Origin of the sequence: Caulobacter sp. Root487D2Y, assembly GCF_001427165.1 — a bacterium.
Classification (GTDB): domain Bacteria; phylum Pseudomonadota; class Alphaproteobacteria; order Caulobacterales; family Caulobacteraceae; genus Caulobacter.
Map to the genome: position 1 here is coordinate 219,586 of NZ_LMFD01000011.1, position 55,347 is coordinate 274,932.

The following is a 55,347-nucleotide window of genomic DNA, read 5'->3' on the forward strand; positions in this document are numbered from 1 at the left end:
CGCCCAGGCGCCGGCCTCCAGGGCCGGGATGATGTCGGACTTCACCGAATTGCCGGCCATCACCGCCCGCTCCGGTCCCGAGCCGTGGCGGGCGAAGACCCGGCGATAGGTGTCGGCGTCCTTTTCCGAGACGATTTCGACGGCGGCGAACAGGTCGCCCAGGCCCGAGGCGGCCAGCTTCTGCTCCTGGTGCAGCAGGTCGCCCTTGGTGATCAGCACCAGGCGATAGCGTTCCGACAGCGTGGCCAAAGCCTTTTCGACGCCGGGCAGCGGCTCGACCGGCTCGGTCAGCATCTCGCGGCCGGCCGCCAGGATCTGGCGGATCACCCCGATGCTGACCTGGCTGTCGGTCAGGTCCATCGCCGTCTCGATCATCGACAGGGTGAAGCCCTTGGCCCCGTAGCCGTAGAGCCGCAGGTTGCGCTTCTCGGTCTCGGCCAGCTTGGCGTCGATCTGTTCGGCGTCGCCATAGGGCGCCAGCAGCTCGACGAACCGCTTGTGGGTCAGGCGGAAGATGGTCTCGTTGTGCCAAAGGGTGTCGTCGGCGTCGACACCAACGGTGGTGACGGGGCCGACAGTGGTGACGGGCATGAAAGGCTCTCCGGTCTCGGCCGGGTGATACGCCGCGTCGCGGCCCTAGGCAAAGGCTCGAGGGAAGGCGCTCAGTCCTTCTTGCCGCCTTCGCTCTGCTCCTCGTCTTCGGTGTCGGTTCGGAACGTGCGCTCCTCGAGCTTGAGGCGCTCCTCCTCGAACCGGTTGGTCAGGTGGAGCATCTGCTCGGTCAGGTTCGCCGAAACGGTCGTGGCCGGTTCTTCGGCGGGATCATCAAAGGAATTGGACATTCAAAGGTACAGGCACAGTTGGAAAGCGCCCCCTCCCCACACCGTCCTAACGGCGTCGGCTTCCCGACGTTCCTAAGGCCAAGATAGGTTTTTGCGGGCCTAGAAGCTTTGCGCGACGAAGATCGCCGCGGCGACCGACGCGGTGACCACAAGCAGGACGCGCAGGCTCGTCTCGGCCAGGCCGGGCCAGCGGGCGGCGGCGATGCGGGCGGCGCGGGTGCTCATGGGATCGACTCCTTTGAAGCTTGACCATGAGCTTCAAGGAATTAACGCGCCGCCGACGCCGATGGATGCGGCCCTGCGACAAGTTGTTCCAGCCGGGGCGCCGAAGAGACTAAGCGCCCCTCAGGCCCAGGAGGGCGGCGCGGGCTGCGAGGGCCTGGACGGCGGCGGCCGCACGCTGGCGCAGGCCGGATGGGCCTTGTAGACGCGCTTCAGCGAGGCGGGGAACCGGTGCAGGGCGGCGGCGGGGCGGATGGGCCGGGCCGAGAGGTCGCCGCCGCAGTTGGGGCAGACCCCGGAGAATCGTGTCTCCACGCAGTCGGCGCAGAAGGTGCATTCGAAGGTGCAGATCCGCGCGTCCGGGCTGTCGGGCGGCAGGTCGCGATCGCAGCACTCGCAATTGGGGCGCAGTTCGAGCATGGGCCGTCCTCCCGTGTTCTAATGCTTATTGTGGCGCTTAACCCTTCCAGCATAAGGGCTCCGGGGCTTCCCGCGCGAGGGGACTCTTTCACCGATCACGGGAATGTGGGCGGGCGCCCCGACTCCCGTGATCGAAGGGGTTGACCCCCCACCTTTAGACCCCTAGACACGCCGCCGTTTGCGCGGCGGGTGGGGGTTACTCCCAGCCCGCCTTTTTGCGACAATGATCGGCCTATTCCGGCCCCGCGTTTCTGGAGGCGCTTTCCGAGATGTCCCAAGACCTTCTCCCCGGCGTCACTGGTGTTCTGGCCCTGGCCGACGGCACGATCCTGCAAGGCGTCGGCTGCGGCGCGGTCGGCGACGCGGTCGGCGAGGTGTGCTTCAACACCGCCATGACCGGCTACCAGGAGATCCTGACCGACCCCTCCTACATGGCCCAGATCGTCGCCTTCACCTTCCCGCACGTGGGCAATGTCGGCACGAACGTCGAGGACCTGGAGCAGATGGCCGGCGGCGCCGAGACGGCCGCCCGCGGCGCGATCTTCCGCGACGCCCCGACCGACCAGGCCAACTGGCGCGCCGACAGTGACTTCGACGGCTGGATGAAGCGTCGCAACATGATCGGCCTGGCCGGCGTCGACACCCGGGCCCTTACCCGCAAGATCCGCGAGACCGGCATGCCGCACGGCGTGATCGCCCACTCGCCGGAGGGCAAGTTCGACCTCGACGCCCTGGTCGCCAAGGCCAAGGCCTGGGCCGGGCTGGAAGGCCTGGACCTGGCCAAGGACGCTTCGACCACCCAGACCTTCACCTGGGACGAGGGCCTGTGGTCGTGGCCGGAAGGCTACGCAAAGCTGGACAAGCCCAAGTACGAGGTCGTGGTCCTGGACTACGGCGTCAAGCGCAACATCCTGCGCGCCTTGGCCCATGTCGGCGCCCGCGCCACGGTGGTGCCGGCCAACACCTCGGCCGAGGACATCCTGGCCCGCAATCCCGACGGCGTGCTGCTGTCCAACGGCCCGGGCGACCCGGCCGCGACCGGCGAATACGCGGTGCCCGAAATCCAGAAGCTGGTCGCCAGCGGCAAGCCGGTGTTCGGCATCTGCCTGGGACACCAGATGCTGGCCCTGGCGGTGGGCGCCAAGACCGTGAAGATGGAGCAGGGACACCATGGGGCCAACCACCCCGTGAAGGACCTGACGACCGGCAAGGTCGAGATCGTCTCGATGAACCACGGCTTCACCGTCGACAGCGCTTCGCTGCCGAAAGCGGTCACCGAGACCCACGTCTCGCTGTTCGATGGCACCAACGCCGGCATCGCCCTGACCGACAAGCCGGTGTTCAGCGTCCAGCACCACCCCGAAGCCTCGCCGGGGCCGACGGACAGCCTCTACCTGTTCGAACGGTTCGCGGGCCTGATGGACGCGGCGAAGTAGGACGTCTCTTCTCACCCTCTCCCATGGGGAGAGGGAGGGACCCAAGCGAAGCTTGGGAGGGTGAGGGGGTAAACCGTCCGACGGCGTGCCGGCAGGGCGTTCGCGGGAAATCGGTGAGGGCGTAGCCCCTCACCCTCCCACCGCTGCGCGGCGGGCCCCGCCCTCTCCCTCTGGGAGAGGGTTTTCTTTTAAGTCCCGAACTGGATGAACGGGACCTTGTTGAACAGCTCGCGCTCGGCGCCGCGCGGGTCGTCCTCCAGGCGCGAGACATTGTCGAACACCATGGTCTGCCGTCTCGGCAGCTCATAGGGCTGCCAGTTGGGCAGCGACGAGGTGTTGGGGTTGCCCGTCCGCGCGAAGGCGATGAAGGCGTCGGCCAGGCGCTCGTGCATGGCCACCGCGTCCGGACCCGAGCCGGTGATCACGCCGGGCGCGTCGAAATTGCCGAACACCAGCTGCATGTCCAGCGTGTGGGGCGCGCCCCAGACGCCGCCGTCCTTGGGCGCGCGCCAGTTCAGCTGGTAGGCCCAGGCGGGGACGCCGGCCTTGGCGCGTTCCTCGTCCTGGATGATCGCCGCCTTCCACGAGCGGCCAGCGGTCGCCGCCGCGAAATAGACGTCCGACGGCGAGTAGTTCGGATAGATCTTGCGGTAGGCCGCCACCACCGTGGCCGGGTCGATGTCGACGCGGGCGTTGAACTGGCTGGGCAGCTTGGCGATCACCTGTTCCCAGGTTAGGTCCAGCAGGCTCTTGTCGTAACCCACGAAGCCGCGCACCTCGTCATGGGTGTTGCCGCACATCATCGGCACCGACAGGCCCACCGGCGAGGCGTCCGGGAAGAACGGGTGGCGGGTCAGGGTCCGCTCGTCCAGCACCGGGCCCATATAGACCCCGCCGCCGCCGGCGATCGGGTCGACCGCCTTCAGGCCGCCCAGGAAGGTCTCGGCGGGCAGGGCGCGCAGGGCGGCCAGGTCCTTGATCCCCAGCTTGTCGATGAAGCCCTTGGCGCGCTTTGTGGCGTTGAACGGGCCGGCGGCGGTGACCTGCTGGCCGCTCATGGTGGCGGCGCGGTGGAACAGGCCCTTGGCGGTCGGCATGGCCATCAGGGTGGCGATCTTCGCGCCGCCGCCCGACTGGCCGAACAGCATGACGTTGCCCGGATCCCCGCCGAACGCGGCGATGTTGTCGCGCACCCATCGCAGGGCCAGGACCAGGTCCATCTGGCCGGTATTGCCGCTGTCGGCCACCGACGGATCGTCGAACAGGCGGGGCAGGTAGAGGTAGCCGAAGGCGTTGAGCCGGTGGTTGACCGTGACCACCACCACGTCGCCGCGCTTGGCCAGCTTCGTCCCGTCGTACCAGGGGCTGGCGCCCGAGCCGGTGTTATAGGCGCCGCCGTGGATGTAGAACATCACCGGCCGCTTGACGCCGTCGGCCAGCCCGCCCGTCTTGCCGGCCTTGGCGGGCGTCCAGACGTTCAGGAACAGGCAGTCCTCGCTCTGCGCCTCGCCGTCCTCGCCCTTGCCCTGCGGGCAGGCCGCGCCGTAGGCCAGGGCGTCGGCGACGCCGGTCCAGGGCTTGGGCGGCTGGGGCGGCATGAAGCGTCCCGCTCCACCGGTGTCGGCCCCGTAACGCAGGCCCTTGAACACCTGGACGCCGTCGCCGCCGGCGCCGCGCACCTTGCCGTGGGTGGTGGCCACGACCGGGCCGGGTTTGGCGGCGAGGGCGGGGGTGGAGGCCAGGGCGAGGGCCGCGCCCGCGCCGGCGATCAGGCCGCGACGATCGACGTGAGGGTGATCCATGAGCTTCCTCCGACGCGGTTGGGCTCGCGTTCGGTGGAATCGCTACCACGGATCATGACACCGGTGACATCCACTTTTTGGGCCGTGCGATGGGCCTGAGTTCCTCCCCTGTGGGGGAGGTGTCGGCGAAGCCGACGGAGGGGGGAGTTTGCCGAGGTGGGTCTGCTCCCCCCACCGGCGCCTTCGCGCCGCCTCCCCCACAGGGGGAGGAGTTAAAGCGCGCTCACCGCCGTGGCGTGCGCCCGCACCACCGCCAGGGTCGAGGCGTCGGCGTCGAACAGGCCGAACAGCCCCTGCTCCTCCTGCGGCGGATCGCCGACATAGGCGCGGTCGCCCATCTTGAACCAGGCGTCGGCGTGCTGGCCGCGGCCCTCGCCGTTCCAGGCCCAGAAGTTGGTCCCCGCCAGCGGCCCGCGGGCCTTCATGTCGGCCAGGACCAGGCCGTAGATCATGCGGTAGAAGCGGTCGCGGTCGGTGGTGGGACCGCCGGGCGCGAAGGCGCGGCCGTCGCGGACCAGGCCGAACTCCTCGATCACTAGCGGCTTGCCCAGGCGCTTGGCGATGGCGATGTGGCGGGTGACGTAGTCGCGGCACTTGGCCTCGCCGGCCGCATAGGTCGCCGGCTGGTTCTTGGGGTCGATCCAGCCCCAGTTGTTGGGCCAGACGTGCAGGGTCATGTAGTCGATGCTGGCCGGCCTGTGGGCCTCGACGACGCAGGACTCGCGCTCCAGGCAGCCCATGGCGCCCTCGCTGCCGGTGGTGACCAGATGGCGCGGATCCAGCGCCTTGATCAGCGCCGAGGTCTCGGCGATCCAGCGATAATAGGTCGGCAGGTTCGCAACGCCGAACGCCTCGCTGCCGCCCGGACGCGGCTCGTTGGCCAGCTGCCAGGCCATGATCGTCGGGTCGTCGCGATAGGGCTGGCCGGTGACGCTGCTGACCCGGCCGACCAGGGCGCGCAGATAGTGGCGGAACAGGTCCTGCGCCTTGGCGTCGCCGTAGAAGCGGGCGGAGTAGTCGGCGAATTCCGGCCAAGGATGGGCGGGGTCGCCCTGCTGGAACCATTCGCCGTTGCCGGTCCAGCGCAGATAGGCCGGCATGCCGCCCGACCAGTCCCAGAAGTTGTTGACGTAGATCACCGCCTTCATGTCGCGCTTGGCCATCTGCGCCAACACCACGTCCAGGCCCTTGAGCAGGTCCTGGTCGTAGTCCTCGCCGGGGCCGCGGAAGGTGGGGTCGATGGCCACCTTGGCCGGGGACTTCTCGCCCGCGCCCAGGATGCGCAGGTTGGTGACGCCCAGGGCCTTCAGCCGGTCCAGTTCGCGCTCCAGCCGCGCGGTGTCGCCCGACACCCCCGGTGAGCCCAGCCAGGCCCCGTACCAGAGGTTCGCGCCGACGAAGCGATAGGGCTTGCCGTCCAGGCTGAGGCGGCCGTCCTTGACGGTCACGAAGGCGGAAGAGGGCGTGATGTCGGCCTGGGCCTGGCCGGCGACCATGGCGGCGGCGCCCGCGACCAGCAGATGGCGTCTCGACAGCATGTTTGCCTCCCCGTGTTTTGACGCAGCCTAGCGGACGGCGAGGGCGCGGGGGAAGGGATTAAATAAATTTGTTTTCAGAATGGGACGCTCGGAAACAGGTTTCAGGGCTCGCGGCCGCAGGCCTCCGCCCGTGCGAGGAGAAAGGTCCGTTCCCGTCCGTTACGGGTGAGCTTGGCCGCCGCCTCGAATTGCGAGCGGGCCTCGGCCAGTCGGCCGGCCCGAAACAGGAAATCGCCCCTCGCCGCCGGCAGCGGCGCGTAGTTCGGCAAGGCGTCGCCGGCGATCTCGTCGACCAGCCGCAGGCCCGTCTCGGGTCCGAAGGCCATGCTGTGGGCGATCGCCCGATTGAGATCGACCACCGGCGAGGGCATCGCCGCGCGCAGCCGATCGTAGAGCGCGGCGATGCGGGGCCAGTCGGTGTCGGCCGCGCCGCGCGCCCGCGCATGGCAGGCCGCGAGCGCGGCTTGCAGGACGTAGGGACCATCGCCGCCGACCGCCTTGGCCAGGGCCTCGGCGCGGGCCAGGGCGTCAAGGCCTCTGCGGATCAGCAGCTGGTCCCAGCGGGCCCGGTTCTGCTCGGTCAGCGGCACGACGCCGCCGTCCGGCCCGGCGCGCGCCGCGATGCGCGACGCCTGGATCTCCATCAGGGCCAGCAGGCCCAGCACCTCGGCGTCCCGCGGCATCAGCCCCGCCAGGATGCGGCCCAGCCGCTGCGCCTCCAGGCACAGGCCGGGCCGGACCAGATCATCGCCCGCCGTGGCGGCGTAGCCTTCGTTGAAGATCAGATAGACGACCTCCAGCACGGAGGGCAGCCGCGCCGCCCGTTCGGCCCCGCGCGGCGCCTCGACGTTCAGTCCCGCCTTGGCGATCGTCTTCTTCGCGCGACCGATGCGCTGGGCGATCGTCGCCTCGTTCGACAGGAAGGCGCGGGCGATCTCGTCGGTCGTCAGGCCGCCTATGACCTTCAGGGTCAGCGACGCCCGGGCGTCGGGCGACAGGATGGGGTGGCAGGCCGTGAAGATCAGGCCCAGCAATTCGTCGCCGAGATCGTCGTCCATGGCCGCCTCGATCGACTCGACCGCGCCGTGGGACATCTCGTCCAGCGTCCGCGCGATCTCCTCGTGCTTGCGATCGCGCATCTTGTCGCGCCGGAGGGCGTCGATGGCGCGCCGCTTGGCGACGGCCATCAGCCAGGCGCCCGGATTGGCCGGAACGCCGGTCCTGGGCCATTCGGACAGGGCGACAACCAGCGCGTCCTGCGCCAGCTCCTCGGCGAGGCCGACATCCCGCACCATGCGGGCCAGGCCCGCGATCAGTCGGGCCCGTTCAATGCGAAAGGTCGCCTCGATCGCCCGATGCGTCTCGCCCGAAGTGTGCGTCTCGCCCGCGGTCATACGGCCTTTTCGACCAAGGCCGCGGAGGAGACAAGCCGCCGGCGTCAGGCGACGCCGAGCTTGCCGCGCGCGCCGTCACGGGGCGCGGCGAGCTCCTCGGGGGGCATGAACGCCGCCAGGTCCTCGGCCTCGTAGAACGGCCGGATCTCGACCTCGCTGCGGCCGGGCATGCAATTGGGGCTGCGCTTGGCCCAGGCCACGGCCTCGTCCATGTCCTTGACCTCCCAGATCGAGAAGCCGACGACCAGCTCGCGGCTCTCGGCGAACGGCCCGTCGGTGACCGTGCGGGCGGGACCGTCGAAAACGACGCGCTTGGCCTCGGCGCCGGCCTTGAGGCCGGCGGCGGCGATGAAGACGCCGGCCTGGACCAGCTCCTCGGTGAACCGGTCCATCGCCGCGAAGGCCTCCAGCTGCTCGGGCGTGGGCGCCGCGTCCATGTCCACGTTCTCGGCGGCCTTCACGAACACCATAACCCGCATGGTCCTGTCTCCTCGTTTTGAGCCGACCCCTATGGCGTCTCCGTCAGGACGACGAACGAGCTTGTCGGAAATCGACATGGCCCCGCGAGTTTGCCCGAGTTTACAGATTCAGCAGCGTGGGATCTCCGCCCTGGGCGGTGATGTTGATGCTCAGCGCCCGCTCCACCGCGTAGCGCAGCAGGGCGTGGGGGCCGCCGGCCTTGGGACCGGTGCCCGACAGGCCCTCGCCGCCGAACGGCTGGACGCCGACCACGGCGCCGGTCATCGAGCGATTGACGTAGCAGTTGCCGGCCGGGACCAGGCGCTGGACGTCGGCCGCGAAGCTCTCGATCCGCGAGTGGACGCCCAGGGTCAGGCCGTAGCGGCGGGCCGCCAGGGCGCCGGCCACCTGCTCGAGATCCTCGGGTTGGTAGCGCACCACGTGCAGCACCGGGCCGAACACCTCGCGCTCCAGGAAGTCGGCGGCGGGGATCTCGGCCAGGACCGGGGCGAAGAAGGTGCCGGTCTCCGGCGCGGGCAGGGTGTGGAGAACCTTGGCCTCGTGCTTGAGGCGCTTCAGGTGCTTGTCCAGCGCCGCCTTGGCGTCGGGGTCGATCACCGGGCCGACGTCGGTGACGGCCAGGGCCGGGTCGCCGATGACCAGGGCGTCCATCGCGCCCTTCAGGCCGTCGATGATGTGGTCGGCGGTGTCCTGCGGCAGGAACAGCAGGCGCAGGGCCGAGCAGCGCTGGCCGGTCGAGCCGAAGGCCGACAGGATCACGTCGTCGATCACCTGCTCGCGCTGCGCCGTCGTGTCGACGAACATGCCGTTCAGCCCGCCGGTCTCGGCGATGAACGGCACGATCGGACCCTGGCGCTGGGCGAGCGTCTGGTTGATCCGCCAGGCGGTGTCGGTGCCACCGGTGAAGGCCACGCCGTCCACGCCCTCATGGGCGGTCAGGGCCGCGCCGACCGTCTCGCCGCGACCCGGCAGCAGGGCCAGCAGGCGGTGGTCCAGGCCGGCGGCGTGATACAGCTTCACGGCCTCGAAGGCGATCAGCGGGGTCTGCTCGGCCGGCTTGGCCAGCACCGCGTTGCCGGCCGCCAGGGCGGCGGCGATCTGGCCGGTGAAGATGGCCAGCGGGAAGTTCCACGGGCTGATGCAGACAAAGACGCCGCGCCCGGCCAGGCGCAGGGTGTTGGTCTCGCCGACCGGTCCGGTCAGGACCTCGCCGGCCAGGCCGAACTGCTCTTCGGCGAGCTTGGCGTAGTAGCGGCAGAAGTCGACGGCCTCGCGCACCTCGGCGATGGCGTCGGGCAGGGTCTTGCCGGCTTCGCGCGAGAGCAGGGCGCACAGGCGCTCGAGATTGGCCTCCAGGGCGTCGCCCATGGCGCGGAGAACTTCAGCGCGTGCGGGGCCGCCGGCCCGGTCCCAGGCGGGCTGGGCGGCGCGGGCCAGGCGGAAGGCCTGATCGATCTGCGGCAGCTGGGCTTCGGACACCTCGCCGACCACGCGGTCGTGGTCGGTCGGACTCCGCACCGGCGTCGGCGGGGCGCCGGCCGTCAGCTTGCCGCCGATCAGCGGGCCGGCCGAGAGAGTCAGGCCGTCCAGCTCGACCACGTGGGCGGCCAGGCCGTCGCGGTCGGCCTTCACCGACAGGTCCAGGCCCGCGCTGTTCTGGCGGCGGGGGCCGTAGACATGGGTCGGGGTCGGGATCTTGGCGTGGCGGTCGGGATGGGCCTCGACGGCCGTGATCGGGTCGACCACCACCTTCTCGACCGGCACCCGCTCGTCGAGCAGGGCGTGGACGAACGAGGTGTTGGCGCCGTTCTCCAGCAGGCGGCGAACCAGATAGGGCAGCAGGTCCTCGTGGCCGCCCACCGGGGCGTAGGCCCGCAGTGTGACGCCGTCATAGAGGTCGTCGGCGGCCTTGTAGAGGGCCTCGCCCATGCCGTGCAGGCGCTGGTGCTCGATCTTGACGCCGGCGTTCTTGGCCATCCGGACCACGGCGGCCAGGGTGTGGGCGTTGTGGGTGGCGAACTGGGCGTAGAGGTGCGGGGCGGCCGCGATCAGGGCCTTGGCGCAGACCAAGTACGACAGGTCGGTGGCCGGCTTGGTGGTGTAGACCGGATAGTCCGGGCGGCCGGCGACCTGGGCGCGCTTGATCTCGCTGTCCCAGTAGGCGCCCTTCACCAGGCGGACCATCAGGCGGCGGCCGGTTTCCTGCGACAGGGCCGTCAGGCGGGCGATCACCTCGGGGCAGCGCTTCTGATAGGCCTGGACGGCCAGACCCAGGCCCCGCCACGCGCCCAGCTCGGGTTCGCGGCACAGCCGGTCCAGCAGCTTCAGCGACAGGGCCAGGCGGTCGGCTTCCTCGGCGTCGATGGTGAAGTTCAGGTCGTGCCTGGCGGCGATCAGGGCCAGGCGGAGGATGCGCGGATAGAGCTCGTCCCAGACGCGGGCCTCTTGCGTGGCCTCGTAGCGCGGGGTCAGGGCCGACAGCTTGACCGACACGCCGTGGCCCGCTTCGGGGCCGGCCCAAGAACCGTTGGCCCTCGACAGCTTGCCGACGGTTTCGATCGCGTCGGCATAGGCCTTTTCGTAGCGGGCGGCGTCGGCGGCGGTGCGGGCGCCTTCGCCCAGCATGTCGAAGCTGCAGATGTCGCCGTCGTTGGCGGCGCGCTTGATGGCCGCCTCGATGGTGCGGCCCAGCACGAACTGCTCGCCCATGATGCGGATGGCCTGGCCGACGGCGGCGCGGATCACCGGTTCGCCCAGGCGCCCGGCGACCTTCTTGATGAAGGCCGGCAGGTCCTTCTGCGCCTGATCGTCGGGCTCGACGATCTTGCCGGTCAGCATCAGGCCCCAGGTCGAGGCGTTGACGAACAGGCTGTCGCTGCCGCCCAGGTGGGACGCCCAGTCGGCCGAGCCGATCTTCTCGGCGATCAGCTTGTCGCGGGTGTCGTCGTCGGGGGTGCGCAGCAGGGCCTCGGCCAGGCACATCAGGGCCAGGCCCTCGCGGGTGCCCAGGCTGAACTCCTGCAGGAAGCTTTCGACCACGCCCTGCTTGCGGACGCTGCGGCGGGCGCCGCGGACCAGGGCCTCGGCCTCGGCGCGGACCGCGGCGCGGTCTTCGCTGCTCAGGGCCTGGGCGGCCAGCAGGTCGGCGATCACCGTCGCCTCGTCGCGATACTTGCCGTCGTCCAGGGAGTCCCAATCGGTCATGGTCGCCTCGCTATAGGTATATCGTCGCTATATCGCCGGCTTGTTCGAAGGTGCTTCGTTTGTTGAGTGCTCAGGCAGGATGATCTTCGGCGAAAGCGCCAGATTTCGTTGTTCGCTCCACGGCTGCGTCACCCTGTCGCGATGACATTCGGCCCAGTGGCGAAAACCTCGTCCTTCGACAGGCTCAGGATGAGGTTTTTCTACGGCTCGAGCAGGTAATCGGGCCTGTAAATGGTCCTCATCCTGAGCCTGTCGAAGGACGAGGGCCACGCACCGGGCGCCAACCTCAAATCAGAACAATGATGGGGAAGGGGAGAGGTGGGAAGGGACGCGATACGGGGGGAGGTCGCGCGTCCCTTCCGCTCTCACGCGGCGCCTACGGGGGAGAGGGCGCCGCGCCTGCGCTCCGCCGGGGGGATGGCGGAGGCTGGTCGAAGTCCGCCGGGGCGCCGAGGGGGGAGGTGGCGGCCGAGCTCGCTAGAACGATGGGGGGTATAATCCTGGTTCTTGTGAAGGTGCTTTGTTTGTTGGTACAAATTTCCGAATTATCTTCGGTGAAGCTTGGGAATCGCCATGTCCGCTCTGGATGAAACCGATCGCCGGCTTTTGCGGGTTCTGCAGGCCGATGGGCGCATCACCAACGCCGAGCTGGCCAAGCGCTGCAACCTGTCGCCGGCCGCCACTTTCGACCGCGTGCGGCGACTGCGCGAGCGGGGGTTCATCACCGGCTACGCGGCGCTGCTCGATCCGGCCAAGGTCGACCGCGCCCTGCTGATCTTCGTCGAGGTGGTGCTGGACCGCACGACCGGCGACGTGTTCGAGGAGTTCGGGGCGGCCGTGCGCCGCGCCCCCGAGATCCTGGAATGCCACATGGTGGCCGGCGGCTTCGACTATCTGATCAAGGCCCGGGTGCGCGACATGGAGGCCTATCGCAACTTCCTCGGCGACATCCTCGTCAAGATGCCGGGCGTGCGCGAGACGCGGACCTACGCGGTGCTGGAAGAGGTCAAGAGCACGGTGCAGCTGCCGTTGTAGCGCGGTGCGTCCTCCGAGGCCCGCTGCGCGGGCGCCTCAGGATGAGGAACTCACTTACCTCCATCCTGAGGTGCGAGCCGCAGGCGAGCCTCGAAGGACACACGGCTTAGCCGCCCTTCTCCCGCTTCCGATATTCCGCCACCTTGGCCTTGTTTCCGCAGGCGCTCATCGAGCACCAGCGGCGGTCGCCCTTGCGCGAGGTGTCGACGAACAGCACCGCGCAGGGCGGGCCCTCGCATTGGCGGATGCGGTCGCCGAAGTCGCCGCCCAGCAGCGACACGCCCTCGCGGGCCAGTTCCGCCAGCAGGCCCCGCACGTCGCCGGACAGGTGGGCGCGGCCGTCGGCGCCCAGCTGCAGCGGCGCGGCGGGCAGGGCGGCGTAGCCGTTGAGCAGGTCGCGGTCGGCGTCGGGCAGGGCGGCGCCCTCGGCCCGCGACAGGGCCAGGCGGTAGAGCGCCTCGCGCAGCGACCGGGCCTGGACCAGGTTGCCCTCGGTGGCGCCCGGCGCGGCCTGGGCCAGCGCCGCCGCCACCAGCCAGCGGTCGAGGTCGGCCGGCGTCGCCAGCAGGTCGCGCGGGGCCGAGCCCAGCCGCCCGACGACCGTCGCCGCCAGGTCCAGGGCCGGACTGCCGCCGCGAAACTTGAAACCGTCGCGGACCTCCGCCTTCGCCGTCATGCGTCCTCCAAACCTGATTGACAGGTTACAATGCTTCGTCGATGCTTAGCAAGCTAACCTGATAAATAGGTTACATGTAGGAGCGTGAGATGAGATTGACCCTGAAAGCCTGTCTAGGCGCGGGCCTGGCGCTGGCGAGCGCGCTGTCGGCGACCGTCGCGACGGCGGCCGAGCCCGCCCTGGCCGGGACCTGGACCCTGACGGCGGCCGACCGCCTCAAGCCGGACGGCGCGCGGGCCCGTGATTACGGCGAGCACCCCAAGGGGTGGCTGATCATCGACGCCCGGGGGCGCTACAGCTTGCAGATCTTCGACGGCGACCGCCCCCGCGTCGCCTCGGGCGACAAGCGCACCGCCACCCCGGAGGAGAACGCCGGCGCGGTGCTCGGATCGTCCACCCACTACGGAACCGTCGCCATCGATACGGCCGCCCATGTGCTGGTCTTCCGGATCGAGGGCGCGTCGTTCGCCAACTGGGAGGGGACCGAGCAGCGCCGCAAATACGTGCTGACCGCCAACAGCCTCAGCTATCAGGTGCCGACCCCGCGTCCCGACGGCTCGATCCCGATCTCGGAGTGGCGGCGCGAGCGTTAGGGCTTGGCTGCCGGCGCGATCCACGCCCGCTCGTTGGCCAGGTCCAGCGTCACGATCCAGGCCGACAGGGCCGGGACGCCGATATTGCCGTCCAGGATCATGTCGTCGACAAGGACCTTTCCGCTGATCTTCGGGCCGCCGACCAGGGTCATCTCCACGGTCTGGCCCTTCTGGACCGCCGGATCCAGGCCCAGCAGGTCGGCGACGTGCTTGCCGATCACCAGGGCGCCGGTGCTGCCGCAGTCCAGCTCCAGCCAGATCCGGCCCTTGGCGGTCGGGGCGGCCACGAACGGCGTCAGGGCCAGGCCCATGGCCTCGCGGCTGAAGCGGACGGGCACCTCGACGCCCTCCCGGGCCCGGGCCTTCAGGCTGTCGGGCGTTTCGACGATCAGCCGGCGGCCGGACAGGTCCAGGGTGACCGCGCGGCCGGCGAAGGCGTCCATCGCCACCGAGCCGTCCAGCGGCGGAGCGTCCTTGGGCAGCAGGGTCGAGAAGTCGATGACCCCGGCGGTCGGGGCCTTCAGCGGCACGCCCGCCGCTGTCAGGCCGACGTCGTCGCAGCGGGGCGCGTCCACCCGGTCGCCGCGCATCCGGAAGCCGGTGACCCGTCCCCAGGGCTTGCAGCCGATGGAGTCGGCGAACGGCTGCGAGATCACGGTGATGCCGCCGGCGGTGTCGAGCAGGAAGCGGCGCGGCTTGCCGTCGACCTCGGCCTGGAACGACCACAGCACGCCCAGATAGGGCTCCAGCGGGATGGTCACCGGCTGGGCCGGCGGCGCGGGGTCACGGCGAGGGCTGGCGCCGCCGCCAGGGCCAGGCCGATCGCGGCCCAACCGAACGCGGCCCAACCGAACGCGGCGAAGCCGCCCAAGGAACGCAAGATCGCCGGCATGTCGCCACCCCCTCTGATGTGGGCGCGCCGCCGCGCCTTCCGAGCTTTTGGTCGCTGTTCCGCGGGCCGCGGTAAAGTGAACTCGCGGTCATTCGCGGCGAACCGCGAGCGGCGCGCGACGAGCGGCCATCCCCAGGTTGGAAGGGGCGCGCGGGATTGGGGGAGCGCGCCCCTTCCGGCTTGGCGGCGTCGGGGGGCGACGCCGCTAGCACTCCCCCGCTGGGGACGGGGGATCTGGTGGGCTCAGCGAGCGGGGGGAGCCCCGCCGCCGAGCGCCTTGTAGAGCGTGGCCAGATTGGTCTCCCGCGCCAGGCGGGCGACGATCAGGGTCTTTTGCGACGTGTAGAGCGTGCGCTGGGCGTCCAGCACGGCCAGGGAGCTGTCGATCCCCGCGCCGTAGCGGGCCTGCGACAGGCGGACCGTGTCGTTGGCGGCGGCGACCAGCCGTTCCTGCGAGCCGACCCGTTCCTGGATCGTCGACTGCACGGCCAGGCCGTCGGAGACCTCGCGGAAGGCGCTCTGGACCGCCTTCTCGTAATTGGCCACGGCGATGTCGCGGCCGGTCTTGGCGCTGTCGAGATTGGCCAGGTTCGCCCCGCCGGCGAAGATCGGCAGGCTGATGCGCGGCGTGAAGGTCCAGGCGCCGTTGCCGCTGTCGAACAGGCTGCCCAGGCTGTTGCTGGCGACCCCGGTCTGGCCCGTCAGGCTGATGGTCGGGAAGAAGGCCGCGCGGGCCGCGCCGATATTGGCGTTGGCTCCGGCCAACTGGTGCTCGGCGGCCAGCACGTCGGGACGGCGCGTCAGCACGTCGGACGGCAGGCCCGCCGGCAGGTCGCGCAGGATCTGGGCGGTGACCAGGCCGCCGGCCGGCAGCAGGTCGGCTGGCACGTCGGCGCCGACCGCCAGGCGCAGGGCGTTCTTGTCCTGCTCGAGCAGGGCGATGGCGGTGGCCACGTCGCTGCGGGCGCTTTCGACCAGGGTCTGGGCCTGGCTGACCTCCAGCTGCGAGATGGCGCCCGCCTCGAAGCGCCGGCGCACCAGGTTCATGGTCTCCTGGCGGGTGCGCAGGGTCTCCTGCGACAGGGCCAGCAGGTCCTGGTCGGCGGCCAGGTTCAGCCAGGCGCCGGCGGTCTGGGCGATCAGGCTGATCTGCACCGAACGGCTGATCTCGTGGGTGGCCAGATAGTTCTGCAGGGCCGCGTCCTTGAGGCTGCGGATACGCCCGAACAGGTCGATCTCCCAGGCGGTGATCCCGACGCTGGCGGTGTAGAGCTCGACCGAGCGGTCGCCGCCCGCGATGACCTGGGCCGACGAGCTCTCGCCCCTCGTCCCGGCCGCCGCGGCGTCGATCCGCGGGGCGAGCGCCGCCCGCTGGATGCGGTACTGGGCGCGGGACTGCTCGATGTTGAGCATCGCCACGCGCAGGTCGCGGTTGTTGGTCAGCGCCAGGTCGATCACGCCCTGCAGGCGCGGATCGATGAAAACCTCGCGCCAGCCCAGGTCGGCGGCGGTGACCGTCGAGCCGGTGTTGCCAGCCGTGTTGTACTGCGCGATCGGCCAGGCGTTGGCCACCGGCAGGACCGGGCGCTCGGTCTTGGGCGCCAGGGTGCAGGCGCCCAGCGCCGAGGCCGCGAGCAGGGTGAGGGTCAGGTTACGCGCAAGCATCTCAGTGGCTCTCGGCCGGAGTCGTGACGACATCATCGTGTCGACGCGGCTTGGGTTTGAAGATCCGTTCGACGATCACGAAGAACAGCGGAACGAAGAAGATCGCCAGGATGGTCGCCGAGATCATGCCGCCGATCACGCCGGTGCCGATCGCGTGCTGGCTCCCGGATCCGGCCCCGTTGGAGATCGCCAGGGGCAGCACGCCGAACACGAAGGCCAGCGAGGTCATGATGATCGGGCGCAGACGGATGCGGACCGCTTCCACCGTCGCTTCGACCAGATCCAGGCCCTTCTCGTGCAGGTCCTTGGCGAACTCGACGATCAGGATGGCGTTCTTGGACGCCAGGCCCATGGTCGTCAGCAGACCCACCTGGAAGTAGATGTCGTTGGACAGGCCTCGCAGGAAGGTGGCCAGCAAGGCGCCGACGATGCCCAGCGGGATGACCATGATCACCGACAGCGGGATCGACCAGCTCTCGTAGAGGGCCGCCAGCAACAGGAACACCACCAGGATCGAGATGGCGTACAGGGCGGGCGCCTGGTTGCCGGATTCGCGCTCCTGGGCCGACAGGCCGGTCCATTCGAAGCCGATGCCCGGCGGCAGCTTGGCGGCGATCTTCTCCATGGCGGCCATGGCCTGGCCCGAGCTCTTGCCCGGCGCCGGGGCGCCCTGGATGTCCATCGACGACAGGCCGTTGTAGCGCTCCAGACGCGGCGAGCCGTAGATCCAGTGGCTGGTGGCGAACGAACTGAACGGCGCCATCGTGCCGCTGCTGGTGCGGACGTACCAGCTGTCCAGGTCTTCCGGACGCATGCGGTAGGGGGCGTCGGCCTGGACATAGACCTTCTTGATCCGGCCGCGATCGATGAAGTCGTTGACGTAGGCGCCGCCCCACGCGGCGCTGAGCGCGGCGTTGATGTCGGCCGTGGTCAGACCCATCGCCCCGGCCTTGGCCTGGTCGATCTCGATCTTCAGCTGCGGGGTGTCGTCCTGGCCGTTGGGACGCACGCCGGCCAGGGTCGGATCCTGGGCGGCCATGCCCAGCACCTGGTTGCGCGCCGCGGTCAGGGCGTCGTGGCCCACGCCGCCGGTGTCCTGCAGCTGGAAGTCGAAGCCCGAGGACGTGCCCAGTTCCGGCACGGCCGGCGGCACGACCGCGAAGACCATGGCGTCGCGGATCTGCATGAACTTGCCCATGGCCCGGCCGGCCACGGCCTTGGCCTTGAGGTTGGCGGCCTTGCGCTCGTCGAAGTCCTTGAGGCGGACGAAGGCCAGGCCGGCGTTCTGGCCGGCGCCGCTGAAGCTGAAGCCGGCGACGGTGAAGACCGACTTCACCGCGTCCTTCTCGTCGACCAGGAAGTGCGAGCGGACCTGGTCGAGCACGGCCTGGGTGCGGTGTTCCGGCGCGCCGGGCGGCAGCTGGACGAGGGTGATCATGATCCCCTGGTCCTCTTCCGGCAGGAAGGCGCTGGGCAGGCGGATGAACAGGAATCCCATCACCAGGATGATCACGCCGTAGGCCACCATCCAGCGGCCGCTCTTGCCCAGCAGGCCGCGGACGGTCCCCTGGTACCGTTGGCTGACGTCGGTGAAGTTGCGGTTGAACCAGTTGAAGAAGCGGTTGGCGAGGTTCGCCACCGCGCCCAGCGGGCCCTGGTGATCAGTCCTGCGGAGGTGGCCCTGGCCATGAGCGGCCGGCTTTAACAGCGTGGCGCACAGGGCCGGCGTCAGGATCAGGGCGACCATCACCGACAAGGCCATGGCCGAAACGATGGTGATCGAGAACTGGCGGTAGATCACGCCCTGCGAGCCGCCGAAGAAGGCCATCGGCACGAACACCGCGGCCAGGACCAGGGCGATGCCGATCAGGGCGCCGGTGATCTCGTTCATCGACTTGCGGGTGGCCTCGAGCGGCGACAAGCCTTCCTCGCTCATCACCCGTTCGACGTTCTCGACCACGACGATGGCGTCGTCGACCAGCAGGCCGATGGCCAGCACCAGGCCGAACATGGTCAGGGTGTTGATCGAATAGCCGAAGGCCGCCAGCACCCCGAAGGTGCCCAGAAGGACGACCGGCACGGCGATGGTCGGGATCAGGGTCGCGCGCCAGTTCTGCAGGAACAGGAACATCACGACGAAGACCAGGACGATGGCCTCGATCAGCGTCTTGACCACTTCCTCGATCGACAGCTTCACGAACGGCGTGGAGTCGTAGGGGATGACGTACTTGAAGCTGGCCGGGAAGTTCTTCTCAAGCACGGCCATCCGCGCCTTGATGGCGTCGGCGGTGTCCAGGGCGTTGGCGCCGGGGGCCAGCCGGATGGCCAGGCCCGCGGCCGGCTTGCCGTTGAACTTGGCGCCGAAGCCGTAGCTGTCCGCGCCCAGCTCCACGCGCGCGACGTCGCGCAGGTGCACGATGGCTCCGCCGGGGCTGTTCTTGACGATGATCTCCTGGAACTGGGCCGGGGTGGTCAGACGCGACTGGGCGGTGATCGTGGCGTTGAGGCCGATGCCGGGCAGGTTGGGCACGCCGCCCAGCTGGCCGGCCGAGACCTGGGCGTTCTGCGACCGGATGGCGGCGATCACGTCGGCGGGAGTCAGGCTGTAGCTGGCCAGCTTGGTCGGGTTCAGCCAGATGCGCATGGCGTATTGCGCGCCGAACAGCTGGACCTCGCCGACGCCGTCGACGCGGCTCAGGGGGTCCTGCAGGTTGCTGGCGATGTAGTCGGCCAGGTCGGTGTTGGTGGTCGTCGGATCATCCGAATACATGCCGACGATCAGCAGGAAGTTGCGGGCCGACTTGGCGACCGTCAGGCCCTGCTGCTGGACTTCCTGCGGCAGCAGCGCGGTGGCCGTCTGCAGCTTGTTCTGCACCTGCACCTGGGCGATGTCGATGTTGGTGCCGGCCTTGAAGGTCAGGGTGGTGGTGGCCGAACCCGAGCTGTCGCTGGTCGACGACATGTAGTTCAGGCCGTCCAGGCCCTTCATCTTCTGTTCGATGACCTGGGTGACGCTGTCCTCGACGGTCTTGGCCGAGGCGCCGGGATAGTTGGCGTTGATCGAGACCTGGGGCAGGGCGATGTTGGGATACTGGGCGATCGGCAGGGTGCGGATGGCCAGGACCCCGGCCAGCATGACGACGATCGCGACGACCCACGCGAAAATCGGCCGGTCGATGAAGAAGCGGGAAAGCATGACGGGCCAGCCTTACTGAGCAGCGGTGGCGGTGATGACGGCCGGCTTCACCGGAGCGCCGGGGCGGACCTTCAACAGGCCCTCGACGATGACCTGGTCGCCGGGCTTCAGGCCCGAGGTCACCAGCCATTTGTCGCCCACCGTCTGGGTGGTGACGATCACGCGGGGCTCGGCCGCGCCCTTGGCGCCGACCACCATCACGGTGGCGTTGCCCTTGGGATCGCGGCTGACGGCCGCCTGCGGGATCAGCATGCCGCCGTTGGCGACGCCCTTGCCGAGCACGGCGCGGACGTACATGCCGGGCAGCAGCACGCCGTTGGGGTTGTCGAAGGTGGCGCGCAAGCCGACCGAACCGGTGGTCGGATCGACGGTGACGTCCGAGAACTCCAGGCGGCCCGAGATCGGATAGGTCGAGCCGTCCTCCAGCTTCAAAGTCACCTGGGCCGAGCCGGAGCGGCCCAGCTGGCCGCTGTTCAGCGCCGACTGCAGCTTGAGCATGTCGGACGAGGACTGGGTCAGGTCGACATAGATCCTGGACAGGTCCTGGACCGTGGCCAGGGCGTTGGCCTGGCTGGCGGTGACCAGGGCGCCCGGGGTGACCGAGCTCTTGCCGATGCGGCCCGAGATCGGCGAGACGACCTTGGTCCAGCCCAGGTTGATGCGGGCGCTGTCCAGGGCGGCCTTCTGGGCGGCGACATTGGCGACGGCCTGCAGGGCGGCGGCTCGGGCGTCGTCGTTGTCCTGCTTGGAGACGGCGTTGATCTCGACCAGGCCCTTGTAGCGCTCGGCCTTCAGCTGGGCGGCCGTGGCGGTGGCCTGGGCCTGGGCCAGTCCGGCCGCGGCGCTGTTGTAGGCGGCCTGATAGGTGGCGGGATCGATCTGGTACAGCGGCTGGCCGGCGCGGACATAGCCGCCTTCCTGGAACAGGCGGGCCTTGATGATGCCGCCGACCTGCGGGCGCACTTCCGAGACCAGATAGGCCGAGGTGCGGCCGGTCAGTTCGGTGGTCAGGGTGACCGGCTCGGTCCTGGCGACGATGACTCCGACCGGAGTCGGACCGCCGGGGCCCATGCCGCCGGCGCCGCCCTTGCCTTGGCCGCAGGCTCCCAGGGTCAGAGCGATGGCCGCCAGGGAGGCCGCCGACAGGACGGCGCGAGAACGGTCGAAAAACATACGGAAACCCCAGGAGCGACAGGGCGTCGCAGGCCTTCAGCCTTGACGACGCCCTGTTGGTGACCAACATGAGAATGAACGTTCATTCTCAACGGGGCTGGACATAGGTCCGAGGTTGTCGCAAGTCAACCTCGGGGGTTCCGTCCAGCTTGACGTGACGGAAATTTAATTGGGAAGCGAAGCTTTCGATGAGCGATGAGGCCAACACGGCGTGCCGGCCGACGCCCGAGGCGCGGCGGCAGCAGATCCTGGACGCCGCGTGCGACTGCGTGCGGCAGGCGGGGTTCCACGGGGCCAGCATGGCCGAGATCGCCAAGGCTGCGGGCCTGAGCGTGGGCCAGATCTACCGCTACTTCGAGAACAAGGAGGCGATCATCGCCGCCATCGTCGCCCAGGACCTGGCCGAGATGCGCGAGAAGTTCGCCGAGATGGAAAGCCGGCCGGGCGACCTGCTGGACGCCATGACCGACCACCTGCCCGAGGCCGTCGACAAGTGCTTCGACCTGGGCCGCGCGTCCCTGACACTGGAGGTCCTGGCCGAGGCCAGCCGCAATCCCAAGGTCGCCGCGATCCTGCAGGCCGCCGACGCGCAGGAGCGGGTCTACGCCCAGGCCATGCTCAACCGCAGCCGCAAGCCCGAGTGGAGCGACGCCGAATTCCAGGCCCGCTGCGAGGTCGTGGGGCTGCTGTTCGACGGCATGATCATCCGGGCGGTCAATCACCCCGACACCGATCGCGAGCCCCTGGCCCGCGTGCTGATCGCGACGATCCGGCAACTGCTGAGCTGAGGTCGCGAGACTGCTCAAGAACCGTCTCCAAGGGGCGGGCCAGGGGGCGTGACTGGGCCGAGGTAGCGCGGTGGACAGCATCACCGCGCCTTCCGTAACGTCAAGTCGAGACGAGAAAATGGCCGGCCCGATGTCGGAACCTGGCGCCGTCCTGCGTCCTTCGTGGGATCGCACGCCTCGGATTTAACCGGGAACGGCGCGGACGGCCGCTGGAGGCCGCCGACACAGCAGGGAAGACGCCATGACCTATTCGACCGTTCCTCCGCACGCCCTTCGCACGGCTTCCTGGCTGGCGGCGTCCGCCGTCCTGGCCCTGGCGGCCTGCTCGCCGCCGGCCGTCAAGAAGGCCGAGGCCCCCGCCGCCGCGCCCTCGGCCGCCGCGCCGGGAGCCGCGGCCGACAAGTTCGTGATGCCGCAGGTCCCGGCCGGCGACTACAAGCTGGACCCGTACCACGCCAACCTCGAGTTCAGGGTCAACCACCTGGGCTTCTCGCACTACACCGCGCGGTTCGCCGACTTCGACGCCAAGCTGCACTTCGATCCGGCCAATCCCTCGGCCTCGACCGTCGAGGCGACCGTCGATCCCAGGTCGCTGACCTTGAACAGGCCGCCGGCCGGCTTCAAGGACGAGCTGACCGGCAAGGTCTGGCTGGACGCGGGCCAGTATCCGACCATCACCTTCCGCTCGACCAAGGTCGAGGTCACCGGCCCCAACACCGCCAACATCACCGGCGACTTCACCCTGCACGGCGTGACCAAGCCGGTGGTGCTGGAGACGACGTTCAACGGCGGCTATGCCGGCCACCCGATGGACCCGCACGCTCGCATCGGCTTCTCGGCCCACGGCGCGTTCAAGCGTTCGGAGTTCGGCATCGGCGCCGGCGTTCCGGCGCCCGGCTCGACCATGGGCGTCGGCGACCAGGTGGACGTCCAGATCGACGCCGAGTTCAGCGGTCCGGCCCTGCCGAAGACGGCTCCGGCGGCGCAGTAGCGGAACGCCCCCTCCGTCCGCTTCGCGGCCACTTCCCCCGTTTCATGGGGGAGGAGAAGGGACGCCGCTTCCTCCTCACCCGCGCAGCGGGGGAGGTGGCGCGCGGCGAATACGCGGCGTGACGGAGGGGGCGTCCTACGGGACCAAATTCCGGGCCAAGGCCGGAACCGCCTTCATCAGTTCCTCGGCGACGATCTCCGAGCACGCCGCCGCGCCCGTCGAGCCCAGGTGGGTGTAGTCGAACTTCGACGGCGGCGTGGCGGGCGGCTGGCCCGGCGGGTCCATCGGCACGGCCGCGGCCCCCGGGATCGGCGGTTCATAGAACTTCACACCCACCGTCGTGCCGCCGGCGAGGGCCTGGGCCAGCGCCGGCGAGGGCGGCCCCTCGGCCCAATCGGCGGCCTTCAGCGGACCCATCGTCTGGACGGCCGCGGCGCTGCGGGCGTTCAGATCGACCAGCGGCGTCCCGGTCTCGGCGGCGACGGCGCGGACAGCTTCCGCCCACGGGATCAGGTCGTCGATCAACTCGCCGTCCTTGAATTGGCGGCGCGACAGCGGCGTGACCAGCACCGGATGGGCGCCGGCCGCGCGGGCCTCCTCGACATAGCGTTTCAGATTGGCCGGGAACTGCGTCTTCAGGTCGGTCAGCCGTTCGGCCCGGCCATAGGCGTCGTTGTGGCCGAACTGGATCAGCACATAGGTGTCGGCGAACGGGCCGCCCTTCATCTCGCCCAGGGCCAGGGTCCAGGAGCCTTCGCCGCGATAGGTCTTGGTGCTGCGCCCGCCGCGCCCCAGGTTCACGCAGGCCACGTTCGAGGTCACCCGCACGCCGCAGAACGCCCCGCCCCAGCCGCTGTTCACGGCGGCGGTGGAGTCGCCGACCAGCACGATCTTGGTCGCCTTGAACGGCGGCGGATCGGCGGGCGCCTGGGCGAGGGCCGGTGTCGCGAACAGCAGAGCGGCGGCGAGGAGCGGCGTCCTCATCACGCCAGCGCCCGGTACTTGAACCCCTTGAACCGCGCCGAGCCCTTGCCCGCCGCGTAGAGGCCCGGCTTCAGCATCAGGAAGCCGCCGCGCACATTGTGGTGGTAGCCCGAGACTTCCATGCCGCGGTCGAACCGCTTCCAGGTCGCCCCGCCGTCGCCGCTGGTGTGGAAGGCCACGATGTGGCGGTCGTTGCGCAGCCGCATCAGCATCTTCGCGCCATGCGGATTGGGCGGCCGCCCGCGCTCGATGCCGTACTGGTGGGTGACGAAGTTCTTCTCGTCGAAGCCCAGGCCGCAATAGAGCTGGCGGTCGTAGAACAGGATCAGGCCGGCGCGGGTGTCGGGATCGATCTCGATCTCGCACTCGATCTCGTAGGCCTGGTCGCCGTTGACGAAGATCAGCGGCGCGCCGGTCGAGGGGGCCTCGCCGGCGCCCTTCAGGGTCAGGACGCCGCCCTCGCGCTTGATCCGGTCGCGCTCGCCCGGCTTGGGGTCGAAGAAGCTCCACTGCACGCCCAGCTTGTCGGTCGTGAAGTCGTCCGACAGCGCCATGCCGTGCGGCACGGCCTTGCCGCCCTTGGGTTTGGCGAGCGGCTTCGAGAGATCGCCGCCGCCGACCTTGAACCAGCCGTCCTGGGTCCAGGTGACCGGGGCCAGCAGGGTCTGGCGACCCAGGGTGTAGAAGCCGTTTTCGTAGCCGTGATAGACGGTCCACCAGTCGCCGGTCGGGCCCTCGACCAGGGTGGCGTGGCCGCGCGACCACCATTTCTCGCTGTTGTTGGTCGTGCGCACGACCGGATTCCTGGGATCGTCCTCCCAAGGACCGGCCAGCGACTTGGCGCGGGCGACGATGACCATGTGGCCGGTCGGCGGGCCGGCCGTGCCGCCCACGGCGGTGACCAGATAGTAGTACTCGCCGCGCTTCATCACCTTGGGGCCCTCGGGCGAGAAGCCCTCGACGTCCCAGTCGTCCGGATAGCGCCACGGATTGTAGACGTGCTCGGGCTGGCCGACCGTCGACAGGCCGTCGGGGGCCAGCTGGATGCGGTCGCCGCCCGACAGGAACAGCCAGCGCACGCCCTTCTCGTCGACCACGTGGCCGGGGTCGATATAGCGGGGCAGCTTCAGGTCGACCGGCTCGCTCCACGGCCCTTCGATCTTGTCGGCCCAGATCACGTAGCTGGTGTTGTTGTCCGGGAACTTGGCCGGCAGGTAGATATAGTAGCGGCCCTTGTGCTTGCAGAGCTCGGGGGCCCAGATCGAGCCGACGTTGGTCTTCAGGGCCGGGCCGACCGGCGTCCAGTTCACCAGGTCGCGGCTGCGCCAGATCAGCAGGCCCGGATAGGCGTCGAACGACGAGTGGGTCATGTAGTAGTCGTCGCCGTCCTTGAGGATCGACGGGTCGGGATGGTCGCCGGCCAGGATGGGATTGAGGAAGGTTCCGTCGCCCAGGTCGGCCTTGCGCTGGCCTTCGATCCCCTTGGCCCAAGTCGGCCCGGCGCCGGCGGCCGGCGCGCTGGGCAGCGCCCCCATTTGGGCGGCTTGCGAAGCGGCGGGAACAGCGGCGACGGCGGCTCCGGTCAGCAGGGAGCCCAGGGCGCCGCGACGGCTGACATCGACCATGAAAAACTCCTCCCGACCCTAAGCGTCGTACGCTTGTTGCCGGCCACTTAGCGGCAAGGATGCGGCCTTGTCCACCGGTGTCATTCGCGGTTTTCGGGGCCGGAGGCCGGTCTGAAACTGGCGCCGAAAGCGACGTCCGGCAAAGGCAAAACCGCACAAGAAAACGCCCGGGAGGCGGAACCTCCCGGGCGTTCTCATAGTCGCTCGTCCCTCTCCGCGAGGGGGAGGAAAAGAAGCTCGTTAGCCCTGCATGTCTTCCAGCTCCTGGCCGCGGGTCTCGCGGACCATCTTCTGGACGAAGAAGAACGAGACCAAGGCGCTGGCCGCGTAGAAGCCGTAGGTGGCCGGCAGGCCCAGGCCCGCGGCCATGGCCGGGAAGCTGACCGAGATGCCGAAGTTGGCGATCCACTGGGCGAAGCCGGCGACGGCCAGGCCCGAACCGCGGATCTGGTTGGGGAACATCTCGCCCAGCATGACCCACATCACCGGGCCCCAGCTGAGGTTGAAGAACACCACATAGGCGTTGGCCGCGATCAGGGCGATCAGGCCGAAATTGCCCGGCAGATGCAGGGCGCCGTCGATCATCGAACCGCGGAAGAAGCAGTAGCCCACGGTGCCCAGGGTGATGGCCATGCCGGCCGAACCGATCAGCAGCAGCGGCTTGCGGCCCAGCTTGTCGATCAGGGCGATGGCCAGCAGGCAGGCCAGGATCGAGAGCGACCCCGACAGGATGTTGATCTTCAGGGAGTCGTCCTCCGAGAAGCCCACCGACTGCCACAGCACCGAGCCGTAGTAGAAGACGATGTTGATGCCGACCAGCTGCTGGAAGACGGCCAAGCCGATGCCGGTCCAGACGATCGGACGCAGCTTCTTGGTGATCGGGTCGATCAGGTCGCTCATCTTGGGCTTGTGGTGGTCGGCGGCCAGCGAAGCGCGGATCTCGGCCACCTTCTTGGCGCCTTCACCCTCGCCGAACAGGCGCGAGAGCACCTTTTCGGCGTCGGCGTCCTTGCCCTTGGCCACCAGGTAGCGCGGGCTTTCCGGGATCGACAGCAGGCTGAAGAAGAAGACCGCCGCGGGAATGGTCTGCATCCAGAACATCCAGCGCCAGGCCGGGAAGCCCAGCCAGAAGATGGCGGTCGAGCTGCCGGCGGTGTGGGCCAGGATGTAGTTGGCCACGAACGCGCCGGTCAGGCCGGTGATGATCATGATCTGCTGCACGGACGACAGGCGGCCGCGGATGTTCGCGGGCGTGACTTCCGAGATGTAGACCGGGCACAGCACGCTGGCCGCGCCCACGCCCAGGCCGCCCAGCAGGCGGAAGGCGATGAACACCAGCGAGGTGTCCGAGGCGCCGGTGCCGATGGCGCTGACCAGGAACAGCAGGGCGGCGATGATCATCACCGTGCGGCGACCCCAGACGTCGGCCAGGCGGCCGGCGGCGAAGGCGCCGACGGCGCAGCCGATCAGGATGGCGCCGACGTTCAGGCCGGTGCCCAGCTTGCTCAGGCTGAAAGCCTTCTCCAGGCCCTCCTGGGTGCCGTTGATGACCCCGCTGTCATAGCCGAACATGAAGCCGCCGATGGTGGCGACGGCCACGATGGCGGCGATGAAGGCCATGTTGACCTTGGCGCCGTCGGCGCTCATCCCCGGACTCGGTCCGGCGTTTGCTACAGATGCCACTGTCTGTCTTCCCCATGAGGCCCGAAGGCCGCGTTTGATCCCTAACGAGCCCCTGAAGCGGGGCTTTGGTTGGCCTGACCTTAGTGTTACCGGTATCAGCGCGCAAGCGGCGGTTCGAGACCCCCGCCCGCCTCCCCGATCGGCCGACGCGAGGGGATCATGTCAACGCTGTCATGACGCCGCAACCGTCGATCCGCGAAACATTGCCGAAAAGACATTTGCCTCGGCTCGCGACTTGGCCTCTTTCGCGCCTCTAAGTCATGGGCAAGCTTCACCTTGCCGCACAAGTATCCGTCGGGGGACGTCCTTGCGTTTCAAAGTTCTGTTGGTCGCCGCCACGGCGCTTCTCTCGTCGAACATTGTTCAGGCCCAGACGAAGCCCGCGCCGGCGACCCAGCTGGCCAAGCCCGCCAAGCCGGCCGTCGCCCCCACCGCCGTCGAGGGCGTGACGGTGACCAGCGACTCCACGGCCATGCGCACCTCGATCGACCGCCGCAGCTACAGCGTCGCCAACGACCTGTCGGCCAAGACCGGCTCGATCGCCGACGCCCTGCGCAACATCCCCTCCGTCGAGGTCGACGTGCAGGGCAATGTCAGCCTGCGCGGCGATCCAAACGTCACGATCATGATCGACGGCAAGCCGTCCAGCATGTTCAACGGCGACGGCAAGGCCGACGCCCTGCAGCAGATGCCGGCCGACCAGATCGACCGCGTCGAGGTGATGACCAACCCCTCCGCCGCCTACCGTCCCGACGGCACGGCCGGGATCATCAATCTGATCACCAAGAGGACCCACAAGCCGGGGGCGACCGGTTCGGTCAAGCTGAACGTCGGCCCCGACAGCCGCTACAACACCGGCGTCACCGGCAACCTGGTCAGGGGCAAGCTGACCCTGTCGGGCGACGCCGGCTACCGCTACGACCGCCAGAAGTTCTGGACGACCGACGAGCGCGAGACCCTGCCCGTCGTCGGCGCGCCGGCCCACACCCTGCAGGAAGGGGCGTTCACCAACGCCGGCGCCGCGGTGAACCTGCGCGGCGGCCTCGACTACAACCTGACCCCGAAGGACCGGCTCAGCGCCGAGGTCCGCTTCCGGGGCATGGACTACGACACCGACGGCGAGGAGCGCTTCACCGACCTCGGCGCCACGCCGGCCGGGCCCGTCTATCTGCGCGCCTCCAGCGCCACTATGAGCCGCGACAACGGCGCGGTCAGCGGCGACTGGCGCCACCAGTTCAAGGGCTCCGAGCACGAACTGGACGCTCACCTGGAATACGAGGTCACCGACTTCGCGCGCGACGGCAAGGCCTTCATCGACAACACCTCCGGGGCGGACGTCCACGAGTCGTTCGGCTTCGGCTCCGACCAGGACCGCCTGAACTTCAAGCTCGACTACACCCGCCCGATGCCGGACGAGGCCAAGCTGAAGACCGGGCTGGATTTCGAGGTCGTCGACAACGACTACGACAACCACGGCTCGACCGGCCCGACGGCCGCCGACCAGACCGTCGATCCGCGTCGGACCAACCGCTTCCTCTACAGCCAGGACGTCTATGCCGGCTACGCCACCTACGAGCGGCCGTTCGGCGACTTCACGGTGCTGGGCGGCCTGCGCGCCGAGCAGGTCGAGATCCGCACCAACCAGGTGACGACCGGCCAGAAGGACGACAACGCCTATTTCCACGTCTATCCGTCGCTGCACATGGGCTACACCCTGAGCCAGACCCAGACGCTGACCGCCAACTACAGCAAGCGGGTCCAGCGCCCGCAGGCCCAGGACCTCAATCCCTATCCGATCTACCAGGACCCGAAGAACTACCGGGCCGGCAATCCCGACCTGAAGCCCCAGGTCACCGACTCCTATGAGCTGGGCTGGCAGTACCGGAAGGGACCGGCGTCATACCTGGCCACGGCCTATTATCGTGAAAGCCACGACGGCGTGGTCGACGTGGTGCGAAATCTGGGCGACGGCGTCTTCCTGACCACCCGCGAGAACCTGGCCAAGAGCCGCAACGGCGGGCTGGAGCTGGTGGCCAACGGCAAGCTGACGCCCAAGCTCAGCTACAATGTCAGCGGCAACGCCTTCTGGAACGAGATCCAGTCGACAACCCTGGGCGCGGCGGGCACGCGTTCGGGCACGACCTTGACGGGGCGCGGGAGCCTCAGCTGGCAGGCCACGCCCAAGGACTTCTTCCAGCTGAACGGCTTCACCTCGGGCAAGCGCCTGGCGCCGCAGGGCTATCGCGAGCCGATCTCGCTGCTGAACCTGGGCTATCGCCGCAAGGTCAACGACAAGCTGAACTTCGTGGTCACGGCCAACGACGTGCTGAACTCGTTCCAGGACGACATGGTTCTGGACACGCCGACCCTGCAACAGCGCGTCGAGCGCCGGGCCAAGGTGCGGGCGGTGTTCTTCGGCTTCACCTACGCGCTCGGCGGCGGCAAGGCGCGGCCGGAACAGTTCGACTTCGGCTCGGGCGCCGTCGGCGGCTAGCGGCGGACGATTTCAGTGGCCGCGGCTCGCCAGACAGGCGGCGCGCGCCTGCTCGTAGGCGGCCTGGCCGGCCGCCACGGCCTGGGCGTTGGCCTCGTTCTGAGAGCGGGCCGCGCGCCGGTTCTTCGACCGCCTGGCGACCCCGCCGGCCACCGCGCCCGCCACGGCCGCGTCGCCCACGTCGCCGCCCGAGACCGCGCCGATGGTCGCGCCGACCGCCGCGCCCTTGACCCTGGCCCCGCTGCCCGTCGCGCCGGCGGCGGTGGCCTGGGCGGGAACGGGCGGGTTCATCGGGTCGTAGCCGGTCTGCTGGGTCGCCTGCCGCGAACACTCGACCTCGTCCTGGGTCTGGGCGAAGGCCGAACCGGCCGCCGCAAGCTCGCCGACCAGCAGCACGATCGCCAAGGTCGCTCGAATCCTGGCCGCCATGGAACGCCTCCCATCATGAGGCCCGCGCCCGCCGTCGCGGCGGGCCGAGCCAGGTGAGAGGCAGCTTTGCGCGTCGCTTGGGGCCGCCGCCATCGGGGGGAAGCCGCAGGGCGCCCCGAGCAAATCCCCTAGTGTTGATCGACGTTCGGCTTCAGAAGCGAAAACCTCGTCGAAGGACGAGGATCACACACCAGGCTTGAGGTTGGTCGACCCTAGTCGCCTAACCGGCCAGGTGCTTCTCGTAGCGCCAGACCTCCAGCGGGAAGAGGCCTTCGGAGGTTTCGGTCGGCACGGTCTCGATCCGCGCCATCGTCCAGCCGGACTTCTCGTAGAACCGCGCGGCGCGGGCGTTGCCGATGGCGCAGGCCAGCCAGGCGGTGGCGACCCCGGCCTGGGCCAGCCGCGCCTCGGCGTCGGCCATCAGCACCGCCGCCGCGCCGGTCCCGCGCGCCTCGGCGGCCAGGTAGAACTGATAGAGCTCGTCGTCCTCAGCAGGTGGAAGCCCAGCGGCGCGCCGACCGGGCCCAGGGTCCGCACTTTCGGCAGGGCGGCGGCCATCCGGTCCTCGAAGCTTTCGAGCGTGCGCAGACGCTTCAAGGCATCGGGCAGCAGCCCCTCATGGCCGTCCCGCCAGCCGGTCCACCACAGGTGGGCCAGGGGCTTGAGGTCGGCGGGTTCGGCGTCTCGCACAGCTGTCATCGCGTCGCTCCGTCGCGTGGGATCACACTCGCTTGCCCCCACCTGACCGCTTCGCGGTCTGTCCGCCCCCATAGGGGGCGGAGGACGAAAGCGCGACTCCTCTTCCCCCTCTGGGGGAAGACGACCGCGAAGCGGTCCGTAGGGGGCAAGCGTTAGCCGCCGATCCCTAAACCAAAAAGGCCCTCGGATCGCTCCGAGGGCCTTCCAGATCAGTGATTGTGCCTGGGCAGCTTGCTGGCCAGGTCCTGGTACTTGACCGCGAACTCCAGCACCCCGCCGGTTTCCAGCTGGCCCGTGTGGGCGCGGTAGATTTCCTGCCAGGGGGTCATGGTCGCGGGGACGGCCGGGATGCCTTCCTTGCGGCGCTCGCTGATCGTCGCCTCGTCCACCAGGGCGTCGCAGCGGCCGGTGTTCAGGTCGATGCGGATGGCGTCACCGGTCCTGAGCCAGGACAAACCTCCTCCAATCGCGCTTTCGGGCGAGGCGTTGAGGATCGAGGGGCTGTCGGCGGTGCCCGACTGGCGGCCGTCGCCCAGGGTGGGCAGGCTCATGATGCCGCGCTTCAGCAGGGCGTCCGGCGGCTGCATGTTGACCACCTCGGCCGAGCCGGGCCAGCCGATCGGACCGGCGCCGCGGATCACCAGGATGCAGTGCTCGTCGATGTTCAGCGCCGGGTCGTTGATCCGGGCGTGATAGTCGTCCGAACCGTCGAACACGATGGCCCGGGCCTCGAAGATGTCTTCCTGGCCGGGCTTGCTCAGATAGCGGGCGCGGAAGTCGGCGCCGATCACGCTGGACTTCATGATCGCGAAGTCGAACAGGTTGCCCTTCAGCACCAGGAAGCCGGCCTTTTCGGCCAGCGGCTGGGCGTAGGGGAAGATCACCTCGCGGTCCTTGGTCTCGCGGCCTTCCAGGTTCTCGGCCATCGTCTTGCCGGTGACCGTCAGGACGTCGCCGTGCAGGCGGCCCTGCTGCAGCAGCTCCCACAGCACCGCCGGCGCGCCGCCGGCCCGGTGGAAGCGCTCGCCCAGATACTTGCCGGCCGGCTGCATGTTGACGATCAACGGGATGTCGTAGGCCGCGCGCCAGTCGTCGGCGGTGATCTCCAGGCCCGCGTGCCGCGCCATGGCCGCGATGTGCGGCTGGGCGTTGGTCGAGCCGCCGGCCGCCGCGACCAGGGCGATGGCGTTCTCGAACGCCTGCTTGGTCAGGATGTCCTTGGGCTTGATGTCCTCATAGGCCAGGTCGACGATCCGCTGGCCCGTGCGATAGGCCATCTGGCCGCGCTCGCGATAGGGGGCGGGGATGGCCGCGCAGCCGGTCAGCGACAGGCCCAGGGCCTCGGCCACGGCGTTCATGGTCGAGGCCGTGCCCATGGTGTTGCAGTGGCCGGCCGAGGGGGCGCTGTCGGCGGCGCGCTGGATGAACTCGTCCTCGTTGATCTCGCCGGCCGCCAGCTTGCGGCGCGAGCGCCAGATCACCGTGCCCGAGCCAACCAGCTCGCCGTCGTGCCAGCCGTCCAGCATCGGCCCGCCCGACAGCACGATGGCCGGGATGTTGACCGTGGTGGCGGCCATGATGCCGGCCGGGGTGGTCTTGTCGCAGCCGGTGGTCAGGACCACGGCGTCGATCGGATAGCCGTGCAGGGTCTCGACCAAGCCCAGATACGACAGGTTGCGGTCCAGGGCCGCCGTCGGGCGACGGCAGTTCTCGAAGATCGGGTGGACCGGGAACTCCATCGGGATGCCGCCGGAGTCGCGGATGCCGTCGCGGATCCGGGTCACCAGGTCCAGGTGGATGCGGTTGCACGGCGAGATGTCGCTGCCGGTCTGGGCGATGCCGATGATCGGCTTGCCGCTGCGCAGCTCCTCCGGGGTGATCCCGTAGTTCATGAACCGCTCCAGATAGAGGGCGGTCATGTCGATGTGGTCCGGATTGTCGAACCAGTCGCGCGAGCGGAAGCGGCGGGGAGTTCTGTTAGGGGAGGTCAAGACGCACCTCGTATTGGGGCTGGCCGGCGACGGCGACGGGCAGGGCGAACAGGCCGCCGCACAGGGGATTGGCGGCGAGTTGCTCGTCGCTCAGGCCCTTGCGGGCGGTGGTGAAATAGACGGTTTTCAGGTCGGGCCCGCCGAAGCAGGGCTTGGTGACGTTGACGGCGGGCAGGATGATCCGGTCGACGACCTCGCCTCGCGGCGAGATCCGCAGGGCGCCATGGCCGCCCCACAGGGCCGTCCAGACGAAGCCCTCGCTGTCGACCACCGAGCCGTCGGGCCAGGCGTCGGCGATCTCGAGCTTGAAGAACAGGCGCTTGTTGGAGAGCGCGCCGTCCGCGCCCAGGTCGTAGGCCCAGATGACCTTTTCCAGGGTGTCGGTGTGGTAGAACGTCTTGCCGTCGGGCGACACGCAGGGGCCGTTGGTGATGCAGACGCCTTCATCCTGCTGGACCGGCGCGCCGTCGGCGCTCAGGCGGTAGAGCGCGCCGGTCGGGGTCTCCTCGCCGTCGTGCATCGTGCCGAACCACAGGCGGCCCTCGGCGTCGACCGTGGCGTCGTTGGGGCGGTTGTTGAGCTCCGGCGGCTCGATCCGCGCCAGGAAGACGAAGGCGCCGGTCGTCGGATCGAAGCGGTGCAGGCCGCTCTTCAGGCCGGCCACGAACCCGCCGCCGCCGGCGTGCGGCGCCAGGAAGGTGACCTGGTCGGGGGCGTCGAAGCTCTTGGTCTCGCCGCTGGCCGGATGGAAGCGGTGGACCTTGTGGCCCTTGATGTCGACGAACCACACGGCCTGTTCCTCGGCGGACCAGATCGGCCCCTCGCCGAGGGTGGCCTTCAGATCCCAGACGCAGGTGGGTTCGGGCATGCGCGACGTCCTCTCAGTTCACAGCGGTATATCCCCTCCATCGCCTCGCGACAGCTCCTCCAAAGGTCGAGGATCGGCGCGGCGCCGGATCTTTCCCCGTCCTGGGGCGGGCCCGAAGGGCGGGAGGGGACTCTACGCGCCGATCAACGCCAGCCGGCGTCGATCCAGTATTCGTGGCCGGTGCACAGGGACGCGTCGTCCGAGGCCAAGAACATCACCAGCGAGGCGACATGGTCGGGGACCAGGCGGCCCTTCAGGGCCTGGGCCTTGACGATCTCGGCCTCGCCCTCGGGCGTGTACCACTTCTCCTGGCGCTTGGTCTTGACGTTGCCGGGCACCACGCAGGTGACGCGGATGTCGTCGGGGCCCAGCTCGCGGGCCAGGGCGCGGGTCATGCCCTCGATGCCGGCCTTGGCGGTCTCGTAGAGGACCAGGTCCTCCAGGCCCAGGTGCCAGCTGATCGAACCGAAGTTGATCACCGCCCCGCCGCCGCGCGCCTTCATGCCCGGGGCCACGGCCTGGGTGCAGAACAGCATGTGGCGCAGGTTCACGTTCATGCGCTCGTCCCAGTAGGCGGGCGTCACCTCGGCCAGCTTGTGGCGGTCGTCGTTGCCGGCGTTGTTGACCAGCACGTCGATGGGACCGATCTGGGCGAAGGTCTTGGCCACCGCTTCCAGGTCGGTCAGGTCGCAGCGGATATAGACCGGCGCGATGTCCGCGCCCGACAGCTGCTGGGCCAGGACCTTGGAGTCCTCGTCGGCGACGTCGAGGAAGATCACCTCGGAGCCCTGGCGCACGAAGCCGGCGACGATGCCGGCCCCGATGCCTGAGCCGCCGCCGGTGATGACGACGCGTTTGCCCCTGAGGCTGGGATAGATGGCGGAGGAGGTGCTCACTTGCGGGCGCTTTACTTCAAAATTCACAGGAGGCCTCGGCCAGCCAGGTTGCGGATCAGGGCGGAGACGCCGAACGTCCACGGGGCGGCGAGATCGCAGGTGGTCACCTCGTTCTCCAGAACGCCCAGCTTCGGGGTGGCCACGCGCACGCGGTCGCCGACCTTGTGGGTGAAGCCCTGGCCCGCGGCGTCGCGATCCTGGATCGGGGCGAACATCGTGCCCAGGAACAGGGCGAAACCGTCGGGATATTGGTGCTGCTTGCCGAACGCCTGACCCGCCAGAACGGCGGGGTCCCGGCTGATCAGGCTCATGTTGCTGTGGCCGTCGAGCACGAAGTTGTCGCGGCCGGTGATGTTCAGCGTCACCTCGGCCGAGCGGACGTCATCCAGCGAGAAGCCGTCGTCGAACAGGCGGAAGAACGGGCCGATCGAGCACGAGGCGTTGTTGTCCTTGGCCTTGCTGAGCAGCAGGGCCGAGCGGCCTTCGAAGTCGCGCAGATTGACGTCGTTGCCCAGCGAGGCGCCGCGGATCCGGCCCTGGCCGTCGCACAGCAGCACGACTTCCGGCTCGGGATTGTTCCAGTGGCTGTCGCTGCGCACGCCCACGTGGTCGCCCCAGCCCATCGAGGACAGCGTGGGACCCTTTGTGAAGATCTCGGCGTCGGGGCCGATGGCGACTTCCAGATACTGCGACCACAGGCCGTCGGCGATCAGGGTGGCCTTCAGGCGCGCGGCGCCGTCCGAACCCGGGTTCACGCTGCGCAGGTCGCCGCCCATGCTGGCCGACAGCTGCTCGCGAATCTTCAGGGCGGCGGCGGCGTCGCCGCGCGCGCGTTCCTCGATCACCCGCTCCAGGGTCGAGACGGCGAAGGTGACGCCGGCGGCCTTCAGCACCTGCAGGTCCACCGGAGCCAGCAGCTTGGCGGCCGCGCCTTCGGGATCGGCCCAGACGGGGCGGACGTCCAGCGCGTCCAGCGGACCCAGGTCCTCGCCCTGCGGGATCGCCGCGCTCGGGGCGAAGGCGTTCATCAGGTCGGAGGTGGTGGGCGCGATCTTGCTGACATCCTCGATCCGCCCGTCGCGGATCAGGACGGGCGTCGGACCTTGTCCGAAGTCGATGCGGCCCAGCAGGGTCGCCTCGCGCCAATCCTCGGGAAGGAACTCCACAATGCCCACCACGTCTTCTCCCTAGCCGAGCTTTACGACCAAACCACGGTCACGCTCGTTCACGTCGGCACATCTGTTAGCGCTAACATGCATGGTCGCGCAAGTCGGTGATTTGATAATACAATTGACGGAATTGCGAGCGATTGGGCGCGCCATGCGTCAAAGGCGGCCGGAATCCCGGTAGATCGCGCTCAGCCTTCGCTGGGCGCCGGCCCCGTCGAATCGCGCACGATCAGGGTGTGCGGGTGCATCAGCTGCCTGGGCTCGCCGGCCTTGCCGCGCTTGCGGCGGATTTCCTCCAGCACCAGGTCGACGGCCGCGCGGGCCATGGCGGCGATCGGCTGGTGGACGGTGGTCAGGGCCGGCCAGATGTTGGCGGCGATCGAGGTGTCGTCGAAGCCGACGATCGACAGGTCCTCGGGCACGTCCAGTCCCATGCGGTGGGCGACGCCCGCGGTGGCCGCGGCCATGTCGTCGTTGCCGGCGAAGATGGCGGTGGGGCGGTCGTCCTCGCCCAGCAGCCGTTCGGCCGCCTCCAGGCCCGAGCGGTAGGTGAAGTAGCCCTGCTCGACGCGGACGTTCTCGTCCGGGATGCCGGCGCCCTTCAAGGCCGAGAGGAAGCCGTCCAGGCGTTGCTGGCTGACCGTCTGGTTGGGGTGGCCCTTGATGACGCCGAACCGCTTGTGGCCCAGGGCCAGCAGGTGCTGGGCCAGTTCGAAGGCGGCGGCCTCGTTGTCGATCCGAATGGTGGCCATGTCGGCGCTGGGCATGCCGGGCGCCACGGCCACGGCGGCGGCGCCGGCGGCCTTGACCTCGGCCAGGACCTGGGCGCTCTCGCACAGCGGGGCGGGCAGGATCAGGCCGTCGACGCCGGTCTTCAGCAGACGGGTCAGGGTGGCGCCGGCCAGTTCCGGTTCGGCGCACTTCTCGATCACCACCTGCGCGCCCGTGCGGCTGCTTTCGTCCAGCGCCCCGACCAGGAACTCGGACAGATAGCCGGTCGAGGGGTTGTCGTAGAGCAGGCCGATGCGGAACGGGGCCGAGCCGGCCAGGCTGCGGGCGGCGGGGTTGGGCGCGTAGTTCAGCTCGCTGATCGCGGCCTCGACCAGGGCCTTGGTCTCGGTCTTGACCGTCGTCTCGCGGTTGATGACCCGCGACACCGTCATGGGCGACACCCCGGCCAGGGCCGCCACGTCGCGGATGGTCGCGCTCTGGGTCGTGCGGCGGCGTTGACGCTCGTTGCGGTCGTTCATCGATGTTCCGTCCCTTAATCGCGGCGGACACTAGACCGTTTTGGTCGTGTCTTGGAAGACGAGCCGCAAGTCTTTGATGGAGCACAGGGTCCGGCAGCGCGATCACGGCCCGCCGTCTCCTGTCCTTTCAGGCTTTCGTCCGAACGCGTTGCGGCCAACGCGATGCAGACGGCGAACTTTGTCTGACCTAGATTAGAGCCATGACCCCATGCACGACCCCGTTCGGGGCGATCATCCTGACCGGCGGCGCCTCGCGTCGCATGGGCGCCGACAAGGCCGTGCTGGAGTGGGACGGCCGCAGGGCGGTCGACCGCGTGGCGGCCCTGGCGACGGCGGTCGGCGCCGTCCGGGTGCTGACGGCGGGGCGCGACCATGGGCTGGAGCATGTCGATGATCCGGCGCCCGGCGGGGGACCGGTCGGCGGGGTGCTGGCCGGCGCGCGGGCCCTGGCGGCGCACGGCCTGGCGCGGGTCCTGGTGCTGGCGGTCGACGCGCCGACCGTGACGGCCGAGGACCTGGCGCCGCTGCTGGCGGTGGAGGGGCCCGGGGCGTTCTACGAGGGGCTGCCGGTGCCGATGGTTCTGACCCTGGCCGCCTTGCCGGTTGAGGCCGAGGACAGCTGGCCGCTGCGGCGGCTGGTCGAGCGGGCGAGGCTTGTGGCGCTGGCTTGCGATGAGGCGGTGGCCGCGCGGCTGCGCGGGGCTAATACGCCGGAGGAGCGGGCGGCGTTGTCAGGCCGCTGATCAAGAGGGGGACACACACTCAACCCCATGGTCTCGGATCATTGGGCAGGGTCTTGCCGTGAGTGTGTGTCCCCACCTTCATCCACGGCGATCGTCAGTACACGTCCCGCCGATATCGCCCTTCGTCGGCCAGTCGTTCCATCGTCCCGGCTCCCAGCACGGCCGTCAGCGCCGCGTGGACGTCGCCGGACATCCCCTCCAGCGAGCCGCAGACATAGATCGACGCCCCGTCGGCGACCCAGGCGCGCAGGGGCTCGGCGGCTTCCATCAGGCGGTGCTGGACATAGATCTTGCGGTCCTGGTCGCGTGAGAAGGCCAGGTCCAGGCGGGCCAGCACCCCGTCGGCCAACCAGGCCTCGATCTCGTCCCGGTGGAAATAGTCGTGGGCCGCCGTGCGCTCGCCGAACACCAGCCAGTTGCGGTGTTGGCCGGCCGCCGCGCGGGCCTTGAGGTGGGCGCGCAGGCCGGCCAGGCCCGTGCCGTTGCCGATCAGGATCAGCGGCCGGTCGCCTTGCGGACCATGGAAGGCGCGGTTGGTCCGCACCCGCGCGGCGATCTCGGCGCCCTCGGCGGCGTGGGCGGTCAGCCAGCCCGAGCCCAGCCCCGGCTTGCCGTCGGCCCGCTTCATCGCCCGGACCAGCAGCTCGACGCCGCCGTCGGCCGGCAGCGAGGCGATCGAGTATTCGCGGTGGGGCAGGGGCGGCAGGGCGTCGACCAGGGCCTGGGGCGTCGCGGAGGCCAGGCCGTCGTCGTGCGGCAGGCGTCGCCAGGACAGGGCCTGGGCCAGGGTCGCGCCGTCCTCGGCGACGACCGGGGCGGCGGGGTCCAGGCCCAGCCGCGCCATCAGGGCCGCGACCTCGGCCGGATCGTTGCGCGGCCCGACTTCCAGAATGTCGCCGGCCTCCCAGGTCGCGGCCTCCAGCGCCTCGAGCCGGATATGGAACGCCGCGTCGCCCGGGCTGCCCGGGTTCAGTCGCCGGCGCTCGGCCAGCCGCCAGCGGCCGTAGCGCGGCCGGGTCCAGTCGGGGGCGTCCGTGACGCCGGCCAGCACGCCGACATGCGACTTCCAGTGGCGCAAGGCGGCCGGGTCGCCGTCGTCGACCTCGACCCGGTCGAACAGCGGCGCGGCGCCATGCCGGGCCAGCCAGGCGTCCAAGGTGCGGCCGAAAGCGCAGAAGTGCGTGTACGTGCTGTCGCCCAGGGCCAGCACGCCGTAGCTCAGGCCGTGCAAGGCGGGCTCGCCGCTCATCACGTCGCGAATGAAGCGGCGGGCGTCGTCGGGGGCGTCGCCCTCGCCGGTGGTGCTGACCACGAACAGGGCGCGGGCCCTCTCGGGATTTTTGGCGGCGGCGAGATCGGGCGCGGTGACGTCCGCCAGGCTCTTCAGCGTCACCCGCGCGCCGGCGTCGCCCAGCAGCTTGGCGGTGGCCAGGGCCAGTTCCTCGGCGAAGCCGGTCTGGCTGGCGTGGACGACCAGCACGCCGGCGCCGGTCCCGGTCGACAGGGCCTGGGCCGCGCGGCTGGCGGCGCGGCGGCGCCGGGCCTCGCGCACGGCGACGGCCAGGCAGAACAGGGCATAGGCCGCCAGCACCAGGCCGGCGGCGCACAGGCGGCGGGCCTCGGGCGTCAGGCTTTCCCAAAACGGATTCAGGAGGCTCATGCGTCGAGCATCGCCGACAGGGCCGGCGACAGGCGCTCCTCCAGGCCAGTCGGGCCGCGCGCCAGGATCATCGCGGCCAGGCCGTGCGCGTCGGCGAAGGCCAGGGCGGCGTCGGGCGCCATCACGGTCAGGGCCGTGGCGTAGGCGTCGGCGCGCATGCAGCTTTCATCCAGCACCGTGACGCTGACCGTGGGGTTGGCGACGGGGGCGGCGGTGGCCGGGTCCAGGGTGTGGGCGTAGCGGCGGCCGTCGTGCTCGAAGAACCGGCGGTAGTCGCCGGAGGTGGCCACCGACAGGCCGTGCAGGGCGACCAGGGTGCGCAAGCCGTCATTGGCCGTGGGCGGGCGTTCCAGCTCGACCCACCAGGGCTGGCCGTCGGGCTTGGCCCCGGTCCCGCGCAGCTCGCCGCCGACCTCGATCAGGTACGAGCGCGCCCCGGCCCGGTCGAGGGCGGCGGCGACCTGGTCGACCGCGAAGCCCTTGGCGACGCCGTTGAGGTCCAGGCGCAGGCCGCCCGGCTGGAACAGGCTGTCGCCGTCCAAGGTCAGGCGGCGCCAGCCGGCCGCGTCGCGGGCCCTGGCGGCGGCGTCGGCCGGCGGCGGCGAACCCGAGAACGGACGCGGGCCGAAGCCCCACAGGTCGACCAGCGCGCCCAGGGTCGGGTCGAACGCGCCGTCCGTGGCCTCGGCGACCTCCAGGGCGCAGCGCAGCACCTGGGCGAAGGCCGGGGGCAGGGCGGTCCAGCGTCCGGCGGCGGCGCGGTTGTAGCGCGACAGGTCCGACAGCGGCTCCCACGGGCTCATTTCCCGGACGACGCCGTCCAGCTCGCGCTGGGCCATGGCGGTCAGGGCGTCGGCGTTCGCGGTCGGCGGCGCGACCAGCTTGACCGACCACGTCGTGCCCATCGTCTGGCCGGCGAGCGCCAGCACCGCGCCGCCGATCGGGCGGGCGGGCGGTTCTGCGAGTTGGGGGACGAGAACGCGGGTCATGGGGATCGCAAATCAAATGAGGTTGTCATCCCGGAAGCGCGGAGCGCTGTCCGGGATGACAACGTTTTGAGTTCTACGGCCGCAGGGCTTCGAGCGTGGCGGTGTAGCTGGCGCTCATGCCGTCGCCGGCCAGGGGCGTGGCGGGCGCCGGAGCGCCGCCGGGGCCGCCCATGCCGCCGCCGGGACCGCGGCCGGTCTCGCCGCTGCGCGCCACGGCGTTCAGCCAGTACATGGCGGCCTCCGGGAAGGTCACCTTGAACGACCCGTCGGCGCCGGTCTTGACCTTGAAGTCGCCGGGGGTGGCGCGGTAGCGCGAATTGCCGGGGGCCAGGGTCACGTCCAGGTCCGCCGCCGGCTTGCCGTCGAGCAGGAACCTGAAGGTCGCCGCCTCGCCGGCCACCAGGTCGTTGGGATGGGTGACCGGGACCAGCTCCAGGCCCTTGCCGGTCGGCGCGAACACCGTGGTGGTCGGCGCGTCGCGGGTGACGAAGGTTTCGTTGCGGTTGAAGCTCTTGATGGTCTTCAGGTCGGCGGCGCCGGCCGGGACCTGCTTGGCGAACTCTTCCGGCGTGCCGCGGAAGCGCTTGACCTGGCCGTCTTGCGTCCAGCTGGCCATGATCGAGCTGGTGGCCGAGCCGATCCTGTAGGTGCCCGGCTTGGCCAGCTGGACGTCGAAGGTCGAGCGGTACTTGCCGGTCAGGGCGTTCTGGATCTTGTCGACCGAGCCGTCCGGCGCGGTGACCACCACGGCGTCCAGCCGCATCGGATTGTGGTCGGCGTAGAACAGCTCGTTGGAGATCGCCGCGTCGAGCGTCACCCAGGCGCCGTCGCCCGACAGCACCGTGAACGACGGCACGATCCAGCCGCGGTGGGCGCTGGCGGCCGAGGGCAGGAGCAGGGCGACGCCAATGGCCAGGGGGGCGGCGACGGCGAGAAGGCGCTTCTTGAAGGTCATGGCGTTTCTCTCTCGATCTATTTGACGGCGACGGTGACGGCGCCGACTTCGGCCGTCCCCTTGGCGGTGGCGGGCGCGCCCGGCTTGCCCCAGGTGAACGGCACGCGGACGGCTTCGTGGCCGCCGACCTCGCGGGCGGCCTCGACGACCAGGTTGTACTGGCCGGGCTTGAGGTCCTTCAGCGGACCCTTGGCCCCGCTGAACACCAGCTTCTGCGGGCCGGGGGCGCGGGTCGCGCCGCTGATCCCGTCGGCGGGGAAGCTCATCGCGCGGCCGGCCTTGCGCCACCACTGGCGCATGTCCTTCAGCCACTTGGTTCCGTGGTCTTCCTTGGAGTCGGCGTCGTACCAGACCGCCAGGGTCGCGGCGGCCGAGGCGTCGGGGGCCTCCACCCAGATGGCGACATAGGGCTTGTGGTACTCGGCCACCGTCAGGCGCGGGACCTCGACGGTGACGTTGAGATCGGCGGCCAGGGCGGGCGTCGCCGCGCCGGCGCCGAGGGCCGAGAAGGTCAGCAAGGACAGCGACAGCTTCGGGGGGGAGCGCTTCATGACGGGACGCCTCACAGGTGGACGAAAAGGATGACGAGCAGCAGCGGGATCACCAGGCCTCCGGCCACCAGGGGCCAGGTCAGGGGACGGGCCCGGGCGTGGAATTGCAGGAGGATCAGGCCGGTGACCGCGAAGATCACGCAGGCGGCGGCGAAGATGTCGATGAACCAGCCCCAGGCCTTGCCGGCGTTGCGGCCTTTGTGCAGGTCGTTGAGCAGCGAGATCGCGCCGCGCGTGGTCTTCTCGTGCTCCACGGCGCCGGTTTGGCGGTCGATGCTGATCCAGGCGTCGCCGCCGGGACGGGCCAGGGCGATATAGACCTCTTCCTCCGACCACTCGCCCTCGCGGCGGGCGATGTCGGCGTCGACGGCCTTGTCCAGCCAGGTCTCGAGCTCCATCGGCAAGGGGCGCTTGCCCTCCACCGGGCCCGAGGCCAGCAGGTACAGAAGTTCGGGGGGCACGGTCGCCTTGCGGCTCACGATCTTGGGCTTGGCCTCGATCTGGCCGGCGTGGTTCAGGGTGAAGCCGGTGATCGCGAACAGCAGCAGGCCGATCAGGCTCAGCGCGGCGCTGATCCAGTGCCACTGGTGCAACTGCTTGAGCCAGAACGAGCGGCTTTGCTGGACGGGTGCGGTTTTCACGGAATCCGGGGGCGAGGGCTTGAGCTGAGCCAAGGCCATACTTAAGAACGACTTGCAAAAGCAAGCCTTCCCGCGCGACGCGGCGCCCGTTCGGGCTTTCTTCCGCGATTAAGGAATTCTGGATCGCCCAGTGCGACAATGCCGAGTGCGACGATAGCGCACGGGGACGCGCGCCTCGGGGGCGGCTAGTTCTGTTTACCAGTTGTTAAGCACGTCGGGGGCGAGCGTTGCGCAGGATCCTAGTCGCGGAGGACGATATCCTCCTGGCCACCATCCACGAGATCACCCTCAGCGAGGCGGGTTTCGAGGTGCTGGTCTGCCGCGACGGCGAGCAGGCCCTGGCGGCCATGGACGCCTTCGATCCCGATCTGCTGATCACCGATTTCTGGATGCCGCGCATGACCGGCGGCGAGCTGATCAAGGCCACGCGCCGTCGTCGGGGCGCGCGCACGGCCGTGCTGTTGGCCTCGGCCCGCGACGACCGCCTGCTGACCGAAGACGAGCGCGGCGACGCCCGCCTCGAAAAGCCGATCTCGCCGGCCCGCCTGCTGGGCGCGGTGCGGGCGCTGGAGGCGCGCTGGCCGCACGCGGCCTGAAGGGGCGGCCTGAAAGCAGGCCGGCGAACGCGGTTCGGTCGGAGTCACGGGGCGCCTGCCCGGCAGGCTTGACCCAAAAACTCGACCAATCGATCCGTCGATGCGACAGGCGACCTCGACAAGCACCGCTTTAGAGGAGAAGTATGCCGCCTTTCGTCGCGGGAGCATGCCTGCGCGTCGCATTGGGGTCGTTTCTTGAAAACGCTGTTCTTTACCGCCTCCGCCCTCGCTCTTTCGCTCAGCTTCTCCGGCGCCTTCGCCCAGGAGCGCGTTCCGGTCCAGGCGCCGCCGACCCCGGCGATCGCCGCCGCCCAGGACGTCGCCTATCCGGGCGTGCTGAAGCTGTCGGTCGACGCCACCGACCTGGACCGCAAGATCTTCCAGGTCCGCGAGACGATCCCGGTCGCCAAGTCCGGCCCGATGACCATCCTCTATCCCCAGTGGGTTCCGGGCGGCCACTCGCCGCGCAACGACCTGGACAAGATGGCCGGTCTGGTGATCACCGCCAACGGCAAGCCCCTGCCGTGGACCCGCGACCCGGTCGCCGTCCACGCCTTCCACTTCGACGTGCCCGAAGGCGCGACCGAGGTTCAGGTCAGCTTCCAGTTCCTCACCCCGGTGAAGGCCGACGTCGGCCGCATCCTGGTGACCGACGACATGCTGAACGTGCAATGGCTGCAGCTGGGCTTCTACCCGGCCGGCTACTACACGCGCCGCATCCAGATCGAGCCGACCGTCAAGCTGCCGGAAGGCTGGAGCTTCGGCACCGCGCTGGAGAAGGCCTCGACCAGCGGTTCGACCACCACCTTCAAGACCACCACCTTCGAGACCCTGGTCGACTCGCCGATGTTCGCCGGCCGCTACTACAAGCAGGTCGACCTGGATCCGGGCGCGGCCACGCCGGTGCGCCTGAACATCGTCGCCGACAAGCCCGAGCTGCTGGAGATCAAGCCCGAGCAGCTGCAGATCCACCGCAGCCTGGTGCAGCAGGCCTACAAGCTGTACGGCGCGCACCACTACGACCACTACGACTTCCTGCTGGCCCTGACCGACAAGATGGGCGGCATCGGCCTGGAGCATCACCGCTCCAGTGAAAACGGCGTCGTGCCCAAATACTTCACCGACTGGGACAAGACCTATGTCGGCCGCGACCTGCTGGCCCACGAATACACCCACTCGTGGAACGGCAAGTTCCGCCGCGCCGCCGACCTCTACACCCCCACGCTGAACGAGCCGATGCGCGACAGCCTGATGTGGGTCTACGAGGGCCAGACCCAGTACTGGGGCAATGTGCTGGCCGCCCGCTCGGGCCTGCAGACCAAGCAGCAGGGCCTGGACTCCCTGGCCATGACCGCCGCGCTCTACGACACCCGCGCCGGCCGCAACTGGCGCAACGTGCTCGACACCACCAACGACCCGATCATCGCCAACCGCAAGCCGGCCTCGTGGACCAGCTGGCAGCGTAGCGAGGACTACTATTCGGAAGGCCAGCTGGTCTGGCTCGACGCCGATACGCTGATCCGCGAGAAGACCGGCGGCAAGAAGTCGCTCGACGATTTCGCCAAGGCCTTCTTCGGCGTCGAGAACGGCTCCTACGTGCCGCTGACCTACGACTTCGACACCGTGGTCCAGACGCTGAACGGCGTGGTGGCCAACGATTGGGCCACCTTCCTGAAGACCCGGATCGAGGGGCTTTCGGAGCACGCGCCGCTCGATGGCCTGACCCGCGGCGGCTACAAGCTGGTCTATACCGACACCCCGACCGAGTTCTACAAGGCGGCGGAAACCCGGGGCAAGGTCGTCAATCTCAGCTACTCGCTGGGCGTGACGATCGGCAAGGAAGGCGTGCTGTCGGCGGTCAACTGGGACACCCCGGCCTTCAAGGCGGGCCTGACGGCCGGCGAGACCATCGTGGCGATCAACGGCACGGCCTATTCCGACGACCTGATCAAGGATGCGGTCAAGGCCACGGCCAAGGCCGACGCCCCGGCGGTCGAGCTGCTGGTCAAGGACGGCGAGCGCTACCGGACGGTCAAGATCGACTATCACGGCGGCCTGCGCTACCCGCGCCTGGAGCGCATCGAAGGCACGCCCGCGCGGCTGGACGACATCTACACCGCGCGCAAATAGGCGCTGGTGCGGAGACAGTGAAGGGGCCGCCGGCGGAGACGCCGGCGGCCCTTTTCCTTGGCGACGCTACGCCTGCCCGCCGGTCATGGACGACATGTCCATCCACGCTGGCTCGAACACATTGCCGTCCGGGTCGGCGAAGGTCCGGATGTACATGAAGCCCAGGTCCTGGGCCTCGCGGACGTCCGCCTTGCCGCCGGACTTGGCGGCGGCCTCGACGATGGCGTCGACGTCCTGGCGACTGTCGCGCGACAGGGCGAAGAGGGCCGCGCTGGTCTGGTGGGCGTCGGCGATCGGCTTGGTGGTGAATGTCGCGTAGTAGTCGTGGACCATCAGCTGGAAGGTGATGGCGTCGGACCAGACCATGGAAGACGCCTGCTCGTTGCTGAACTGGGCGTTCTTCTCAAAGCCGATCGCTTGATAGAACCGGGTCGCCGCCGCCAGGTCCCGTACCGGCAGGTTCACGAAAAGCATCTTGGGCATCGGGTCTTTCCAAAAGCGTCGAAACGGATGTATCTCGATGTCGAGATAAATGCGGGTTAGATATCTTGATGTCAAGACATGTGGACGGGCGGCTGGATCGCATCGACACCCGTCGGGCCCAATGGGCCATGGAACTGCCCGACGTTGATACGGTCGGGATGGCGATCTTGGGCCGCGCGCGTCTCATCGCGACCCAAGCGCGGCCGGCCATCGAAGCCGTGTTCGCCGAACATGGCCTGGACACCGGCGAATTCGACGTGGTCGCGACCCTGCTGCGATCGGGACAGCCCTATCGTCTTCGCCCCACCGAACTCTACCGCTCGCTGATGATCTCGTCCGGAGGGCTCACCGACAGACTGAAGCGATTGACCAAGGCCGGCCTCATTCGTCGTCCACCGGACGAAGCGGACGGCCGCGGCCTGCTCGTCGAGCTTACGCCGGAAGGTCGCCGTGTGGCCGAGGCGGCGTTTCGGCGGGACATGGAGGTGGAAGCCCGGATCCTGGACGTGCTCGATGACGAGGAACGTGCAAGGCTCGCGACCTTGCTTCGCAAGCTGGCCCGGTCGCTCGAAGACGACATCATTCCGCCCGCCTGAGCGCGTCCGGTCTTGATGCCGCCACGGGTTCCGTGGAAGACGATCCAAGCTTCACGCTTCGCCCATCCAGACGTCCGCTCGGATGTCTTCTGTCTCAAATTCCGCTGTGAGTGTCCGCATGAACCGCATCGCCGGCCTGGTCCTGGGCCTTTCCCTGCTGTCGAGCCCCGTCCTGGCGCAGGAGGCTTCGAGCCCGCCCCAGCTGTCGGCCGCCGTCGACACCGCCAAGACCTTGGCCGAGGGCCAGGCCTTCCTGGCCAAGAACGCCAAGGCGTCCGGCGTCGTCACCACGGCCTCGGGCCTGCAGTACAAGGTGACGACCTCGGGTCCGAAGACCGGCCCCTCGCCGAAGATCGGCGACATCGTCAAGGTGCACTACGAGGGCAAGCTGCTGGACGGCACGGTGTTCGACAGCTCGTTCCAGCGCGGCCAGGCGGCGATCATGCCGGCCGAGGGCCTGATCCCGGGCTGGCTGGAGGCCCTGCCGCTGATGCACGTCGGCGACGAATGGACCCTGTGGATCCCGGCCGAGCTGGCCTACGGCGAACGCAGCACGGGCCCCATCCCGGCCAACAGCGTGCTGGTGTTCAGGCTGCGGCTGATCGGGATGCTGGCGGTGGACTGAATTGAAGGCGCGGAGCGGGCGAACACTTGCCCCCTCCGCGCCTTCGGCGCTCCTCCCCCAAAGGGGGAAGAGGGCGCCGCGTTCTCGTCCTCCGCCCCCTGTGGGGGCGGACAGGCGGCGAAGCCGCCAGGTGGGGGCAAGTGTTAGCCCCCTAGGCCCTTCCGGCTCGTCATCAGCGGCTGGATTTTCGTCCCGAAGTTCTCGACCCCGGCCACGAAGTCGTCGAACACCAGCAGCACGCCGGCCGTGCCCTCCACGGCCGCCACCTCGTCCAGCATCCGCGCGACGCTTTCGAACGAGCCCACCAGGGTGCCCATGTTCAGGTTCACCGCCGATTCCGGCGCGGCCAGCTGGGCGGTGTTGGTGGTCGAGCCGGCGGCGGCGTTCGGCGCGGCCTGGTTGGTCAGCCAGGCCAGGGCTTCCTGGTCGGCGCCGGCCCGGTAGGCCTGCCACTTGGCCATGGCCGCCTCGTCGGTCTCGTCGGCGATGATCATGAACAGGATGTAGGAAGCCACGTCCCGGCCGGTCTTGTCGGCGGCGGCCTTCAGGCGGTCGTTGACCCCGCCGAAGGCGGTCGGGGTGTTGACGCCCTTGCCCAGGGCGAAGCTGTAGTCGGCGTACTGGGCCGTGAACGCCAGGCCCTCGTTGGACGAGCCGGCGCAGATCAGCTTGGTGTCTTCCGGGTGCGGGCTGACCCGGCAGTCGGTCATCTGGAAGTACTTGCCCTTGAAGTCGCTGACGCCGGTGTCGAGCAGCTCGCGCAGCACGGTCGCGTATTCGGCCAGGTAGTTGTAGCGGTCGGTGTAGTGCTGCTCGCCCGGCCACAGGCCCATCTGGTCGTATTCCGCCTTCTGCCAGCCGGTGACCAGGTTGATGCCGAAGCGGCCCGGGGCGATGGAGTCGATGGTCGAGGCCATGCGGGCCACGATGGCCGGCGGGATGGTCAGGGTGGCGGCGGTGGCGAAGATCTTGATCTTGTCGGTCACGGCCGCCAGGCCGGCCATCAGGGTGAAGCTCTCGAGATTGTGCTCCCAGAACTGGGTCTTGCCGCCGAAGCCGCGCAACTTGATCATCGAGAGCGCGAAGTCGAAGCCGTACTTCTCGGCCTTCTGCACGATCTCCTTGTTCAGCGCGAAGCTCGGCATGTACTGCGGAGCCGCCTCGGAGATCAGCCAGCCGTTGTTGCCGATCGGAATGAAGACGCCGATTTCCATGGGTTATTCCCCCTCTTGAAGGTCGCCGCCGAGGAAGCTCAGCAGGCGTGAATTGAAGGCCTCGGGCGCGGTGACGGTGAAGCCGTGGCCGCCCCAGGGCGCGATGTCGAGCACGGCGTCGGGCAGGCGCTCGGCCAGGCGGCGCGAGCAGGCCGACGGCACCAGCATGTCGTCGGCGCTGGCGCTGACCAGCACCGGGCATCGAATTCTTTCCAGGGCGTCGTCGATGTCGAACGCGAGCAGGGCCTGGATGCGGGCCCGCATGACGTCCGGGTCCGGGAAGCCCTGGATGTGGTGGACCTCCTCGGCCTCGAGGCGGGCGTTGTTGGCGCTCAGCCAGTCGGCCGGATACAGGAACAGCGGCTGGGCGTGGACATAGGCGGCGATGCCGGTGTTGTTCAGCAGCGCCAGGCGGGTGTCGAAGCAGCGCTTGATGTGCGGGTCGGGACGCGACCAGCCGTTGACCACCACCAGCCGGTCGATGCGGTCCGGATGGTCCAGCGCCAGGGCCAGGCCCGCGTTGCCGCCGGCCGCGTGGCCCACCACGTGGGCGCGCTCCAGGCCCAGGGCGTCCATCACCTGGACGATGTCGTCGCCCATCGCCGCCACCGAATGCGGGTTGGTCAGGGTCCGAACGCTGCGGCCCGTGCCGCGATGGTCGTACAGCACCACGCGGAAGCGGCTGGTCAGCGCCGCCATCTGCGGGGCCCAGAAGGCGCCGGAACCGCCCAGGCCGGCCGACAGGATCACCGTCCCGCGATCGGCCGCCGGCCCGCCATGGACCTCGTAGTACAGGCCGTCGACGGTTCCGCTGTGCATCGTCTACTTCTTGCCCCCGTCTTTTTGGCCGATGTGGGCGACGGACGCGATCTCGACCACGAAGCCGGGCTTCACCAGGCCGCACTGGATGCAGTAGCGGGCCGGTTTGTCGCCGGGGAAGTACTCGGCATAGACCTTGTTGATGGTGTGGTAGTTGGACCAGTCGGTCAGGAAGATGTGGTTCATGGTCACGTCGTCCATCGTGCCGCCGGCGGTCTCGATGACCGACTTGATGGTCTCCAGCACCTGGCGGGTCTGGGCCTCGGCGTCCTCGGGGAAGGCGACGTTGTTGTCCTTGTCGAAGGCCAGGGTGCCCGAGACGTAGACCACGCCGTCGGCCAGGGTTCCCGGCGAGAACGGCGCGATGGGCGTGCCCGTGCCGGGCGGGAGGATGACGGTCTTGGGCATGTGTGGTCTCCTTTGGTGTTGCGAGATCCTCGTCCTTCGACAGGCTCAGGATGAGGATCTGGAGTGTCGTTTCAGTAGCCCTCATCCTGAGCTTGTCGAAGGACGGGGGCGGCTCCCGCGGCGCTAGCCGACGCCTTCCCGCTGCCCCACCGCCCCCTTGAAGTCCGCCGTGGTCGAGACCCAGCCGAAGAACTTCTCGATGTTGTAGAGCGCCGCCTGCTGCACGAAGTCGGGGCCGGCCTGATGGGTGGCGTCCTCCAGCACCGTGCCGAAATATTCCAGGAAGAAGCCGTCGCGCAGCGTCGACTCCACGCAGACATTGGTGGCGATGCCCACGAACACCAGGTGGCGCACGCCGCGCGAGCGCAGCACGCTGTCCAGCTGGCTGTTGAAGAAGCCGCTGTAGCGGGTCTTGTGCAGGACGATGTCGCCGGGGACGGGCTTGAGCTCGTCGACCAGTTCGTAATCCCAGCCGCCCCTGGCCAGCAGCTTGCCCTGCAGCTCGGGCCGGGCGCGCATGGTCTTCAGGGCGTTGGACTTGTGCCAGTTGGGCGAGCCGGGGCCGCCGGCCTCGACATAGTCGCTGTCCCAGCCGTTCTGGAAATAGATCACCGGCATGCCCGCGCCGCGGGCCACGTCCAACACGCCCTTGATCTTGTCGATCACCGCCGCCGCGCCGCTGATGTCGAAGCCGGCCAGGTCCAGATAGCCGCCGGGCGAGGCGTAGGCGTTCTGCATGTCGATGACGATCACGGCTGTCTTGTCGACGGGGAGCGCGATCGGCTCGGGCCGGGCCGGCAGCATCAGGGTGTCGGGTGTCGTCATCGGGCTCGATCTCTTACCGGGCGTGGCCCAGAGGGGTGAGCGACGCAGGTAAGACCATCGCGAAGCGGGGCGCAATCGATCGATGGTCGTTGAACCGCGATTGCCCCGAGCGGCGCCTAAGTCTTGAGCTAATTCAGAAACGACTTACTAAATAGCGTCCGACCCCGCGCTCTGTCCCTCGGCCTCTTCCTTGCCGGTCTGGGGCAGCGACAGGGTCAGGACGCAGACCAGGCCGCTGGGGCGATAGTCGACACGGGCCTCGCCGGCCACGTCGGCCTTCAAGCTGGCGGCGATCAGGCGCGAGCCGAAGCCCTTGCGGGCCGGCGGCGACACGGTGGGGCCGCCGCGTTCCTCCCAGTGCAGGGTCAGGCGATGGGGCGCGCCGGGATCGACGTGCCAGACCACCGTCACCGTGCCCTCGGGCAGCGACAGGGCGCCGTACTTGACCGCGTTGGTGCCCAGCTCGTGGAACACCATCGACAGGGCCAGGGCGGCGTTGGGCGTCAGGGCCACCCGCGGCCCGGCCAGCACCGTCCGGTCCAGATAGGGTTCGAGCGTCTCCTCCAGGATCTCCTTGAGGTCGGCGCCCTCCCAGACGCTCTGGGTCAGCAGGTCATGGGCGCGGGCCAGGGCCATCAGGCGCTCGTTGAAGGCGTGCAGGCCGGGCGTGTCGGCGGGACGGCCCAGGCTCTGGCGGGCCAGGGACTGCACCGTGAACAGGGTGTTCTTCACCCGGTGGTTCAGCTCGTTGATCATCAGCTGCTGGCGCTGGTGGGCGCGCTGCTCCTCGGCCTCGCGGGCCCGCAGCTGGGCGGCGGCGTCCTGCAGGGCCGCGCGTACCTCGGCGATCTCGCGGAAACGGTCCGGGAACAGGGCGATCTCCTCGCCCGCCGCCATGGCCTTGGCGTCGGCGCCCAGCCCGCGCACCGAGGCCGAGATGTCGCGCGAGACCGCCAGGGCGACCGCCGCGCCGATGACCAGCAGCAACAGGCTGGCCGCGGTCAGCCAGCCCACCGACGACCAGTTGGCCCGGCTCAGCTCGGTTCGCGGCACGCCGACGATGAACGACCAGCCGCTGGTCGACGACCGGCTGAAGGCCGAGAGGCTGGGCGTGCCGTCCAGGGTGTGGCTCAGCGTGACCCCTTCATTGCCGTGCGCCATGACCTTGCGGATGTCCTCGGTGACCTTGCGGCCCAGGAAGCGGTCGACATTCTTCGAGCGCGCCACGATCGAGGCCTCGCGGTCGACGATGCTGGCCGTCCAGCTGGGCGGAATGGTCTGGGCGGCGAAGATCGACGAGAAGGCCTTGGGCGACTGCTGATAGGCCAGGTCGTACAGCTTGCCGTCGACGATGACCGGCATGTCGATCGACACGAAGGGCGGGACCGGGTCGGCCTGCTTGGGCAGCACCAGGTTCGACACCGACGCGCGGCCGGCGCGGATGGTCTGCCAGCGAAGGTCCGACAGGCCGACCTTGGGCGGGCGCGCGCCGGCCGGGCGCCGGGTGTTGACCAGCTGCCGCTCGTTGTCGAGCAGCACGATCCAGCCGTCGGTTCCCTGCACGACCGCCCGGGCCTGGCGCTCGAAGGCGGGGATGTCGCCGGAGATCAGGGCGGGGGAGACCGCCAGGGTCTGCAGCACGCTCTGGCCCTGGCCGATCTGGCGGTCGGTGGCCAGCACCAGGGCCCGGGTGGTGGCCATCAGCTGCCGCTCGTAGCGCGCCCGGCTCTCGCCGAACTCGGCGCGGGCCAGCAGGGCCATGAAGATCGTGGCCGGAACGACCAGGCTCAGGGCCATCAGCAGCAGGCGCCGGCGCACGGTGCCGGCGGCGGGCGAGGGCGGGTTCGATGCGGGGTCGGGGGCGACCGGGTTGGGCAAGGGGGGACGGGCTCATCCTGCGGATCGGCCTCAAGAGACGGCGACCGCCGCGCCGGGTCAAGCGCTTAGGCCGACCGGGGCGGGCGTCCGACGGCGGGGCAACCTTCGACGCGCCTCCGGGTTCTCTTGCTCAGCCCACGGCAAAGATGTCGGGGATTTTGGGAGACTTCACAGCATGCGTATCGTCACCATCGCGGCCGTCGCCGCTCTCGCCCTGACCGCCGCCGCCTGCGGTGAAAACAAGGCCCAGAAGGCCCAGGAAGCCGCCGCCGCCAGCGACGCCGCCGCCGCCTCGAGCAAACAGGCCGCCGACGCCGCCGAGACCGCCGCCCAGGCCAGCGCCACGGCCGCCTCCACCGGCGACGAAGCCACGCAGAAGGCCGCCGGCGACCAGGCCGCCGCCGCGGGCGACCAGGCCGAGAAGGCCGGCGATCAGGCCGCCGCCGCGGGCGACCAGGCCGAGAAGGCCGGCGATCAGGCCGAAAAGGCCGGCGACAAGGCCAAGGACGCGGCGCACTAGGCGCGATCAACCTTCAAGTCTGCTGCGTGGTCCTCGTCCTTCGACAAGCTCAGGATGAGGACCATTCCACGGGCCGTGGCGGTAGAGGGCATCATCTGAGGCGGCAGTAGAAAACCTCATCGTGAGCTTGTCGAAGGACGAGGTTTTCGCCTCCGAAGCCGGCTCTTTTTCATGGAAGCGGAGCGAAGGCCTCCTCGGGCGCGTTGTCCCCGCATGGCCAAACCCCGCAAGACGCCCCGCCGCACCCGCCGCAAGGCGGCGACCTCTTCCGACGCCTTCGCCCTGGCGACGGCCGGCGCCGAACTGGCCCTGGCCTCGCTTCGCGTGGTCAACGCCCGCACGCCGATGATCGCCCAGGCGCTGAACGACCCGATGCGCGGGAACTACGCCGAGCTGACGCGCATGGTCTCGGAAAAGCCCCTGGCGTTCGCCCAGGGCGCGGCGGCGGGCGGACCGGCCTGGCTGGCCATGGCGGCGGAGTCCAACCGCTATCTCGCCCAGGTCTGGAAGACGCCCAGCTACGGCGTCGCGCCGGCCATGACCGCCTCGCTCGGCGCGGTGGCGTTCTGGGGGCGGATGATGTCGCTGGGCGTGGCCTGGCAGTCGGCGATGCTGGCCCCGGTGCACGCCGCCGCGACGGCCAACGCCCGCCGCCTCGACGCCAAGGCCTGACCAAGGACCGTGTCCGCCGCGACGGAAGGCGCGTTTTTCCCTAGCCGCGCGGCGGAAATGCCCCTCATCCTGATGTCCCACCCAGCCGAAGGCGGCGCCAGACCGCCTCGGACAGCGCGAGGAGACACGTCGACCATGCCCGGACCCGCCCCTGGACCCGCCGTCGATTTCGATCGCATGACGACCTTGGGCGACGTCGCCCGCTACCACCACGAGGTCCGGCCGGGCGCGACGGCCCTGGTGTTCGAAGGCCGCTCGACGACCTTCGCCGACTTCGACCGCGATACCGACCGCGTGGCCAACGCCCTGCTGGCCGAGGGCCTGACCAAGGGCGACCGCATCGCCTATGTCGGCAAGAACAGCGACCACTATTTCGAGCTGCTGTTCGGCGCGGCCAAGGCCGGGGTGGTGCTGGCCCCGATCGGCTGGCGGCTGGCCCCGCGCGAGATCGCCTACATCCTGGGCGACGCCGAAGCCCGCATGGTGTTCGTCGGCCCCGAGCTTCTGGCCCATGTCCGCGACGTGGCCGAGCTGATCCTCGACCAGCCCACGCTGATCGCCATGGAGGCCAACGACTACGGCCATCCGGAGTTCGAGGACTGGCGCGACGCCGCCGCCTGCGATCCGCCGACGAGCGTGGTCACTCCGGCCGACATAGCCGTCCAGCTCTACACCTCGGGCACCACCGGCCGGCCCAAGGGCGCGATGCTGACCCATTCCAACATCCTGGCCACCCGCAAACTGGCGGCCCTGGCCGACATGGACTGGAACCGCTGGGGCCCCGACGACGTCAGCCTCGTGGCCATGCCCGTGGCCCACATCGGCGGCACCGGCTGGGGCGTGGTCGGGTTGGTCAACGGCGCCAAGGGCGTGGTGGCGCGCGAGTTCGACCCGACCAAGGTGCTGGACTTCATCGAGAAGGACCGGGTCTCCAAGATGTTCATGGTGCCGGCCGCCCTGCAGATCGTGGTGCGCCTGCCCCGGGCGCGCCAGGTCGACTACAGCCGCCTGACCCACATCCTCTACGGCGCCGCGCCCATCCCGCTGGACCTGCTGCGCGAGTGCATCGAGGTGTTCGGCTGCGGCTTCGTCCAGCAGTACGGCATGACCGAGACGACCGGCACGGTGGTCTATCTGCCGCCGCAGGACCACGACCCGGCCGGCAACGCCCGCATGCGCTCGGCCGGCTTGCCCATGCCGGGCGCGGAGCTGAAGATCCTCGGCGAGAACGGCGAAACCCTGCCGCCGGGCGCGGTGGGCGAGGTGGCGGTCCGCTCGCCCGCCAACATGGCCGGTTACTGGAAGCTGCCCCAGGCGACGGCCGACACCATCGGCTCCGATGGCTGGTTGCGCACCGGCGACGCGGGCTACCTCGACGAAGACGGCTACCTGTTCATCCACGATCGCGTGAAGGACATGATCATCAGCGGCGGCGAGAACATCTATCCGGCCGAGGTCGAGAGCGCCGTCTACGGCCATCCGCACGTGGCCGAGGTGGCGGTGATCGGCGTGCCCGACGACACCTGGGGCGAGGCGGTCAAGGCGGTGGTGGCCCTCAAGCCGGGCGCGCCCGAGGATCCGGCCGACATCATCGCCTTCGCCAAGAGCCGCATCGCCGGCTTCAAGGCGCCCAAGACCATCGACTTCATCGAGGCCTTGCCGCGCAACGCCTCGGGCAAGATCCTGCGGCGCGAGCTGCGCGAGCCGTACTGGGCGGGCAAGGAACGACGGGTGAATTGAGGTGGGGGGGGGGCGAATTCCTCGTCCTTCGACAGGCTCAGGATGAGGAATTCGAGTTCAATGGCCGTGAAAGTCGTCCTCATCCTGAGCCTGTCGAAGGACGAGGACGGCCCGCTGGCGATTGCCGGTCTACCGGCGACCCAGTGAACCAGCGGAAGGTGAACTCGATGACGCACGGCGACGGTCGCGTGGCGGGGCTGGTCCAGGGGCTGTATCAGCCCGAGGGCGGACCCCGCGTCGACTTTCGCCGGCCGGCCGGCGAGCCGGCCCTGGCCGCGCCGGACTCGGTGTCGTGGCGGGTGTTCAAGAACCCGATCTCGCTGTTCGTCGGCGGGGTGACGGCGGTGATCTTGGAGCTGGCCGAGCCGCGCGTCCGCACCGGCGTCTGGGAGCATTCCAGCTTCCGCCGCGATCCGCTGCCGCGCCTGAAGCGCACCGGGCTGGCGGCCATGGTCACGGTCTATGGCGCGCGTTCGGTCGCCGAGAAGATGATCGCCGGCGTGCGGCGCATGCACGACAGGGTCACCGGCGACACCCCGGCCGGCGCGGCCTACCGGGCCAACGACGTGGAGCTGCTGGACTGGGTGCAGGCCACCGCCAGCTTCGGCTTCATGGAGGCCTATCACGCCTTCGCCCGTCCGCTGAGCGACGCCGAGCGCGACCGATTCTACGCCGAGGCCGCGCCGGCCGCGGCATTGTACGGCGCGGTCGGGGCGCCGGCCTCGGTGGCGGAATGGGAGGCCCAGCTGGCGGCCATGCTGCCGAAGCTGGAGCGCCACGAGATCGTCTTCGAGTTCCTGGAGCTGATGCGCCGGACGGCGATCCTGCCGGCCCCGCTGCGCGGCCTGCAGGGGGCGCTGATCCGGG

The 55,347-nt window shown here is 69.5% G+C and carries 50 protein-coding genes and 3 pseudogenes (2 of these 53 cut by a window edge); 16 read left to right on the top strand and 37 right to left on the bottom strand.

Annotated features, from left to right (window positions below):
• From ASD38_RS17015 to ASD38_RS17025, 4 genes are all read right to left on the bottom strand, one after another.
• A protein-coding gene (locus ASD38_RS17015) for an HAD family hydrolase (RefSeq protein WP_056461793.1) crosses the window boundary here: on the bottom strand, nucleotides 1–591 show its 5' portion. It extends 123 nt beyond the left edge of the window; the window shows 591 of its 714 coding nt (coding positions 1–591); the start codon lies at nucleotides 589–591; its stop codon lies beyond the left edge, outside the window.
• A gap of 71 nt (nucleotides 592–662) precedes the next feature.
• Nucleotides 663–842 (bottom strand): hypothetical protein, encoded by a 180-nt coding sequence (locus ASD38_RS17020; RefSeq protein ID WP_056439477.1) that lies wholly within the window; start codon nucleotides 840–842, stop codon nucleotides 663–665.
• A 99-nt stretch (nucleotides 843–941) separates the two neighbouring features.
• A complete protein-coding gene (locus tag ASD38_RS24930) occupies nucleotides 942–1,067 on the bottom strand; it encodes a hypothetical protein (RefSeq protein WP_268761006.1) in 126 nt (41 codons plus the stop codon).
• A 120-nt stretch (nucleotides 1,068–1,187) separates the two neighbouring features.
• Nucleotides 1,188–1,484 (bottom strand): DUF1272 domain-containing protein, encoded by a 297-nt coding sequence (locus ASD38_RS17025; protein ID WP_056439480.1) that lies wholly within the window; start codon nucleotides 1,482–1,484, stop codon nucleotides 1,188–1,190.
• A gap of 269 nt (nucleotides 1,485–1,753) precedes the next feature.
• On the opposite strand from ASD38_RS17025, the gene carA reads away from it, so the two are divergent.
• Entirely contained in the window at nucleotides 1,754–2,920 is a 1,167-nt protein-coding gene (gene carA / locus ASD38_RS17030; RefSeq protein WP_056439482.1) for a glutamine-hydrolyzing carbamoyl-phosphate synthase small subunit, read from the top strand.
• A 188-nt stretch (nucleotides 2,921–3,108) separates the two neighbouring features.
• Here carA and ASD38_RS17035 read toward each other — a convergent pair whose 3' ends face one another.
• From ASD38_RS17035 to putA, 5 genes are all read right to left on the bottom strand, one after another.
• Nucleotides 3,109–4,722 carry a carboxylesterase/lipase family protein gene (locus ASD38_RS17035; RefSeq protein WP_056461795.1) on the bottom strand — a complete coding sequence of 538 codons (1,614 nt, stop codon included), beginning with the start codon at nucleotides 4,720–4,722 and terminating at the stop codon, nucleotides 3,109–3,111.
• A 212-nt stretch (nucleotides 4,723–4,934) separates the two neighbouring features.
• The gene (locus ASD38_RS17040; protein WP_056439487.1) at nucleotides 4,935–6,260 is read right to left on the bottom strand and encodes a glycoside hydrolase 5 family protein; all 1,326 of its coding nucleotides are present in this window, start codon (nucleotides 6,258–6,260) and stop codon (nucleotides 4,935–4,937) included.
• Between the two features lie 101 nt (nucleotides 6,261–6,361).
• Nucleotides 6,362–7,654: an RNA polymerase sigma factor gene (locus ASD38_RS17045; RefSeq protein ID WP_056461800.1), complete on the bottom strand. Its 1,293-nt coding sequence runs from the start codon at nucleotides 7,652–7,654 to the stop codon at nucleotides 6,362–6,364.
• A 44-nt stretch (nucleotides 7,655–7,698) separates the two neighbouring features.
• Entirely contained in the window at nucleotides 7,699–8,133 is a 435-nt protein-coding gene (locus ASD38_RS17050; RefSeq protein WP_056439495.1) for a YciI family protein, read from the bottom strand.
• A gap of 100 nt (nucleotides 8,134–8,233) precedes the next feature.
• The gene (putA, locus tag ASD38_RS17055) at nucleotides 8,234–11,338 is read right to left on the bottom strand and encodes a bifunctional proline dehydrogenase/L-glutamate gamma-semialdehyde dehydrogenase PutA (protein WP_056461802.1); all 3,105 of its coding nucleotides are present in this window, start codon (nucleotides 11,336–11,338) and stop codon (nucleotides 8,234–8,236) included.
• 567 nt (nucleotides 11,339–11,905) lie between these two features.
• Here putA and ASD38_RS17060 point away from each other — a divergent pair.
• The gene (locus tag ASD38_RS17060; protein ID WP_082554687.1) at nucleotides 11,906–12,373 is read left to right on the top strand and encodes an Lrp/AsnC ligand binding domain-containing protein; all 468 of its coding nucleotides are present in this window, start codon (nucleotides 11,906–11,908) and stop codon (nucleotides 12,371–12,373) included.
• 106 nt (nucleotides 12,374–12,479) lie between these two features.
• Here the strand turns inward: ASD38_RS17060 and ASD38_RS17065 are convergent, their stop codons facing one another.
• A complete protein-coding gene (locus ASD38_RS17065) occupies nucleotides 12,480–13,049 on the bottom strand; it encodes a CGNR zinc finger domain-containing protein (protein ID WP_056461805.1) in 570 nt (189 codons plus the stop codon).
• Between the two features lie 89 nt (nucleotides 13,050–13,138).
• On the opposite strand from ASD38_RS17065, the gene ASD38_RS17070 reads away from it, so the two are divergent.
• A complete protein-coding gene (locus tag ASD38_RS17070; protein ID WP_056461809.1) occupies nucleotides 13,139–13,642 on the top strand; it encodes a lipocalin-like domain-containing protein in 504 nt (167 codons plus the stop codon).
• Here ASD38_RS17070 and ASD38_RS17075 read toward each other — a convergent pair.
• The 5 genes from ASD38_RS17075 to ASD38_RS17090 all read right to left on the bottom strand — a co-directional run bounded on the left by ASD38_RS17075 (nucleotide 13,639) and on the right by ASD38_RS17090 (nucleotide 20,568).
• Entirely contained in the window at nucleotides 13,639–14,403 is a 765-nt protein-coding gene (locus ASD38_RS17075; RefSeq protein WP_056461811.1) for an aspartyl protease family protein, read from the bottom strand. The genes ASD38_RS17070 and ASD38_RS17075 overlap by 4 nt on opposite strands.
• Nucleotides 14,400–14,534, bottom strand: a complete 135-nt coding sequence (locus tag ASD38_RS24935; RefSeq protein WP_268761007.1) for a hypothetical protein — start codon at nucleotides 14,532–14,534, stop codon at nucleotides 14,400–14,402. Before ASD38_RS24935 ends, ASD38_RS17075 begins: the two co-directional genes overlap by 4 nt.
• Nucleotides 14,535–14,777: 243 nt before the next feature.
• Complete coding sequence (locus ASD38_RS17080; protein WP_056461814.1) at nucleotides 14,778–16,199, bottom strand: efflux transporter outer membrane subunit; 1,422 nt, start codon at nucleotides 16,197–16,199, stop codon at nucleotides 14,778–14,780.
• A gap of 1 nt (nucleotide 16,200) precedes the next feature.
• Nucleotides 16,201–19,395, bottom strand: a complete 3,195-nt coding sequence (locus ASD38_RS17085; protein WP_056461817.1) for an efflux RND transporter permease subunit — start codon at nucleotides 19,393–19,395, stop codon at nucleotides 16,201–16,203.
• A gap of 12 nt (nucleotides 19,396–19,407) precedes the next feature.
• Nucleotides 19,408–20,568, bottom strand: coding sequence for an efflux RND transporter periplasmic adaptor subunit (locus ASD38_RS17090; protein ID WP_056439518.1), 1,161 nt, complete (start codon nucleotides 20,566–20,568; stop codon nucleotides 19,408–19,410).
• A gap of 188 nt (nucleotides 20,569–20,756) precedes the next feature.
• Here ASD38_RS17090 and ASD38_RS17095 point away from each other — a divergent pair, with 188 nt between their 5' ends.
• Together ASD38_RS17095 and ASD38_RS17100 are read left to right on the top strand one after the other, a co-directional pair.
• Nucleotides 20,757–21,356, top strand: coding sequence for a TetR/AcrR family transcriptional regulator (locus ASD38_RS17095; protein ID WP_056439519.1), 600 nt, complete (start codon nucleotides 20,757–20,759; stop codon nucleotides 21,354–21,356).
• Nucleotides 21,357–21,597: 241 nt separating this feature from the next.
• On the top strand, nucleotides 21,598–22,347 hold the full coding sequence (locus ASD38_RS17100) for a YceI family protein (protein ID WP_056461822.1): 750 nt from the start codon (nucleotides 21,598–21,600) through the stop codon (nucleotides 22,345–22,347).
• 71 nt (nucleotides 22,348–22,418) lie between these two features.
• Here the strand turns inward: ASD38_RS17100 and ASD38_RS24680 are convergent.
• The 4 genes and pseudogenes from ASD38_RS24680 to ASD38_RS17115 form a co-directional block, all read right to left on the bottom strand.
• A pseudogene (locus ASD38_RS24680) lies at nucleotides 22,419–22,481 on the bottom strand (hypothetical protein); the annotation flags it as partial.
• Between the two features lies 1 nt (nucleotide 22,482).
• Nucleotides 22,483–23,331 (bottom strand): rhamnogalacturonan acetylesterase, encoded by an 849-nt coding sequence (locus tag ASD38_RS17105; protein WP_056461825.1) that lies wholly within the window; start codon nucleotides 23,329–23,331, stop codon nucleotides 22,483–22,485.
• Nucleotides 23,331–24,956 (bottom strand): family 43 glycosylhydrolase, encoded by a 1,626-nt coding sequence (locus ASD38_RS17110; RefSeq protein WP_056461827.1) that lies wholly within the window; start codon nucleotides 24,954–24,956, stop codon nucleotides 23,331–23,333. The genes ASD38_RS17105 and ASD38_RS17110 overlap by 1 nt, the downstream gene beginning before the upstream one ends.
• Nucleotides 24,957–25,196: 240 nt before the next feature.
• Nucleotides 25,197–26,639 (bottom strand): sugar porter family MFS transporter, encoded by a 1,443-nt coding sequence (locus ASD38_RS17115; RefSeq protein WP_056461832.1) that lies wholly within the window; start codon nucleotides 26,637–26,639, stop codon nucleotides 25,197–25,199.
• A 307-nt stretch (nucleotides 26,640–26,946) separates the two neighbouring features.
• On the opposite strand from ASD38_RS17115, the gene ASD38_RS17120 reads away from it, so the two are divergent.
• A complete protein-coding gene (locus ASD38_RS17120; RefSeq protein WP_056461835.1) occupies nucleotides 26,947–29,133 on the top strand; it encodes a TonB-dependent receptor domain-containing protein in 2,187 nt (728 codons plus the stop codon).
• A gap of 12 nt (nucleotides 29,134–29,145) precedes the next feature.
• On the opposite strand, the gene ASD38_RS17125 is transcribed toward ASD38_RS17120, so the two are convergent.
• From ASD38_RS17125 to ASD38_RS17155, 7 genes and pseudogenes are all read right to left on the bottom strand, one after another.
• A complete protein-coding gene (locus tag ASD38_RS17125) occupies nucleotides 29,146–29,562 on the bottom strand; it encodes a hypothetical protein (RefSeq protein ID WP_156390747.1) in 417 nt (138 codons plus the stop codon).
• 220 nt (nucleotides 29,563–29,782) lie between these two features.
• Nucleotides 29,783–30,228 (bottom strand): annotated as a pseudogene (locus ASD38_RS25150) (GNAT family N-acetyltransferase); the annotation flags it as partial.
• A 242-nt stretch (nucleotides 30,229–30,470) separates the two neighbouring features.
• Complete coding sequence (gene xylD, locus ASD38_RS17135) at nucleotides 30,471–32,252, bottom strand: xylonate dehydratase XylD (RefSeq protein ID WP_056461838.1); 1,782 nt, start codon at nucleotides 32,250–32,252, stop codon at nucleotides 30,471–30,473.
• Complete coding sequence (xylC, locus tag ASD38_RS17140) at nucleotides 32,239–33,120, bottom strand: D-xylonolactone lactonase (protein ID WP_056461841.1); 882 nt, start codon at nucleotides 33,118–33,120, stop codon at nucleotides 32,239–32,241. The genes xylD and xylC overlap by 14 nt, the downstream gene beginning before the upstream one ends.
• A gap of 143 nt (nucleotides 33,121–33,263) precedes the next feature.
• Entirely contained in the window at nucleotides 33,264–34,016 is a 753-nt protein-coding gene (gene xylB / locus ASD38_RS17145) for a D-xylose 1-dehydrogenase (RefSeq protein WP_056439548.1), read from the bottom strand.
• Between the two features lie 23 nt (nucleotides 34,017–34,039).
• A complete protein-coding gene (locus ASD38_RS17150; protein WP_056461953.1) occupies nucleotides 34,040–35,191 on the bottom strand; it encodes a fumarylacetoacetate hydrolase family protein in 1,152 nt (383 codons plus the stop codon).
• A 182-nt stretch (nucleotides 35,192–35,373) separates the two neighbouring features.
• The gene (locus ASD38_RS17155) at nucleotides 35,374–36,435 is read right to left on the bottom strand and encodes a LacI family DNA-binding transcriptional regulator (RefSeq protein ID WP_056439558.1); all 1,062 of its coding nucleotides are present in this window, start codon (nucleotides 36,433–36,435) and stop codon (nucleotides 35,374–35,376) included.
• 200 nt (nucleotides 36,436–36,635) lie between these two features.
• On the opposite strand from ASD38_RS17155, the gene ASD38_RS17160 reads away from it, so the two are divergent.
• On the top strand, nucleotides 36,636–37,178 hold the full coding sequence (locus ASD38_RS17160) for an NTP transferase domain-containing protein (protein ID WP_056461842.1): 543 nt from the start codon (nucleotides 36,636–36,638) through the stop codon (nucleotides 37,176–37,178).
• Between the two features lie 94 nt (nucleotides 37,179–37,272).
• On the opposite strand, the gene ASD38_RS17165 is transcribed toward ASD38_RS17160, so the two are convergent.
• The 5 genes from ASD38_RS17165 to ASD38_RS17185 form a co-directional block, all read right to left on the bottom strand.
• Complete coding sequence (locus tag ASD38_RS17165) at nucleotides 37,273–38,838, bottom strand: flavodoxin domain-containing protein (RefSeq protein ID WP_056461845.1); 1,566 nt, start codon at nucleotides 38,836–38,838, stop codon at nucleotides 37,273–37,275.
• On the bottom strand, nucleotides 38,835–39,827 hold the full coding sequence (locus ASD38_RS17170) for an FAD:protein FMN transferase (RefSeq protein ID WP_056461849.1): 993 nt from the start codon (nucleotides 39,825–39,827) through the stop codon (nucleotides 38,835–38,837). Before ASD38_RS17170 ends, ASD38_RS17165 begins: the two co-directional genes overlap by 4 nt.
• 73 nt (nucleotides 39,828–39,900) lie before the next feature.
• Nucleotides 39,901–40,782 (bottom strand): DUF4198 domain-containing protein, encoded by an 882-nt coding sequence (locus tag ASD38_RS17175; RefSeq protein ID WP_056461853.1) that lies wholly within the window; start codon nucleotides 40,780–40,782, stop codon nucleotides 39,901–39,903.
• A 17-nt stretch (nucleotides 40,783–40,799) separates the two neighbouring features.
• Nucleotides 40,800–41,333: a DUF2271 domain-containing protein gene (locus tag ASD38_RS17180; RefSeq protein ID WP_056461854.1), complete on the bottom strand. Its 534-nt coding sequence runs from the start codon at nucleotides 41,331–41,333 to the stop codon at nucleotides 40,800–40,802.
• A gap of 11 nt (nucleotides 41,334–41,344) precedes the next feature.
• Nucleotides 41,345–42,013, bottom strand: coding sequence for a PepSY-associated TM helix domain-containing protein (locus tag ASD38_RS17185; protein WP_442856954.1), 669 nt, complete (start codon nucleotides 42,011–42,013; stop codon nucleotides 41,345–41,347).
• 188 nt (nucleotides 42,014–42,201) lie between these two features.
• On the opposite strand from ASD38_RS17185, the gene ASD38_RS17190 reads away from it, so the two are divergent.
• Both ASD38_RS17190 and ASD38_RS17195 read left to right on the top strand, forming a co-directional pair.
• Nucleotides 42,202–42,570 (top strand): response regulator transcription factor, encoded by a 369-nt coding sequence (locus ASD38_RS17190; RefSeq protein WP_056439574.1) that lies wholly within the window; start codon nucleotides 42,202–42,204, stop codon nucleotides 42,568–42,570.
• Nucleotides 42,571–42,765: 195 nt separating this feature from the next.
• Nucleotides 42,766–44,700: a M61 family metallopeptidase gene (locus ASD38_RS17195; protein ID WP_056461858.1), complete on the top strand. Its 1,935-nt coding sequence runs from the start codon at nucleotides 42,766–42,768 to the stop codon at nucleotides 44,698–44,700.
• Nucleotides 44,701–44,766: 66 nt separating this feature from the next.
• Here the strand turns inward: ASD38_RS17195 and ASD38_RS17200 are convergent, their stop codons facing one another.
• Nucleotides 44,767–45,183 carry a VOC family protein gene (locus ASD38_RS17200; RefSeq protein WP_056439580.1) on the bottom strand — a complete coding sequence of 139 codons (417 nt, stop codon included), beginning with the start codon at nucleotides 45,181–45,183 and terminating at the stop codon, nucleotides 44,767–44,769.
• A 128-nt stretch (nucleotides 45,184–45,311) separates the two neighbouring features.
• On the opposite strand from ASD38_RS17200, the gene ASD38_RS17205 reads away from it, so the two are divergent.
• Together ASD38_RS17205 and ASD38_RS17210 are read left to right on the top strand one after the other, a co-directional pair.
• Entirely contained in the window at nucleotides 45,312–45,779 is a 468-nt protein-coding gene (locus tag ASD38_RS17205) for a MarR family winged helix-turn-helix transcriptional regulator (protein WP_200946017.1), read from the top strand.
• A 118-nt stretch (nucleotides 45,780–45,897) separates the two neighbouring features.
• Nucleotides 45,898–46,404, top strand: a complete 507-nt coding sequence (locus tag ASD38_RS17210; protein ID WP_056461862.1) for an FKBP-type peptidyl-prolyl cis-trans isomerase — start codon at nucleotides 45,898–45,900, stop codon at nucleotides 46,402–46,404.
• Nucleotides 46,405–46,547: 143 nt separating this feature from the next.
• Here ASD38_RS17210 and rutA read toward each other — a convergent pair whose 3' ends face one another.
• The 3 genes from rutA to rutC are packed head-to-tail and all read right to left on the bottom strand — an operon-like array spanning nucleotide 46,548 to nucleotide 48,845.
• Entirely contained in the window at nucleotides 46,548–47,618 is a 1,071-nt protein-coding gene (gene rutA, locus ASD38_RS17215; RefSeq protein ID WP_056461865.1) for a pyrimidine utilization protein A, read from the bottom strand.
• A gap of 3 nt (nucleotides 47,619–47,621) precedes the next feature.
• Nucleotides 47,622–48,437, bottom strand: a complete 816-nt coding sequence (gene rutD / locus ASD38_RS17220; protein ID WP_056461868.1) for a pyrimidine utilization protein D — start codon at nucleotides 48,435–48,437, stop codon at nucleotides 47,622–47,624.
• A gap of 3 nt (nucleotides 48,438–48,440) precedes the next feature.
• A complete protein-coding gene (gene rutC, locus ASD38_RS17225) occupies nucleotides 48,441–48,845 on the bottom strand; it encodes a pyrimidine utilization protein C (RefSeq protein WP_056461871.1) in 405 nt (134 codons plus the stop codon).
• On the opposite strand from rutC, the pseudogene ASD38_RS24695 reads away from it, so the two are divergent.
• Nucleotides 48,844–48,966 (top strand): annotated as a pseudogene (locus tag ASD38_RS24695) (hypothetical protein); the annotation flags it as partial. The gene rutC and the pseudogene ASD38_RS24695 overlap by 2 nt on opposite strands.
• A gap of 2 nt (nucleotides 48,967–48,968) precedes the next feature.
• Here ASD38_RS24695 and rutB read toward each other — a convergent pair.
• Nucleotides 48,969–49,670, bottom strand: coding sequence for a pyrimidine utilization protein B (rutB, locus tag ASD38_RS17230; RefSeq protein ID WP_056461875.1), 702 nt, complete (start codon nucleotides 49,668–49,670; stop codon nucleotides 48,969–48,971).
• A gap of 147 nt (nucleotides 49,671–49,817) precedes the next feature.
• Nucleotides 49,818–51,467, bottom strand: a complete 1,650-nt coding sequence (locus ASD38_RS17235; RefSeq protein WP_082560778.1) for an HWE histidine kinase domain-containing protein — start codon at nucleotides 51,465–51,467, stop codon at nucleotides 49,818–49,820.
• A 256-nt stretch (nucleotides 51,468–51,723) separates the two neighbouring features.
• Here ASD38_RS17235 and ASD38_RS17240 point away from each other — a divergent pair, with 256 nt between their 5' ends.
• The 4 genes from ASD38_RS17240 to ASD38_RS17255 form a co-directional block, all read left to right on the top strand.
• Nucleotides 51,724–52,068, top strand: a complete 345-nt coding sequence (locus ASD38_RS17240; protein ID WP_056461881.1) for a hypothetical protein — start codon at nucleotides 51,724–51,726, stop codon at nucleotides 52,066–52,068.
• A 213-nt stretch (nucleotides 52,069–52,281) separates the two neighbouring features.
• Nucleotides 52,282–52,740, top strand: a complete 459-nt coding sequence (locus ASD38_RS17245; protein ID WP_056461884.1) for a hypothetical protein — start codon at nucleotides 52,282–52,284, stop codon at nucleotides 52,738–52,740.
• A gap of 135 nt (nucleotides 52,741–52,875) precedes the next feature.
• Complete coding sequence (locus tag ASD38_RS17250; protein WP_082560775.1) at nucleotides 52,876–54,480, top strand: fatty acid--CoA ligase; 1,605 nt, start codon at nucleotides 52,876–52,878, stop codon at nucleotides 54,478–54,480.
• A 167-nt stretch (nucleotides 54,481–54,647) separates the two neighbouring features.
• Nucleotides 54,648–55,347 carry the 5' portion of an oxygenase MpaB family protein gene (locus ASD38_RS17255; RefSeq protein ID WP_056439746.1) on the top strand. Its footprint extends 194 nt past the window's final position, so only the first 700 of its 894 coding nucleotides appear in the window; its start codon is at nucleotides 54,648–54,650; the stop codon falls past the right edge of the window.

What these genes read in the sequence shown, in the direction of transcription:
- ASD38_RS17020 (WP_056439477.1), bottom strand. Translation starts at nt 842, where the DNA reads ATGTCCAATTCCTTTGATGATCCCGCCGAAGAACCGGCCACGACCGTT.
- ASD38_RS24930 (WP_268761006.1), bottom strand. Translation starts at nt 1,067, where the DNA reads ATGAGCACCCGCGCCGCCCGCATCGCCGCCGCCCGCTGGCCCGGCCTG.
- ASD38_RS17025 (WP_056439480.1), bottom strand. Translation starts at nt 1,484, where the DNA reads ATGCTCGAACTGCGCCCCAATTGCGAGTGCTGCGATCGCGACCTGCCG.
- carA (WP_056439482.1), top strand. Translation starts at nt 1,754, where the DNA reads ATGTCCCAAGACCTTCTCCCCGGCGTCACTGGTGTTCTGGCCCTGGCC.
- ASD38_RS17035 (WP_056461795.1), bottom strand. Translation starts at nt 4,722, where the DNA reads ATGGATCACCCTCACGTCGATCGTCGCGGCCTGATCGCCGGCGCGGGC.
- ASD38_RS17040 (WP_056439487.1), bottom strand. Translation starts at nt 6,260, where the DNA reads ATGCTGTCGAGACGCCATCTGCTGGTCGCGGGCGCCGCCGCCATGGTC.
- ASD38_RS17045 (WP_056461800.1), bottom strand. Translation starts at nt 7,654, where the DNA reads ATGACCGCGGGCGAGACGCACACTTCGGGCGAGACGCATCGGGCGATC.
- ASD38_RS17050 (WP_056439495.1), bottom strand. Translation starts at nt 8,133, where the DNA reads ATGCGGGTTATGGTGTTCGTGAAGGCCGCCGAGAACGTGGACATGGAC.
- putA (WP_056461802.1), bottom strand. Translation starts at nt 11,338, where the DNA reads ATGACCGATTGGGACTCCCTGGACGACGGCAAGTATCGCGACGAGGCG.
- ASD38_RS17065 (WP_056461805.1), bottom strand. Translation starts at nt 13,049, where the DNA reads ATGACGGCGAAGGCGGAGGTCCGCGACGGTTTCAAGTTTCGCGGCGGC.
- ASD38_RS17070 (WP_056461809.1), top strand. Translation starts at nt 13,139, where the DNA reads ATGAGATTGACCCTGAAAGCCTGTCTAGGCGCGGGCCTGGCGCTGGCG.
- ASD38_RS24935 (WP_268761007.1), bottom strand. Translation starts at nt 14,534, where the DNA reads ATGCCGGCGATCTTGCGTTCCTTGGGCGGCTTCGCCGCGTTCGGTTGG.
- ASD38_RS17080 (WP_056461814.1), bottom strand. Translation starts at nt 16,199, where the DNA reads ATGCTTGCGCGTAACCTGACCCTCACCCTGCTCGCGGCCTCGGCGCTG.
- ASD38_RS17085 (WP_056461817.1), bottom strand. Translation starts at nt 19,395, where the DNA reads ATGCTTTCCCGCTTCTTCATCGACCGGCCGATTTTCGCGTGGGTCGTC.
- ASD38_RS17090 (WP_056439518.1), bottom strand. Translation starts at nt 20,568, where the DNA reads ATGTTTTTCGACCGTTCTCGCGCCGTCCTGTCGGCGGCCTCCCTGGCG.
- ASD38_RS17095 (WP_056439519.1), top strand. Translation starts at nt 20,757, where the DNA reads ATGAGCGATGAGGCCAACACGGCGTGCCGGCCGACGCCCGAGGCGCGG.
- ASD38_RS17100 (WP_056461822.1), top strand. Translation starts at nt 21,598, where the DNA reads ATGACCTATTCGACCGTTCCTCCGCACGCCCTTCGCACGGCTTCCTGG.
- ASD38_RS17105 (WP_056461825.1), bottom strand. Translation starts at nt 23,331, where the DNA reads ATGAGGACGCCGCTCCTCGCCGCCGCTCTGCTGTTCGCGACACCGGCC.
- ASD38_RS17110 (WP_056461827.1), bottom strand. Translation starts at nt 24,956, where the DNA reads ATGGTCGATGTCAGCCGTCGCGGCGCCCTGGGCTCCCTGCTGACCGGA.
- ASD38_RS17125 (WP_156390747.1), bottom strand. Translation starts at nt 29,562, where the DNA reads ATGGCGGCCAGGATTCGAGCGACCTTGGCGATCGTGCTGCTGGTCGGC.
- xylC (WP_056461841.1), bottom strand. Translation starts at nt 33,120, where the DNA reads ATGCCCGAACCCACCTGCGTCTGGGATCTGAAGGCCACCCTCGGCGAG.
- ASD38_RS17155 (WP_056439558.1), bottom strand. Translation starts at nt 36,435, where the DNA reads ATGAACGACCGCAACGAGCGTCAACGCCGCCGCACGACCCAGAGCGCG.
- ASD38_RS17160 (WP_056461842.1), top strand. Translation starts at nt 36,636, where the DNA reads ATGACCCCATGCACGACCCCGTTCGGGGCGATCATCCTGACCGGCGGC.
- ASD38_RS17165 (WP_056461845.1), bottom strand. Translation starts at nt 38,838, where the DNA reads ATGAGCCTCCTGAATCCGTTTTGGGAAAGCCTGACGCCCGAGGCCCGC.
- ASD38_RS17170 (WP_056461849.1), bottom strand. Translation starts at nt 39,827, where the DNA reads ATGACCCGCGTTCTCGTCCCCCAACTCGCAGAACCGCCCGCCCGCCCG.
- ASD38_RS17175 (WP_056461853.1), bottom strand. Translation starts at nt 40,782, where the DNA reads ATGACCTTCAAGAAGCGCCTTCTCGCCGTCGCCGCCCCCCTGGCCATT.
- ASD38_RS17180 (WP_056461854.1), bottom strand. Translation starts at nt 41,333, where the DNA reads ATGAAGCGCTCCCCCCCGAAGCTGTCGCTGTCCTTGCTGACCTTCTCG.
- ASD38_RS17185 (WP_442856954.1), bottom strand. Translation starts at nt 42,013, where the DNA reads ATGGCCTTGGCTCAGCTCAAGCCCTCGCCCCCGGATTCCGTGAAAACC.
- ASD38_RS17200 (WP_056439580.1), bottom strand. Translation starts at nt 45,183, where the DNA reads ATGCCCAAGATGCTTTTCGTGAACCTGCCGGTACGGGACCTGGCGGCG.
- ASD38_RS17205 (WP_200946017.1), top strand. Translation starts at nt 45,312, where the DNA reads ATGGAACTGCCCGACGTTGATACGGTCGGGATGGCGATCTTGGGCCGC.
- ASD38_RS17210 (WP_056461862.1), top strand. Translation starts at nt 45,898, where the DNA reads ATGAACCGCATCGCCGGCCTGGTCCTGGGCCTTTCCCTGCTGTCGAGC.
- rutA (WP_056461865.1), bottom strand. Translation starts at nt 47,618, where the DNA reads ATGGAAATCGGCGTCTTCATTCCGATCGGCAACAACGGCTGGCTGATC.
- rutD (WP_056461868.1), bottom strand. Translation starts at nt 48,437, where the DNA reads ATGCACAGCGGAACCGTCGACGGCCTGTACTACGAGGTCCATGGCGGG.
- rutC (WP_056461871.1), bottom strand. Translation starts at nt 48,845, where the DNA reads ATGCCCAAGACCGTCATCCTCCCGCCCGGCACGGGCACGCCCATCGCG.
- rutB (WP_056461875.1), bottom strand. Translation starts at nt 49,670, where the DNA reads ATGACGACACCCGACACCCTGATGCTGCCGGCCCGGCCCGAGCCGATC.
- ASD38_RS17235 (WP_082560778.1), bottom strand. Translation starts at nt 51,467, where the DNA reads ATGGCCCTGAGCCTGGTCGTTCCGGCCACGATCTTCATGGCCCTGCTG.
- ASD38_RS17240 (WP_056461881.1), top strand. Translation starts at nt 51,724, where the DNA reads ATGCGTATCGTCACCATCGCGGCCGTCGCCGCTCTCGCCCTGACCGCC.
- ASD38_RS17245 (WP_056461884.1), top strand. Translation starts at nt 52,282, where the DNA reads ATGGCCAAACCCCGCAAGACGCCCCGCCGCACCCGCCGCAAGGCGGCG.
- ASD38_RS17250 (WP_082560775.1), top strand. Translation starts at nt 52,876, where the DNA reads ATGCCCGGACCCGCCCCTGGACCCGCCGTCGATTTCGATCGCATGACG.